Raw genomic sequence first — 48,787 nt, forward strand, 5'->3', positions numbered from 1 at the left:
CTCCTCGGCCGTACGGGCCTCGGACTTCTCCGGCCAGGTCTGCCCGCCGGCGGCTTCGGAGGCCGGCGCTTCGGGCCAGGACGGGGTGGCCACCGGCTCCGTCGTCGTCCAGTGCCGCAGGGCGCCCGCTTCCACGTCTATCTGTGCGCTGAGTGAGTCGAGCTCGTCGTCCGCGAATCGGCGGGCACGGTCGCGAGCGGCCCAGCGCAGCGAGTCCGCCGACTGCGTGATGCGCTCGGTACGCTCGCGCAGGCCGGGCAGCCGCGAGGCGAGGGTGCTCCGGTCGGGCTCGGTCTCCAGGCGCTTGAGTTCGTCGTCGAGTTCGTGGCCGTGCACGCTGAGCCGCTCGAACAGGCTCAGCGACTCCTTGAGGGACTCGTCCTCCGGCACGCCCGCGTGCAGTGCGTCCTGGGTGGCTCGCATCGACGTGCGCAGCTTCAGCCGGAGCTGGGCCAGCTCGCCGGTCGGGCCGGGCTGGGCGAAGGTCCTGGCCCGCAGGGTGGTGTCCTCGACCGTCCGGCGCGCCTGCGAGATGGTGCGGTCCACACCGCGCTTGGCCGCGCCGATCACCTTCACCGTGGCGTACACCCCCAGGGTCACGAAGAGCAGGAAGAGCAGGGCCATCACTGCGATCACGGCGTCCACACGCTCCTCCTCCGGCCGGGCGCGGCGAGCTGCCGCGGCTCTTCCACGGTAAACGCAACGGGCAGGTTCGGAGTTCCAGAAAAACCCCGAACCTGCCCGTAGGGGACTACCCCGAGCAACCGTGCCGTGCCGGACTCACCGTCCTACCGGCGTGAACCGGCGCCCGGCCCGGCGCACAGCGCTACGCCGGAACGATGTTCACCAGCTTCGGCGCCCGCACGATCACCTTGCGGATCCCGGCGCCGCCCAGCGCGGCGACGACCTTCTCGTCGGCCAGCGCCACCTTCTCCAGCTCGTCGTCGGAGATGGACGGAGAGACCTCCAGGCGCGCCTTGACCTTGCCCTTGATCTGCACGACGCAGGTCACGGCCTCGTCCACGACGTACGCGGGATCGGCGACCGGGAAGTCCCGGTGGACGACCGAGTCGGTGTGTCCCAGCCGGCGCCACAGCTCCTCGGCGATGTGCGGAGCCAGCGGCGCGACCAGCAGCACCAGGGACTCGGCCACCGTGCGCGCGACCGGGCCGCCCGCCTTGGTCAGGTGGTTGTTCAGCTCGGTGACCTTGGCGATGGCGGTGTTGAAGCGCAGTCCCTCCAGGTCCTGGCGCACGCCGTCGATCGCCTTGTGCAGCGCCCGCAGTGTGGCCTCGTCCGGCTCGGTGTCGACCACCGTCAGGGCACCGGTCGTCTCGTCGACGACATTGCGCCACAGCCGCTGCAGCAGCCGGTACTGGCCCACCACCGCGCGCGTGTCCCACGGCCGCGACACGTCCAGGGGACCCATCGCCATCTCGTACAGGCGCAGGGTGTCCGCACCGTACTCGGCGCAGATCTCGTCCGGAGTCACCGCGTTCTTCAGGGACTTGCCCATCTTGCCCAGCAGCCGGGAGACCTTCTCACCCTGGTAGTAGTACGCGCCGTCGCGCTCCTCCACCTCGGCGGCGGGCACCGCGATGCCACGGCTGTCGCGGTACACGAAGGCCTGGATCATGCCCTGGTTGTACAGCTTGTGGAACGGCTCAACCGAGGACACGTGCCCCAGGTCGAACAGGACCTTCGACCAGAAGCGCGCGTACAGCAGGTGCAGCACGGCGTGCTCGGCGCCGCCGACGTACAGGTCGACACCGCCGTGCGGCTGGCCCTCGCGCGGGCCCATCCAGTACCGCTCGATCTCGGGGTCGACCAGCTTCTGGTCGTTGTGCGGGTCCAGGTAGCGCAGCTCGTACCAGCAGGAACCCGCCCAGTTGGGCATCGTGTTGGTCTCGCGGCGGTACTTCTGGGGGCCACGGCCGTCGCCCAGGTCCAGGGTGACGGCGACCCAGTCCTCGTTGCGCGACAGCGGCGTCTCCGGGGACGTGTCGGCGTCGTCCGGGTCGAAGGTGCGCGGCGAGTAGTCCTCGACCTCCGGCAGCTCCAGGGGCAGCATCGACTCGGGCAGCGGGTGGGCGATGCCGTCCTCGTCGTAGACGATCGGGAAGGGCTCGCCCCAGTAGCGCTGGCGGCTGAACAGCCAGTCGCGCAGCCGGAAGTTGACCGTGCCCTCGCCGATGCCCTTGCGGGCCAGCCACTCGGTGATGCGCGCCTTGGCCTCGTCGACGCCCAGGCCGTCCAGGGAGACCTCGTCACTCGCCGAGTTGACGATCTTCGCGTCGTACGAGGCGAAGGCGTCGTCCCACGTCGAGGGGTCGGTGCCGCGGTCGTCCGAGGGCTCGACGACGCAGCGCATCGGCAGCTCGAAGGCGCGCGCGAAGGCGAAGTCGCGGCTGTCGTGCGCCGGGACCGCCATGATCGCGCCGGTGCCGTAGCCCATCAGTACGTAGTCGGCGATGAAGACCGGGACCTGCTCGCCGCTGACCGGATTGGTCGCGTACGCGCCGGTGAAGACGCCGGTCTTGTCCTTGGCCTCGGCCTGCCGCTCGACGTCGGACTTCGAGGCGGCCTGCGCGCGGTACGCGGCCACGCCCTCGGCGGGCGTCGCGTGGCCGCCGGTCCAGACCTCGTGGGTGCCCTCGGGCCAGGCCGCCGGGATGATCTTCTCGACCAGCGGGTGCTCGGGAGCCAGCACCATGTAAGTGGCGCCGAACAGGGTGTCCTGGCGGGTGGTGAAGACCGTGATCGCGTCGCCGTCGACCGGGAAGCTGACGCGAGCGCCCTCGGAGCGGCCGATCCAGTTGCGCTGCTGCAGCTTGATGGCCTCGGGCCAGTCCAGGGCATCCAGATCGGCCAGCAGCCGGTCGGCGTACGCGGTGATCCGCATGTTCCACTGGCGCAGCTTGGCCTTGAAGACCGGGAAGTTGCCGCGCTCGGACCGGCCGTCGGCGGTGACTTCCTCGTTGGCCAGTACGGTGCCCAGGCCGGGGCACCAGTTGACGGGCGCGTCGGAGGCGTACGCCAGGCGGTGGTCGCCCAGGACGTCGGCGCGCTCCGCGGCGCTCAGCTCGCTCCACGCGCGCGGGGAGCCGTCAACGGCCGGTACGGCGCGCTCGCCGCTCTCGAACTGGGCGACCAGCTCGGCGATCGGGCGGGCCTTGTCCGCCTCGGCGTCGTACCAGGAGTTGAAGATCTGCAGGAAGATCCACTGGGTCCACTTGTAGTAGTCCGGGTCGATCGTCGCGAAGGACCGGCGCTTGTCGTGGCCCAGGCCCAGCCGACGCAGCTGGGACTTCATGTTCTTGATGGCCGCCTCGGTGGTGATCCGAGGGTGCTCGCCCGTGGACACGGCATGCTGCTCGGCGGGCAGTCCGAAGGCGTCGAAGCCCAGGGTGTGCAGGACGTTGTGACCCGTCATGCGCTGGTACCGGGCGGATACATCGGTGGCGATGTAGCCCAGGGGATGACCGACGTGCAGGCCCGTACCCGAGGGGTACGGGAACATGTCCATGATGAACTTCTTGGGCTTGGCCACCAGAGCGGGATCGCCGGCCAGGTCACCGATCGGGTTGGGCGCCTCGTAGGTGCCCTCGGAGTCCCAGAAGTCCTGCCAGCGCGCCTCGATCTCCGCTGCCATCGCCGCCGTGTAGCGGTGCGGCGCCGCCACCTCGGAGGCGGAGGGGGTACCGCCCGCGCTGTCGGCAGCGGGGGAGGCATTCGTCTCGCTCATGATCCTCAAAGCTCCATCGATCGTCTCTGCCAGCGGCTTGGGAAATGAAAAAACCCCTCACACAGGAGGGGACGCCGCGCCGATTCCGGCCACGGATTCACGGTGGCCGGGACTGATCAGCGCGGCTCGCTAAGCAGAAGGCGTACGGCACGCATGGCGTCAGGGTACCGCAGGGGCCGCACGCCCCGCGACGAGCTTCCGGGCCACCGTTCGGCACTGCGTGCCACCACGACTTCGTCACAAAAAAGCTGAACAAAGTTCAGATATTACTTCGCGTAACGGGCTCTAAGGGGCAACACAAAGATCAGACAGCCCTTTGATAACAACGCAATAACTCAAACCTCGTACCTCTCGGTATGGCTCGACTTAGAGTGCGGCTTCGGGACCGCTTCCCCGAACCGTTTGGGAGTACCCCCCATGAACCCTCGTCGCAGGAACAGCTCGCTCCCCCAGCCGGGCCGATCGGCCTATGGGGCGGCGTCGGTTGTCGTTCTGCTTCTCATACCCGTGATCGTGCTCGTCGGAGGTGACGAAGTCAGGGACTTCCTCAACTTCGGCGCCGGCGTGCTGTCACTCGTCGCCCTCACGTGCTCGGTCGTGTGGGGACTGGTCGCCACCGACCGGCTGTTCCTGAACACGCGCCAGCGCCTGGTGGCCCAGGCCGTGCACCGGACGACCGCCGTCTCCTCGGTCGCCTTCCTCCTGCTGCACATCTCGGTCAAGGTGGCGCTGGACCACACCACGCTGCTCGCGGCGCTGGTCCCCTTCGGACTGGGCGTCACCGGCACCAACGGCCTCATCGGCTTCGGCTCGCTGGCCGGGCTGCTCATGATCTTCACGGCCGTCACCGGTGCGCTGCGCGGCGCCTTCGCGTCCCCCGCCCCGGTCGCCGCGCGCTGGCGTGCCGTGCACATGCTGGCGTATCCGGCCTGGTGCTCGGCCCTGGTGCACGGCCTGTACGCGGGACGCCCCGCGAAGACGTACGTCACCGTGCTCTACAGCCTCTGCCTGGTCGCCGTGATGGCCGCGCTGGCGCTGCGCTCGGCCTCCGGCCCGTTCAAGCGGAAGGTCGCCGACCGGATCCTGGCGATCCTCGGCGAGGGCAGTGGCCCCGGCGCCCGCCTGCCCCGTGAGGAGCGGGAGGCACCCCGTGCCGACGCGGACTCCCGGCGCCCGGGCTTCGGCGGGCGCTCCGCGCAGCAGTCCCCGGAGGACACGTACGTGCCCCCGCAGCGCATGCCGTCCGCCTCGCAGTCGCTGTACGACAACCCGCTTCAGGCCACCATCATGGACGGCGGGCGGAGCGGTGGTTTCGCCGCCGCCTACCGGGCCGTGGGCGGCAGCTCGCCCACCGGGGACCCGCTGACGGATCCCACCGAGCGCATCCAGACCCCCCTGGACATCCAGCCGACGGAGACCATGCCGCGCTACGAGAGCGGCAGCACCTCGGGCAGCTGGCCCATCCCCTCCCCGCCGCCGGTCGGCGAGGCACCCCGCTCGGCGTACGACCCGCTCAACGACACGGGATACAACATCCCCGTCTACGGCGACCAGTCAGGTGCCGGATACGCGCCAGGTGATGTGTACGACACCGGTGAGACGAACCCCCTCTCCGGCACGTACAACAGCAATGACACGTACGACAGCGGTCCCACGACTGAAGTACGGCCGGGCGCCTTCGAAGCTCCTGGCTCCGGTGAACCATGGAACGCCCCTTCCGGAGGCTTTTAAGTGAACGAGGCCCTACCCGACGTCCCGGAAGTCCGCGTCGTCGGACTTCCGCAGCTCACGTCGGGTTTCGACCTGGTTGAACGACTCGATCTGCCGATGCACCTCAAGGTCCACGGACCGCTCGAACCCTTGGGGGGCGAGCAGCTCGCGAGCCTCGCCGAAGCGATCTCCCTGAAGGGCCGCGGCGGCGCGGGCTTCCCCTTCGCCAAGAAACTGCGCTCCGTGGCGGAGTCGGCCATCAAGAAGGGCATCCGCCCGGTGGTGGTCGTCAACGGAAGCGAGGACGAACCCGCCTGCCGCAAGGACACGGTGCTCATCAACCGTGCCCCGCACCTCATCCTGGACGGCGCCCTGCTGGCCGCGGAGGCCATGGGGGCCCGCACCCTGGTCATCGGCGTCACCCGGGCGTCCACCCAGGCCTCGATGGAAGCGGCCCTGGCCGAACGCGGACTGAGCAACCGGCGCGGATCGGCACTCCGCGCGCGCGTGCAGCGCAATCCCGTACGGATGGTCACCGGAGCGGCCGCCTCGCTGATCCGCTCCATCGACGGCGGCCCGGCCATCCCGCCGGGCCGCAAGATCAGCGCCTCGCAGAGCGGCGTCGGCGGCGCGCCCACACTGCTGTCGAACGCCGAGACGTTCGCCCAGCTGGCCATCGCCGCCCGCATCGGCCCCGAGCGTTACCGCAACACCGGTCTGTACGACGAGCCCGGGACCGTCATGCTCACCGTCTCCGGGGCGGTCGCCCGTCCCATGGTGATCGAGGTCCCGACGGGAGTGCCGCTGCGGTACGTGCTCCAGCTCGCCGGCGCCCCGCCGCTCCCCCAGGGCGTGCTGACCGGCGGGTACCACGGCAAGTGGCTGGACGCCGCGGCGCTCAACGAGGCGATCGTCTCGCGCAACTCCCTGGACGCGGTGGGCGGTTCGCTCGGAGCCGGCGCGATCCTGCCGATCAGCCAGCAGACGTGCCCGCTCGGCGAGTCCCTGCGGGTGGCGCAGTGGCTGGCGGAGGAGAGCGCGGGACAGTGCGGTCCCTGCTATCTCGGTCTGCCCGCCGCGGCCCGCGGTCTGGAGGACATCCTCAACGGCGGCGGCCCGGCCGCCCTGGAGGCGGTCAAGCAGGTCGCCAAGTCCGTGAAGCGGCGCGGCGCGTGCTCGCACCCGGACGGCTCGGCGATGTTCATCGAGTCGACGCTCAAGGCGTTCACGGACGACCTCGCCGCCCACGTCCTCGGCAACGGCTGCGGACGGCCCGTGGAGGGCGTACTGCCGCTCTTCGAGGGCGGCCAGCTCCCGACGGGCATCCCGGGCGGCCAGGGCCAGCTGGAGGCCGGTCCCAGCCGCCAGAAGATCTACGTCGACTGGACCCTGTGCCGCGGCCACGGCCTGTGCGCCGACATCCTCCCGGAGGTCTTCGAGCTGGGCGCCGACGGCTTCCCCACCGTCGCGCAGGCGCAGGTTCCCCGGTACGCGGAGGCCAAGGCGCTGCGTGCGGTACGACGCTGCCCGGCGCTCGCCCTGCGCCTCGAGGAGGAGAGGCCCTCCACGCCGACCCGCGACAACCTGCCCGTCCTCTCGCAGGGACGCGGCTCCCAGGGGCGCGGCCGGCGCGCACTGGGCAGCGGTCGCTGAGTACGACGAAGGCGGGCCACCCTGATCGGGTGGCCCGCCTTCAACTTGTGTGGAGCTAAGGAGAATTGAACTCCTGACCTCCTGCATGCCATGCAGGCGCTCTACCAACTGAGCTATAGCCCCTTGTGGTCATGCGGCTAAGCCGCATATCGACCGTGTTGCCCGGGTCTCCCCGGCGGCGACGCCAACATTACACGGTCTCCCGGGTGGTCCACCAAATCGTTTCCGTTCTGTACGGATACGACGGATAGTGTCAGCCTTCGTGACCGTGATCGCACTCCCCCGTGACCGCCGCCGTGCGCCCGTCGCTCTGGGGGCGTGCCTGCTGTCCTTCGCGGCGTTCTGGCTGGCCCAGCGGGCCGCGCACGTGTCGATGATCGACCTGATGGTGTACCGCGCGGAGGGCCGGACGGTCCTCGCGGGCGGCGACCTCTACGCGCTGCGCACGACCGAGGCCCACCTCCCCACGACCTACCCCCCGTTCGCGGCCCTGCTGTTCACTCCTCTGACGCTGCTGGACATCGGGGTCCTGCGCACGCTGGCGACGGCGGGAAACCTCGCTCTCCTTGTGGTGTTCGTGGCTCTCGCGCTCCGGCTCGTCGGGCACGCGCGCGTGGAGAGCGTCTGGTGGGTCGCGGCGGCGGCCGTGTGGTGCGAGCCGGTGTGGACGACGCTGCGGTACGGACAGATCAATCTGCTGATCGCCGTACTGGTGCTGTGGGACCTCACCCGCAGACCCGGACACCGGTGGGCCGGGCTCGGCATCGGCCTCGCCGCGGCGATCAAACTCACGCCCGCGCTCTTCGCGGTGTTCCTGCTGGTCACCGGCGTGGTGGCGCACAAGAGGCAGCTCTGCGCAGGGCCGTGGCTGCGGCACGCGCGCGGGGCGACCGCCGCCTTCGCCGGTGCGACGCTGCTGGCGGCGGCCGTCCTGCCGTACGACTCACGGCGTTTCTGGTGCCGCATGGTGTTCGAGACGGGGCGGGTGGGTCTCGTCGAGGACACCGGGAACCAGTCGCTGCGAGGAGTGCTGGCCCGGCTGCTGCACTCCCCCGAGCCGGGTCCCTGGTGGGTCGCCGCCGCGACCCTGACGGGGGCGGCGGGGCTCGCCGTCGCGGTCACCGCGGAGCTGCGCGGGCTGCGGTCGTGGGCCACGGCCGCCTGCGCGGTGACGGCTCTGCTGGTCAGTCCGGTGTCGTGGTCGCACCACTGGGTCTGGTGCGTGCCCATGGTGCTGGTCGTCGCGACGCGCAACCGATCGGCAGCAGTGAGTACTGGACTGGTCTTCTGCTCGTACGCGCTGTGGTGGGTGCCGCACGGACCGGGCCGACTCGAACTGCACCAGAACGGCGCCGAGTTGACGTTGTCGGCCCTCTACGGAGGAGCCGGTTGCGTCTTTCTGATCCTGACGGCCGCCAGCGTGCGGGCGTGCCGGATCCAGCACCTTCAGGCTGTCGCGAACGAATAGAACCGCTTCAGAGTGCAGTGCTCATCGAGGAGCCGTCCGTAGATCGGCTCGCCCTCCAGCTCCCGATAGGTCTCGATCGGGTCGCCCTTTATGATCAGCGCCCGCGCGCACTCCTCGCACCAGTACTGGTAGTCGTGGTTGAGCGGTTCCATGTCGCGGACGATCGGTGTGCCACTGCCGCACCAATCGCACTTCCGCCTGTGTGCACCCATCGATCAGCTCCAGCTGTGGCCGCAGGCCGTGCACACGTAGGAGATCCCCCCGTTGTCACCGAGCACTTGGGCGACATGGGCCGAGCCGCAGGAAGGGCAGTCGAGGGAGGTGGCTTTCTTCCGTATCACTGCCGCTTCGAGGAGATGGTCGGTCTCCCCGAGGATGCTCGCAGGCATCGCTACTCCTCCCGTCGGGCCGCGCCCCCTTCCGGCCGTTTGATTCTGCCACGGCCGGGCCAATACGGTCAGCGACGCCTGCGTACCAGTCCGGACACGGCACCCAGGGTGGCCGTCGCGGCCAGCGCGTACATGCACGCGAGGAGCGCCTCCGCAGATGTATACGCCCCGGGAGCCCCAAGTGACTCAAGCCGGTTCAAGAAGAGGGTGCCGAAGGCCGCGACACCGATCAGCTGGCCGAGCTGGGTGACCGTCGCGAGCAGTCCGCTGGCGTCCGCCGCGTCCTCGGGCCGCACCGTGGCCAGGGCCCTGGTGAGCGTCGGACTGAAGCTGAGCGCGAGACCCACGCCCACGCCGGCGAACGCCACGTACAGCCGAAGACCGCCGTTGCCGCCGTCCCGCAGCACCCACCCTACGCCCGCCACGGAGGCCGCGGCGATCGCGAACCCGACGGGAATCAGAGCCCGTTGCCACATATCGGGCCAGGATCGCCACGTCAGACCCACCAGCCCGAAGGCCACCGCCGTCGGCGTGAAGGTCAGGCCCGCGTGCAGGGCGGTGTAGCCGAGGCCGCCCTGAATGTGCAGGGTGACCGCGAACAGGAAGCCGCCGTTGACCGCCATGACGGCCGCGATCCGGAAGATCGCGACGCCGATGCCGGGGTGACGCAGCACCCTGGGCGCGATCAGCGGCGCCCCGCCGCGCCGCGCGAGCCGGTACTCGTACGCGCAGAACAGGGCGAAGCAGATCACGGACACGGCGAGCGACAGCCACGACCACAGCGGCCAGTCCTCCTCCTGACCGAGCACGAGCGGCACCGTGAACAGTGAGACGGCGGCGGCCAGCAGCACCAGGCCCGGCAGGTCGAGGCCGCGCGAGCGTTCCGGCGCCCGCGCTGCGTCACGCGGCAGCACCCGGCTGCCGACGGCCAGCAGGACGAGGCCCACGGGCACGTTCACGAGGAACACCGGACGCCAGCCGGTGCCGAACAGGTCGGCGCTGACGAGCATCCCGCCCAGCACCTGGCCGGCCGCGGCGCCGGAGGCGATGACCGCCGCGTACGCGCCGAGCGCTCGTGCCCGTGCCTCGCCCACGAAGGTGCGCTGGATCAGGCTGAGCACCTGCGGGATCATCAGTGCCGAGCCGGCGCCCTGGACCACTCGGAAGGCGATCAACTCGCCCGTCCCCTGGGCGAGTCCGCACGCCAGCGAGGCGACCGTGAACAATGCCAGCCCGGCGAGGTGGACGCGGCGGTGACCGAGCAGGTCGCCGAGGCGCGCGCCGGTGATCAGCAGGACGGCGTACGCGATGGAGTATCCGGCGACCACCAGCTGCAGACCGGCGCCGGACGCATGGAGTTCGGAACCGATCGTGGGCATGGCCACGTTCACGATGATGACGTCGAGCATCGCCATGAACTGGGCCGTGAGCACCACCGCGAGCAGTCGGCCCGGCCGATTGTCAGTGCCAGGGTCTTTACTGGACGCAGGACTTGGACCTGCTTGCGGACCAGGGCCTACGGGGGTTGTCGTCGTCATGTTCCGAGACTGACGGCGACCGCATACGGGTAACGAGAGCCCACCGATGCTGGTACTGACAGCACCTGGCAGCGGACGGGTCCGGCACGAAGTATGGACACGGGGGATGTGAGGACGATGGTCACGACACAGCGTCGCAGGCCCGAGCTGGCCGCTTTTCTGCGCACACGGCGGGCCCGGGTGACACCGGCCGACGTGGGAATGCCAGCGGGATTCCGGCGCCGCACGCCGGGGCTGCGCCGCGAGGAGGTCGCCCAGCTCTCGGGCGTCGGCGTCACCTGGTACACGTGGCTGGAGCAGGGCCGCCCGATCAACGCGTCGCCCCAGGTGCTGGACGCCGTGGCCCGCACGCTGCGCCTGGACCAGACGGAGCGCGAGCATCTGTACCACCTGGCGGAGGTGCCCTACGAGTCCGGGCCGGAGAGCCTCGCCCAGACGGTGGGCGCGGAGATCCAGAACATCATCGACGCCCTCGACCCGCATCCGGCGGTGGTCTACAACTCGCGGTTCGACATCCTCGCCACCAATCCCGCCTACCGCGACCTGTTCATGGTCCCGGCGACGGCGCTGATCGGCGTGCCGAACGTGCTGTGGACACTGTTCGCGGTGTCCGAGGAGACCTGCCCCTTGGTGTACCGGGACCGGGAGCTGCCGGTGATGGTGGCCACGCTGCGCTCCGCGTACGGGAGACACGTGGGCGAGCCGGCCTGGGAGGACTTCATACGCAAGCTGTCCGCCAGGAGTCCGTACTTCGCCGAGCTGTGGGCCAGCGGAGAGGTCATACCGCTGGGGCCGCGCGTGAAGACGTTCCGGCATCCGGCGGTGGGCGAGATGCGCATGACCTCGGTGTCCCTGTCCGTCGACGGGATGCCGGAGTGCCGGATCGTGGCGTACTCCCCGGACGACGAGGTGGCGAGGGAGAGGGTCGCCATGCTGCGGAAGGGCCGCGAGCCGCTGTGGCCGCCCTCGGATGTCATGGACGCCGTGGATGTCATGGACGCCGTGGACGTCAAGGCACTGTGGGCCCGGACCTCCTGAGGCTCTCCTGGGACGGAGCGACGAGGCGCGGGGCGGTAGCCGGCGATGCGGGCCGGCACACGAAAAATCCCGCTCCCTGACGGGAACGGGATCTTCATCACTGATCAGTGCTGATCTTTGACAACTCAAGAGAGTTGATCTGTGGAGCTAAGGAGAATTGAACTCCTGACCTCCTGCATGCCATGCAGGCGCTCTACCAACTGAGCTATAGCCCCTTGCGTTCTTCCCGCTCGGCGGGCGAACAAGAAGAACTTTAACCGGTGACCTGCCGGAAAGTGAAATCCGGGTCCCGGCCCCTCACGAGCATCGCGGGAGGGGTGCTCAGTCGTCGTCACCGAGCACGGGCTCGGGCAACGTGCCGGCGTTGTGCTCCAGCAGCCGCCAGCCCCGCGCGCCCTGGCCGAGGACCGACCAGCAGCAGTTGGAGAGCCCGCCGAGGCTCTCCCAGTGCTGCGATTCCAGGCCGAGAAGACGCCCGATGGTCGTGCGGATGGTGCCGCCGTGGCTGACCACCACGAGGGTGCCGTCCTCGGGCAGTTTGTCGGCGTGCCGCAGCACCACGGGAGCGGCGCGGTCGGCGACCTCGCTCTCCAGTTCGCCGCCGCCTCGGCGGATCGGCTCACCGCGTTTCCAGGCCGTGTACTCCTCGCCGTACCGGGCGATGATCTCGTCGTGCGTGAGCCCCTGCCAGACGCCCGCGTAGGTCTCGCGCAGGCCCTCGTCGTGCGTCACCTCGAGACCGGTGAGCACGGCCAGCTCGGCGGCCGTGTCGGCGGCCCGCTTGAGGTCGGAGGCGACGATCGCGTCCGGCCTCAGGGAGGCGAGCAGCCGGGCAGCGCGGTTCGCCTGGCCGACACCGGTCTCGGTGAGCTCGACGTCCGTGGTGCCCTGGAAGCGGCGCTCCACGTTCCAGGACGTCTGGCCGTGCCGCCACAGGATGACGCGGCGGCCCCGGCCCTTCTTGCCGGCGTCGGCACGCGAGGGGGCGCTCACCGCAGTTCCCCGAGTTCGGCGGAGTCCTCCTCGGCCTGCAGCTTGACGTGCTCCTGGGCCTTGCCGCGCGTGGCCTTGGCGTCGGCGGGCAGCTCCAGCTCCGGGCAGTCCTTCCAGAGCCGCTCCAGGGCGTAGAAGACACGCTCCTCGCTGTGCTGGACGTGCACCACGATGTCGATGTAGTCGAGGAGAACCCAGCGGGCCTCCCGGTCGCCCTCGCGGCGTACGGGCTTGGCGCCGAGCTCCTTGTTCAGCCGCTCCTCGATCTCGTCGACGATCGACTTGACCTGGCGGTCGTTGGGCGCGGAGGCCAGCAGGAAGGCGTCCGTGATCGACAGCACGTCGCTGACGTCGTAGGCGATGATGTCGTGCGCGAGCTTGTCGGCGGCCGCCTGCGCGGCAGTGGTGATGAGCTCGATCGAACGGTCAGTGGCGGTCACTACGAAGCTTTCGGTCGGGAACAGGGGGGCGGCTGGGGGTGCGGGGTCGCCCCCGCTGTCACAGCCCGTCGGCGGTCAGGAACCCTCACGCGTCACCCCAAGGGTCTCACGGTCCGCCGAGGACACCCCACGTGATTCCGGGATCACGCCCCGGACCTGCCGGGGCGTGGTCCGGTCACGACGAGGTCTTGTAGTCCTGGCCCAGCACGACCGACACGTCGGCGCTGGACGTGACCTTGCCCTTCTTCACGGAGCTGGTCGGCAGACCCAGGGTCTTGGCGACCTCGACCGCGTCGTCCTTCCTGTCCGTGTCGGCGTAGGTGATCCGGGACACGGCCTGTGCGGTGCCGGAGGTGCCGGCGTCCAGGAAGGTGTAGCCGCCGTTGACCAGGACGACGCGAGCCTTGTCGGTGGCGTCCTTGTTGCCGCTGGCGTTGGTGATGCCGACCCGGACGGCGGCACCCGCCTCGGGACTCTTCGCGGCGCCGCCGAGCAGGTCCTTGACGACGCTGTCGCTGGACTGGGCGCTGAGGGTGCCGTCGGTCTGCACCGGTAGCAGCGCGGTCTTGTAGTCGCCGCCCTTGGCGTGGTCGGCGAGCTTGGCGAGGAAGGAGCCGAGGTCCTTGTCGTTCAGGGAGGGGTCGAGGATCTGGGCCAGTGTCTGCACGGTGGTCGTCGCGGCCCCCGAGTCGGAGGACAGCTTGCGCAGCACACCCTGCATGACCTGGCCGAACCGCTCCAGCTGCGCGTTCTGGGCCTCACCGGAGGCGCGGTAGGTGGCGTAGGCGACCGCCATCTTGCCGCTGAGAGTCTGGGCCTCGCCCTTGTGCACGAGGGGTGCGGCGCCCTTCTTGGACGACTTGGCCGCGGGGTCGGGCACATCGGCGTTGGTATCGATGTCGATGTTGCCGACCAGCTCGACGAGGTTGTTGAGGTAGGGGGTGTCGAGACGCCAGGTGCCCTCGATGTCGGTCCCCAGGACCGTGTCGATCGCGTCGCGCGTGCCGGAGGAGCCGTCGTCGTCCACCGACTTCGCGAGGGTGGTCGTGCTGCCTGAGTCGTCGGACAGGGCAAGGGAGTTGGGCAGCAGGACGGTGGCGCCCTGCTTGGTGGTGGTGTTGTCCACGAGGAGGGCCGTGGAGGTGCCGCCCTCCTTGGTGTTGTGCAGATGGACGACGACCACGTCGCGGTTCTGGGCGGCGGCGGACGTGGTGGTGCCGGACTTGCCGTCGGACGAGGCGCCGGGCAGCTTGCCCGCGTACCAGAGGTAGCCGACACCGCCGACCGCCACCAGGGCGAAGGCCACGACCAGGGCGACGACACGGCCGCGGGCCCGGCGCTTGGCCTCCTCGCGGCGCTCGGTGCGGTTCTCGGTGAACTTCAGCCAGTCGATGACGTCTTCGGAGTCGCCGTCCGGGTCCTCGACGAAGGCGAACTGCTCGGTGCGGGAGTCACGTTCGGCCCGCGGCTCGTCCTCCTCCACCGGGCCCGCCTGCTGCGGGATGTACGCGGTCTGCTCGGCAACCCGCGGCTGCCGGCCGGTACTCGCGGTCTGCCCGTAGGGGTCGTACCCGGCAGTGGTCCCGCCGGCCCCGGCCCCGCCGGCCCCGTACGGGTCGTAGGAGCCGTAGGAGGTGCCGGACTGCCCACCGTTGTCGTACGGCGGCACGGGGGGCTGTTGCCCGGTGTCGTACGGGGGCACGGGGCGCTGCTGACCGGTGTCGTAGGGCGGCGCGGCCTGCTGACCGCCGGTGTCGTACGAGGCGGCCGGGGGCTGCTGACCGGTGTCGTAGGACGGGTCGGCGCCCTGCCCGCCGGCCGCGTACGGGTCGTAACCGTAGGCCTGTTGCTGCCCGTAGGGGTCGTAACCCTGCTGCTGGGGAGGCTGTTGCTGCGGCACCTGTCGGTACACAGGCTGCCCGAACTCGTCGTAGCCGACGAGCTCGTACTGGTCGCCGCCCGCGTATCCGTCGTATCGGTCGTTCACCGGTGCCCCTCTCGGCTCACTCGCCGCGGTACAGCTCGCGCTTGTCGATATAGCGCACCACACCGTCCGGCACCAGGTACCAGACGGGGTCACCCTTGGCGACCCTCGCACGGCAGTCTGTGGACGAGATCGCGAGCGCGGGGACCTCGATGAGCGAGACACCGCCCTCGGGAAGACCCGGGTCGGTCAGCGTGTGACCGGGCCGGGTGACCCCGATGAAGTGCGCGAGGGAGAACAGCTCTTCGGTGTACCGCCAGGTGAGGATCTGGCCGAGCGCGTCGGCGCCCGTGATGAAGAAGAGGTCAGTTTCGGGGTTGAGTGCGCTCAGGTCACGCAGGGTGTCCGTGGTGTAGGTCGGGCCGCCACGGTCGATGTCGATGCGGCTCACCGAGAACTGCGGGTTCTCGGCGGTCGCGATGACCGTCATCAGATAGCGGTCCTCGGCCGGGGCGACCTTGCGCTCGGTCTTCTGCCACGGCTGCCCGGTCGGCACGAACACCACCTCGTCGAGGTGGAACTGCGCCGCGACCTCGCTGGCCGCCACGAGGTGTCCGTGGTGGATCGGGTCGAACGTTCCGCCCATGACGCCGAGGCGGCGCTTGCCCGGATTCGACGGGCCGTTTCCCGGGCCCGTCGCCGTGCGGTTCACCGCGCGGTGCTCGGCGCTGCCGTCCGTGTCGTTCGCCGGACCGGTAGGCATGTCCTGCTCTCCCATGCGTGCAGACCCTACCGGCCCGGCCGACGGGCTCCAGCCGAGAGGTCCTCGCGCCCGGCCCGGCGGCCCGGGACCGGACTCAGCGGTCCCGGTTGAAACGCGTGGTGATCCACAGCAGCAGAAGCAGCACGAAGAGCGCGCCGCCACCGGTCAGATACGGGCTGAGGCTCTCGTGGTTGCCGCCGTGCTTCTCGCCCTCGGCGGCGAGGGAGACCATCTGGGCAGCGGTGCTGTGGAAGCTCATCTTCGGCAGAACCTATCCGGTGTGGGCGGGATAAAGACGTCCGGGCCATCGTATGCGGGGGCCGTGGCGCGCATCACGCCGACTCCGCCGTTGGGGAGGCCGGTTGCCGCGGACGGGCCGGGCGGCCCGGGCCGGAGCAGTCCCGCGCGTGGCCGGAGAGAGCCCTCAAGTGGGCCCGAGTGGCACGATGGGCTCAGCAGCAGGGTGGCAATGCGCTCAGTCGTCGTCCTGCCGGTAACCCCGCAGCAGGAACCACGCGAGCAGCACGATCCCGACGACGGACACGATCAGCACGATGCGCAGCAGGTCACCCGCTCCGTGCTGGTCTGCCGCGGTCGCGGCCTCGGTGAGCCAGGCGGCTGCGGGGATGTGCTCCATGGGATCGCTCCTTACGGTGTGCTGCCCTGTCACCGTATCTCCGCCTAGGCTGGACTCCGCTTCGGGGGCACATAGGGCAATCAGACGCATGGGGGAACACATGTCCGACGACAGCCATGAGCAGAACGGGCACGAGCACGTGCCGAGCAGGCAGCGCAGGCGCTTCCCGGGAATCTCCTCGCGGACGTACGAACATCCGGCGGACCGCTCGGCCCTGGTGGCCCTGCGCAAGCTCAGCGGCTTCGACACGGTCTTCAAGGCACTCAGCGGTCTGCTGCCCGAGCGCAGCCTGCGGCTGTTGTTCCTGTCCGACTCGGTGCGGGTCTCGGACGCGCAGTTCGCGCACCTCAACGACATGCTGCGGGACGCCTGTTACATCCTGGACCTGGAGAAGGTCCCACCGATGTACGTCAGCCAGAACCCACAGCCGAACGCCATGTGCATCGGCATGGACGAGCCGATCATCGTCGTCACGACGGGCCTCGTCGAGCTGCTGGACGAGGAGGAGATGCGGGCCGTCATCGGCCACGAGGCCGGCCACGCGCTGTCCGGCCACTCGGTGTACCGCACGATCCTGCTGTTCCTCACCAGCCTCGCGCTCAAGGTGGCCTGGATTCCGCTCGGCAACCTCGCGATCATGGCGATCGTGACCGCCCTGCGCGAGTGGTTCCGCAAGTCGGAGCTCTCGGCCGACCGCGCCGGTCTCCTGGTCGGCCAGGACCTGCAGGCCTCGATGCGCGGCCTGATGAAGATCGCGGGCGGCAACCACCTGCACGAGATGAACGTCGACGCGTTCCTCACCCAGGCCGAGGAGTACGAGGCGGGGGGCAACCTGCGCGACTCCGTGCTCAAGATCCTGAACGTCCTCCCCCGCTCGCATCCCTTCACCACAGTGCGCGCGGCCGAGCTGAAGAAGTGGGCCGAGTCCCGCGACTACCAGCGGATCATGGACGGTCACTACCCGCGGCGCGACGAGGACAAGGACACCTCGGTGTCCGACTCCTTCCGGCAGTCGGCCGCCAGCTATGCCAGCGATGTGAAGAACTCCAAGGATCCGCTGATGAAGCTGGTCAGCGACATCGCGGGCGGCGCCGGTGACCTCGGCGGGCGGGTACGGCGCGGCTTCGGCGGCTTCGCCGCGGGCTCACCTCGGGACGAGTCCCGGCCGACGACCCCGCCGACAGACCCGCCGGCGGACCCGCCGAACGGCCGGCCGCCCCGGGACACGGCTCCGGACGACGAGGACTGACCCGCACGGGGACCGCGTCGGCGGCCACCGGCGCGAGGCAGCCGTCGGCGGCCACCTGCGCGAGGCAGCCGTCGGCGGCCACCGGCGCGAGGCGGCCGCCGACCGCCACCGGCCCGCACCCGGGCCGGCCCGCGCGTCGCACCTCGCCCGTCACAACCCCGACCGTCGCACCTCCGCGGTCACCGGCCGTGACCGGCCGCCGGGATCCGGACCCGCCCCGGCCGGCCCCGGACCCGGACCGGCCGCACCCGGACCCGGCAGGTCACACCCTCGGCTGCGCGCTGGTCGCCAGCGACCCGCACAGCGCCGTGGCGCTGCCGGTGGCGTACGGATCCGTGCCGGCCGGGCCGCCCGCCTTCGCCGTCTGGCCGGCGAGCAGCGGGCGAAGGTGGTTCGTCGAGTCCTCGGCGCAGGCGAGCGGACCGGCCTGGACGTACGAGACGACCAGCTCGGCCTGGTGCATGCGCAGGTCGTCGCGGTCGAAGCGGAAGTGCAGCTCGCGCCGGACGGTGAACAGGGACGCCTGCGCCTTGCCGTTCGCGCCCGTCGGCTTCAGCGCGTAGACGAGGGTGTGGTCGGCGATGATCTCCAGGGTGCTCGCGTCGAACTCGGCGGCCTGAAGGGTGCCCTGCACCCGGATGCTGCTGTCGGCCAGCTGAGCCCGGGACGGGTCGAAGCGGACCAGCCAGCCGGTCGGCGCGTGCCGTCCGTCCGCCGCGGGGTGCGCGAAGCTCTCGTCGAACTGGTCGAGCTGCTGTGGGTCGAGCAGGATCCGTACCGGCCGGGTGGCCCCGCCGGTGAGGACGTCCGGGTCGAGCGAGGACCTGACCAGGTAGTCCTTGGCGGTCGTCAGGGCGGTGACGACCTGGCTGTCCGAGAAGTGCGCGGTGCGCCGGGAGGCCGGCAGGGTGAAGCCGTCCGCGCCGATGCGGAACTGGGCGGCCGGGCTGTGCGCGTACAGGCTCTCGGCGTTCGCGGCGCCGGGCACGGCGGTGCCCGGCGCGAGCGGGATCACCGTCATCCGCAGCGGCTCGGGCGGCTGCGCGACCTGGGTCTGATACGGGTGGCGCACCCCCATGTAGATCGCGGTGCCGAAGGCGACCGCGATCAGCAGGACGAGGATCAGCGCCTGCCGGGACAGCCCACGTCTGAGGGGCGGGCGCCGGCGTACGGCGGGGGCGTGGTCGGCCATCCGCTCCTGGGCGGAGAATTCCTGGAGCCGGGCAGCGCGGACGAACGACTCGTCGAAGACGACGGATCGGTACTCGTCCTCTCCACCGCCCGGGGCACCCTCGGGTGTCCCCTCAGGTGGCTCTCCTGGCCCGCCCATACTTTCAGGGTAGGTCTCGCGGAGCCCCGGTAAACGCTGTGGTACGCGACAAGTTCCGACAGCTTCTCAACGGGCGGGTCATGGCGTTCGGGGGTCCGCCGACACCGCTGGCTGGGAGTAGTCGGCGGAGGCCGAGGGACTCACCCCGGTGACCTTCTCCCGACCTTGTTCAAGACCTGTCGACGCGGGTGGCGGGACCTGGTCCTGGCGGCCCGAGGAAGCGCCCCGGTAGACGGCCGTGAAAGCCAGCGCCACCATGCCGATCCCCATCAGCAGGGCCAGCATCCAGGCGACAGGACGGTGCCAGCGGCCCGCCTTCCCGTACGTCCCGGACACCCCGTAGCGGCCTTCCAGAACTTCCGTGTCGTCCAGATCGTCGAGATCCCGGTCATGGCCGAAATCATCACGGTCGTCGGGGCCGAACCCGTCCTCGTAGCGCTCGTCCTCGCCGCGCGCTCCCCTGGCGTGCGCCCGGCGCGCTTCCTCGGAGGCCTCAGCACGGGCCTGGGCGGCGGCGAGCAGGCGTTCCACTGCGGTCGGCTCGTGGACCACGGCCGCACGGACGAAGTCCTCGTCGAAGACCACGGAGGCGAACTCTTCGTCCATACCCCCGCGGTCGCGGTCGTCGTCGGGCTCCGAGCCGTCCGGAAACGGCGTGCCCCCCACGTCCTCCGGCACGGCTCCAGAGTAGACCTGGGGGGTCATTTTGGGCAGACGGTACGGAAATTCATCCACCTGGCGAGACGATTACCGCGGGATACCGGCGGGATGTCGGCGGGAAGGTCGCGGGATGGTCGCGGGACACCAGCGCGAGCCCCGGCGCACGCCGGGCGCACAGGGCCCCGCGCCGGGCTCAGCCGGTCCGCACCGGGACTGCACCGAAGCTCAGCCGGTCCGCACCGGGACTGCACCGAAGCTCAGCCGGTCCGCACCGGGGCTGCACCGAAGCTCAGCCGGTCCGCATCGGGGCTCAGCGGCGAATGTGCCCGTCGCCGGTGACGATGTACTTCGTGCTCGTCAGCTCCGGCAGCCCCATCGGCCCCCGCGCGTGCAGCTTCTGCGTGGAGATGCCGATCTCGGCGCCGAAGCCGAACTGGCCACCGTCCGTGAAGCGGGTCGAGGCGTTCACCGCGACCGTCGTCGAGTCGACCAGCTGGGTGAAGCGGCGCGCGGCCTGCTGCGAGGTGGTGACGATCGCCTCGGTGTGCCCGGAGCTCCACAGCCGGATGTGCGTCACGGCCCGGTCGAGCGAGTCCACGACGGCGGCGGCGATGTCGTAGGACAGATACTCCGTGTCCCAGTCCTCCGTCGTGGCCTCGACGGCGGTGACCTTGGAGTCCTTGGCGTAGGCGAGGACGCGCTCGTCGCCGTGCACGGTGACGCCGGCGTCCGCCAGGGCGTCCAGGGCACGCGGCAGGAACTCGTCGGCGATGTCCTGGTGGACCAGGAGGGTCTCGGCGGAGTTGCAGACACTGGGGCGCTGCGCCTTGGAGTTGATCAGGATGTCGATCGCCATGTCGATGTCGGCGTTCGCGTCGACGTAGACGTGACAGTTGCCGGTACCGGTCTCGATGACCGGAACGGTGGACTCCTGGACGACGGTGCGGATCAGGGCGGCGCCGCCGCGCGGGATCAGCACGTCGACCAGACCCCGGGCCCGCATCAGCTCACGTACGGACTCCCGGCCCTCACCGGGCACGAGCTGCACGGCGTCGGCGGGCAGTCCGGCCCCGCCCACGGCGTCGCGCAGCACGCGCACGAGGGCGGTGTTCGATTCGTACGCCGAGGACGAGCCGCGCAGCAGCACGGCGTTGCCGGACTTCAGGCAGAGGGCGGCCGCGTCGACCGTGACGTTCGGGCGGGCCTCGTAGATGATCCCGACGACGCCGAGGGGGACGCGGACCTGGCGCAGGTCGATGCCGTTCGGAAGGGTGGAGCCGCGGACGACCTCGCCGACCGGATCGGGCAGGGCCACGACGTCGCGCACGTCCGAGGCGATGGCGCGGACGCGCTCGGGCGTGAGGGTGAGCCGGTCGATGACGGTCTCGCTGGTGCCGGCCTCCCGGGCCCGGGCGATGTCCTTGGCGTTGGCCGCGACGATCTCGCTCGTACGGACTTCCAGCGCGTCCGCGATGGCGAGCAGCGCGTCGTCCTTCTCGGCCCGCGGCAGGGGCGCCAGGTCGGCGGCGGCGGACTTCGCGCGGTAGGCGGCCCGGGCGACCGGGGACATCGAGTCGTACGGCGAGAGCGTGGTCATGTCGGCAGCGTAATGCTCCGAACGAGTCTGTTCAGCCCTTGTCCCAAACCCCGAGACACCCGGCGAAGGCGGCTCAAAAGGGATGAACGCCCACGGGTGTCGCGGGCAGCGGGCCGTATCCCTCGGCGATGCGCTGGTGGTAGGTCTCGCGGTCGATGACCTCCAGGCCGACGATCTCCCAGGGCGGGAGCTTGGCGGTCTGCCGGTGCTCGCCCCACAGCCGCAGCGCGACCGCCGCGGCGTCGTGCAGATCGCGGGCCTCTTCCCAGTAGCGGATCTCCGCGTGGTCGTTGGCGTACCGGCTGGTCAGCAGAAAGGGATGGTCGTGGGCGAGCTGCTCGAGCCCGCGCCTGACCTCTTTCAGCGGCGCCTCGCCACCCGAGACGCTCAGCGTGACGTGCCACAGCCGGGGCGCGTCCTTGGGCTCCTCGCCCTCGTACGTGTCTCCCGCGGCGACGCTCGTCAGGGCCCGTTCCTCGCCCAGCGCGCGGGAGGTACCACCACCGCGGGACGCCGCCGCCCCAGGGCGCACTCGTCTCACAACGGCCTCCTTTACGCAATGGTCGTGCGGAATCTCCCTGAAACAAATTTGAGCAGCTGAGGCGCCCTCGCGTGGCGGTTTTACGGAACGTCCCCCGCCGGAGGGCGGGGGAATCGGCCGTTCAGGGCCGCTGTGGCCGGTTGTTCCACGCGGTGTTCCACGCCGTCTTCCCCGGGTGGAGCACGACGTGTTCGCCGTGTTCTACGGGTGCAGGAGGACCAGATCGTCCCTGTGTACGACCTCGCGCTCGTACCCGGGGCCGAGCTCGCGGGCCAGCTCCCTGGTCGAGCGGCCGAGCAGCTGGGGGATCTCCTTGGCGTCGAAGTTCACCAGCCCGCGCGCGACGGCGCGCCCCGTGCTGTCGCGCAGCTCGACGGGGTCGCCGGCGGTGAACTCGCCCTCGACCGCCGCGATGCCCGCGGGCAGCAGCGACTTGCGCCGCTCGACGACCGCGCGGACCGCGCCGTCGTCGAGGGTGAGCGCGCCCTGCGGGGTCGAGGCGTGCTGCAGCCACAGCAGCCGGTCGGCGGAGCGGCGGCCGGTGGCGTGGAAGTAGGTCCCCGTGTCACGGCCGGCGAGGGCGTCGGCGGCGTGCACGGCGGAGGTGAGGACGACCGGGATGCCGGCGGCCGCCGCGATGCGGGCCGCCTCGACCTTGGTGACCATGCCGCCGGTGCCGACGCCGGCCTTGCCCGCGCTGCCGATCTCGACGTGCGCGAGGTCCTGCGGGCCGTGCACCTCCGCTATCCGCGACGTACCGGGCCGGCTGGGGTCGCCGTCGTACACGCCGTCCACGTCCGAGAGCAGGACCAGCAGATCGGCCCGTACGAGATGGGCGACGAGCGCGGCCAGCCGGTCGTTGTCGCCGAAGCGGATCTCGTCCGTGGCGACGGTGTCGTTCTCGTTGACGACCGGCAGGGCGCCCATCGCGAGGAGCTTGTCGAGGGTGCGCGAGGCGTTGCGGTGGTGGGCGCGGCGGCTCATGTCGTCCGAGGTGAGCAGCACCTGGCCGACGCGGACGCCGTGGCGGGCGCAGGAGGCGGCGTAGCGGGCCACCAGGAGGCCCTGGCCGACGCTGGCGGCGGCCTGCTGCCGGGCGAGGTCCCTGGGCCGGCGCCGCAGCCCCAGCGGGGCCAGCCCGGCGGCGATGGCGCCGGACGAGACGAGGACGATCTCCCGCTCCCCGCCGCTGCGGCTCTTGGCGAGGGCGTCGACAAGGGCGTCGACCCGGTCCGCGTCGAGGCCGCCGGTCGCGGTGGTCAGCGACGACGAGCCCACTTTGACGACGATCCTGTGGGCGTCCGCCACACCTTGCCTTGCCGCTGACACGTACGTCCCCAATGTCTCCGAATTCCGACCAGCCCGGTGTGTGCAATCTACGTGAGGGCGGGGTCCGGACGCCGCCGCGTTTCGAGGGGCGGACGACGCCCGAGGCCCGGACGGGCGGCTCCCGGCCGCGGACGGCCGGCCGGCCGCACACACGGCGCGGACGGCGCCGTCGGGCGCGGGGCAGGAGCGGTGTACGACGCCGACGGGCACGGAGTGGGAGCCGTGGATGGCGCCGGCGGGCGCCGGGTGAGAGCCATGCACGGCGTCGGCGGCCCCGGGATGAGAGCGTGTCCGGCGCGGGATCCGGGCGCGGACGGTCTCCGCGGTCTCGGCGTTCCAGGCAGGATGTCCGTTTTCCGGTGATAGTTCTCACCCAAGATTGCTAGCCGGGCGCCAGAGGTCATACGGTCAGTGGTCGGCCATGGTTATCTTCGCCGGCCGACCCCACGCTTCCCCCCCATCCGTCGCATCCCTTCGCAGGAGCCCAGCCCGTGCCTTCCGCAGGCCTCGCCCCCCGCCGCATCGTGCAGTTCTCCGCACTGCTCGCGATGTTCGCGCTCTTCACGGCCCAGATCGTCTCCGCTCTGGTGCCGTACGTCCCGGTGTTCATCGCCGCGAGCGCGGCGGGACTCGCTCTGGACGTCTATCTGCAGTACCGCGACCCCGGTCTGCTCGCGCTGCTCGGCAAGGTCCGCTTCGACGTCACGGTCCGCCAGCTGCTGCGCGACATGCTGGTCCTGGTGGGACTGCTGCGGATCGACGGCATCGACCCGGACCGCGAGCAGGCGCCACTGCTGGTCGCGCTGTGCCTCTTCTACGCGCTGCACTTCGCGTGCCAGGCCGTCGCCGTCCTCGTCCGCCGCACCCGGACGCTGCCGATCGTCACGCGGAACATCGACGCGTCGGCGCTGCGCCTGACCGCCGCGCCGCCGCGCATCCTGGCCCGCCGCCAGGGCCACCGTCTGCTGACCTTCTCCATCCCGACGACCGTCGGTCTCACCGTCACGGCGGCCACCCGGCACGCCATGTGGGGCGAGATCGGTGTCGGCGTCGCTCTGCTGCTGATCATCGGCGGCACCGCGTACCTGGGCACCTGGCTGCTCCCGAAGAAGCGCGCCAAGAGCGAGCAGAAGGTGATGGAGTGGCTGGACAACTGGCTGGCGGACTACCGGCCGACCGTCGCCATGTACTTCTCCGGCGGTACGACGTCCGCCTACCAGGCGAACATGTGGCTGTCCACGCTCTCCCAGATCGACGCCAAGCCGCTGATCGTGCTGCGTGAGCGCTTCATGGTCCAGAAGATCGAGGCGACCGACGTCCCGGTCATCTGCTTCCCGAAGGTCTCCACGATGTTCTCGCTGGAGAACTCGACGCTGAAGATGATGCTGCACCCGGCCAACGCGGCGAAGACCTCGCAGGTGCTGCGCATCCCCACGATCAAGCACGCCTTCATCAACCACGGCGAGAGCGACAAGCTGTCCTCCTGCAACCCGTACGCGAAGGCGTACGACGAGGTGTGGGTGGCCGGTCCCGCGGCCCGCGACCGCTACGCCCTCGCCGAGGTCGGCGTGGAGGACAAGGACATCGTCGAGGTCGGCCGCCCGCAGCTGGCGCCGATCCGCCCCTACTCGGGCGCACCCACGGGCACGTACACGACCGTGCTGTACGCCCCCACCTGGGAGGGCTGGGACGGCAACCCGGGCAACACCTCGGTGGTGCTGGCCGGCGAGAACATCGTCAAGGGGCTGCTGGCCGACGACGGCGTGCGTCTCCTCTACAAGCCGCATCCGATGACCGGCTCCGTCGACCCGCGCGCGGGTGCCGCCAACGAGCGCATCATGGCGATGATCCGCGAGGCCAACACCAAGCGGTCGGGCGCCCGCCCCGGCCCGGAGGCAGCGGCCGAACTGGCCCGCCGTACGGCCGAGTTGGACAAGCTCACCTCGACCGCGTTCCGTGAGAGCGCGGACGAACTGGAGCGGATGCTGCTCCAGGGCGCGCCGGAGGGTGACCGAGAGGCCGCCATCGCCGAGGCCACGACGGCCTGGGAGAAGGCCTACTGGGCGTCCTTCCCGGAGTGGGAGCACCAGATCGTCACGGACGCGCGGCCGGCGATCTTCGCCTGCTTCAACCAGGCCGACCTGCTGATCAGCGATGTCTCGTCGGTGGTCTCCGACTGGCTGTCCAGCGAGAAGCCGTACGCGGTCGCCAACACCTCGGGCCTGTCCGAGTCGGCGTTCCGCACGGGCTTCCCCACGGTGTCCGCGGGTGCCGTCCTCAGCCCGGCCGCGGACGGCATCCCGGCCCTCCTGGAGTCGGTCCGCCGGCCGGAGAAGGACGACTTCACCACGGCTCGCGCGGCCCTCAAGGAGCACCTGCTGGGCCCCTCGGACTCGCCGTCCCTGGCCCGTTTCAACGCCGCGATCGACGATCTGTGCACCAAGGCGGACGAGCGCCGGGTACTGATGGAGGGCCGTCTCGCCGCGGAGATCCCCTCGCCCCGGTCCGCCGCCGAGGAGACGGCACAGGAGGCCACCCAGGGTCTGGACGCCGAGGACAACGGCGCCGAGGACAACGGCGCGGAGGACTCGGTCACCGCGTAGGTCCCTCCCGCCCCTGCCGTACGTCCGAAGGGCCTCCGGAAGCCGATGCTTCCGGAGGCCCTTCGGCGTTCGCGGACGGTCACGCCGGGCGGATCACCCCGGGCAGACGGCGTCGGGCAGCCCCGGCAGCCCCCGCCGCTCGTCACCGGTGAGATCACGGCCGAGGACCCCGCACAGATGGCGCTTCCACCGTCCGGGGTCGAGCGAGAACAGTTCCGCGGAACCCTCCGGGACCAGCAGCAGCGTCTTCCCGTCCCTGGTGGCGGCGAGGAAGTACTGGTCCTTCTCGAAGTCGTACGTCTCGAAGCGGCTCGGGTCCGACGCCTGCTGGAAGCGGACGGAGCTGCCGGTGGCCAGGAAGAACTCCGAGCCCTTTCCGGTGAAACCGAAGGTGAAGCCGTCGCCCCAGGACTCGTCGTTCGACCCGAGCGGCCCGAGCGGACCCAGTACCCGTTCCGGCTTGTGTCCGCGCCGCACCGACCACACCTCGACCATGCTGCCCTTGGTCTTCGCGGCCACGAACCGCCCAGTCGCGTCGGGGCGGGCCCGGTCGATGTCGTCGCCGAGCGTGACGCGCAGTGCCCTGTTCTCCTTGCCGACCCGCAGGTCGACGGCGAAGAGGGTGGACTTGCCGCGGACCATGACCTGCACGTACCCGGGCTCGGGACGGTCATTGACCGCGAACCCGGAATCGGAGGGCGCGGACGCGAAGCTGAGCAGGGGCGGGTTCTTCTTGGTCAGCTTGAGGTCCCGCGCGTCGATGGTCTTGGTGAGGCGGCGGCCGTCACGGGCGTTCCAGTGCTCGATCACCGTGCCGGAGACGGTGACCAGTTCGTCGGTGTCCCGCAGGAACAGGAGCGACAGCCGGCCGGGCTTCCCGTACTTGTCGACGGGCGGCTTGCGGGTGGTGATCTCGGCGACCTTGCGCAGCGACGGAACCTGCCGGATCACGAGTCTGTTCCGGCCGACCACGTCGGCCACCAGGGTCTGTGCCCGGTTGACGGCCAGTGCGTGCGGGGGCCTCGGGTCCATCGCCTCGTCCATCGGCGGCCGCTTGACCTGGGCCTTCACCCGCCCGGTCGACGCGTCGACGAGGGCCAGCCGGTTGCCGACGAGGCCGGTCGGATGGTCCCGCGTCTCCAGGTGGGCGACGATCGTCCTGTCGTCGTCGAACACCAGAGGATGGACGAGGACGAGATTCACCGGATGGTCGCTCGGTTTCAACGCCAGCCCGGTCACCGTTGTCTCGTCCCAGGTGGACACCACGGGATCACGCGAGTCCCCCATGAGACGGCCCGTGGGGTTGGCGGGCTCGGGCGCCTCGGCCTGCTGCGGTGTGCTGCCTCGCCGTGCGTCGCCGATCAGCCACTGCGAGCCGCTGTCGTACATGGCCAGGCGCCCACCCGACTTGTCCACGGCCATGCCTCTGCAGCTGTAGGACCCGGTCTCGTACCGGTTCAGCACCCGTCCCCGGGCCACGTCGACGGTCCGGTAGACGGCCTGGTCCGAATAGCCGTCCTTCTCCTTCCGGCAGTAGGCCAGCACACTGCCGTCGCCCGACAGAGTGAAGGCCGGTGCCTCTTTGATGAAGGTCGACATGGAGAACGACCCGACGCCATCCGCCAGTTCACGCGTCTTCCCGGTGCGGATGTCGACGGTCAGGACCGTGTGCTCCGTGCTGTACGTGCCACTGTCGGGCGGCTGGACCACCAGGGTCCGCTCGTCCGGGCCGAACCACACCGCCTTGACCGCGGGCACGCGTCCGGGCACCTGCCGGCCGGTCTTCGTCCTCAGGTCCCACAGCCGCAGCCGCCCGTCCGCGACCGTGACCACCTGCCGGGCGTCCGGGGAGAAGTCCATGAAGTGGACCTGCTCGCTGTCATGGCGCTTGTTCTCGCCCTTGTCCCAGAATTCGGCATCGGGGACCGAGCCGCCCCGGCCGAGCAGGCCCTCCGCGCTGTCCGCCCCGGGATGGACGTCCCACCAGGCCAGCGCGCCCGCCGTCGAGACGTAGGCGATGCGCCGGCCGTCCCTGCTGACCAGCGGATAGAACGCCAGGTCCGGGATCTGCAACTGCTTGCGCAGCGTGTGTCCTGCGGCGCTGCGGACGAACAGCGAGGCGCGCCCCAGCCGGGTCGTCGCCAGCGTCACCCGGCCGTCGGCGCTCGTCGCCACGGCGTCGATCTGTCCTTCGGCTCCGCTCAGCACCCACGCGGCGCTCCTGAAGCGGTCGTATCCGCGCAGCATGGCGCTGCGGGCCTCCTGCGTCGGCGCGATGTCGTACGCCCCCATGGCCACCAGGGCGGACTGCCCCGGGTCCCGCTTGCTCAGTTCCTCGGAGAGGCTGGCCAGCGCACGGGACCGTGCGTCCGCGCCCCGCTGCTCGCTCACCTGCGACTGGTAGACGAGGAAGGTGCCGAGCCCGGCGATCAGTGCGAGCACCAGCGCCACGGCGGTCCACGCGGCGCGCGACCGCGTACGGCGGGCACGCTGCCGCTGCCTGGCGCGGGCGAGGAAGCCCCGTTCTTCTTCGGTCAGTTCGCCCTCGCGGTCGGCCAACCAGCCGTGCGCACCGCCCGGTTGCGGGAGCAGCTCCGGTGACCGGTCGCCCCGCTCCCAGCGCTCCCGGTCGTGAGCGAGCTCCGCCCGTCCGGCCAGGAACTCGCTGTCGGCCTTCACCTGCTGCCGGAGCGCGGGCCAGGCGGTGATCAGTGCCTCGTGGGCCAGTTCGGCGGTCTCCGGTTCCTGCTCGCCGCCGTGCAGCACCAGCAGCCGCCGCTCGGCGAAGGACCGCGCGAGCCGCCATCGCGTCTCGCCCGCCTCCTGCCGGGTGAGTCTGCGGCGCAGGGGGGTCTCGCTGCCGGGCAGCACCCGCACCAGCCCGGTGAGCAGCCGCAGCGCGTCGGCCTGCGCCTGCTCCCCGACGCACTCCCGCCAGGCGTTCTCGGAGTGCAGCGCGAGCGCTCCGGACACACCGTTCATCTCGTCGTACGTCGCGGCGCGCAGCCGTCCGACGCTGCGCCGGCGCCAGAGCTGTTCGAGGACGAAGCCGAGGAGCGGGAGGATTCCCGGCTCACCGCCCGCGTCGTCGAGGATGCGCCGGTCGAGGCCTGGGTCGTACGCCACGCCCGGCACCTGCTCGACCGGCCTGGTGATCACCTCGCGGAGCTGGTCCCGGGACATCGGCGTCAGCGGGAGCGTGCGGCCCGTGCGCAGGGCGGGGCCCAGCCGCGGGTGCTTGAGCACGGCGTCCATGAAGTCGGCCCGGAGCGTGACCAGCACGCGCGGGCCGCCTGCCCCGCGGCGGTCGGGGAAGAGCAGTTCCACGGCCTGCGCGACCTCGGCCTCCGTACGGTCCAGGAGTGCTTCGGCCTGGTCGAGTACGACGAGCAGCTTGCCGCCGGCCCGGCCCCGCGCCCGGTGCAGGGCATCCGCGAGGCCCTTGTCCGCGAGCCATGCCTCGACCTGGTCGGCGCTCTCGGCCCGGGCGGGGCCGTACCGTCCCGTGCGGATGTCCTCGTACAGCTCGGTGGCGAGTGCGGAGAGCGGGGAGGAGACCTGGCCGGCGTTCACCACCAGCACGTCGTGGCCGCTCTCCCGCATCCGGGGGACGACGCCGGCCAGGGCCAGCGACGACTTCCCGGAGCCCGAGGGGCCGTACAGGGTGACGGTCGGCTGATCGCCGCGCAGGGCCGCGAGCACCTCCTCGATGTCGTCGTCCCGCCCGAAGAAGACGTCCGTGTCGCCCTCCTGGAAGGTGGCAAGACCGCGGAAGGGCACGGCGGGAAGCAGGACGGGGGCGAGCTCGGGGACTTCCCGGAGCAGGGTTCTGGTCCGCAGCAGGAAGGCCTGCTGGGCGTCCTGCTCGGGCTGGGCTGCGACCATGAGGCCGACCGCCGCGCCGAGTTCGTTGTCCCAGACGGGGGTGCCGCTGAAGCCCTTGCGGACGTGTGCGGCCTGTCCGTCGGCCCGGGAGAGCTGGATCCAGCCCTCGCCGGTGGCTCCGCCGAGCTTCCCGCGGAACCAGGTCTCGCCCGGCTCCCCGTCCGTGAAGCCCACCGCGCGCGCTCCGTGCTCCCAGACGCTCTCGGGGTCGGCCATGGGCAGCGGGCGGGCCCCCGGGAGGGGCTCCGGCAGTCGCAGTACGGCCACGTCACCGGTCCGGTCGGCCCTGATCGGTATCCAGAACTCGACGACGGCCTTGTGCTCCCGCCGCCCGCCGCCCGCACCGTTCCCCGCGCCCTCGGCCGGCCCGGTGCGCTCTGCCAGCGGGAGGTCGACCGTGACCGCGGTCCCGGCGGTCACCGCCGTCTCCCGTGGCCGGTCCAGGACGTCCGACACCACATGGGCGCAGGTGACCACCAGATCCGGGGCGACGAGGAAGCCCGCGCCCCCGATCACACCGTCCTGCCCCTTGATCCGGACGACCGCTGCGGCCAGCACCTCGTCCGGACTCTGCGACTCTTCCCCCGTCACCGCGCCCCCGTTCGGCTCAACTCACCTGCGGATTATCCCCAGTCGAGCCTCTCGGGTCACTCCTGTTCCAGGTCAGACTCACGGAGAAGTTGGCCTGGGTCGCGGTACTGGCGATGACCACGTCGGCCTCCGCCGACAGTGACACCCCGAACTCCAGCGTCATCTGGTCGGGTGCGTGGGCGAGTCCCCTGAACCGCCCGACGAAGCTGTCCGCCACGGGCCGTACGGTGTCCAGCATCTCGCCGAGCGACCGCTCGGCCCGGGCCACGGCACGTCCCCCGCGGCCGACCCTGACCAGCGACTCGTCCACCTCGCGGATCTGCACCCGCACGACCTCGCCGCTGCCGTCCCCCACCGGCACCTCGACGGTCCGCACACTCCGGTCGCTCATGGCATTCCCTCGTCCCTCGTCCCTCGGTGATGAGCTCCGCGGAGTTCACTGCGCCAGGGGCGGAGGCTCGCAGGAATCGTAGATCGCCACGCCACGAACGCGCCCCGGTCTCCGGCGAGTTGCCGCCCCCCTGCCGGCTGCCCGCCCCACGCGAGAACGCCCCGGCCCCCGAAACCGGGACCAGGGCGTTCTCGACGTCGACGCGAACCCGCGCCGTTCAGGCTAGAACGGCTCGAAGTCGTCGTACTCCTTCTCCGCCTCGTCCCGCTCCGCCTGCTTGTCACGGCGGCGCTGGGTGGCGGGACGCGGCGCGTCGAGGCGGTGGTCCTCGCCGCGGCGGCCGAGCATCTCCGCGCCGGCCATGACCGTGGGCTCCCAGTCGAAGACGACCGCGTTGTCCTCGGGGCCGATGGCGACGCCGTCGCCCGAGCGGGCGCCCGCCTTCATCAGCTCCGTCTCGACGCCGAGACGGCTGAGGCGGTCGGCGAGGTAGCCGACGGCTTCGTCGTTGCTGAAGTCGGTCTGGCGGACCCAGCGTTCGGGCTTCTCGCCACGGACGCGGAAGAGACCGTCCTCCTCCTGGGCCACGGTGAACCCGGTGTCGTCGACCGCCTTCGGGCGGATGACGATACGGGTCGCCTCCTCCGTGGGCTTGGCCGCGCGGAACTGGCCGACCAGGTCGGCGAGGGCGAAGGAGAGCTCCTTGAGGCCCGTGTGGGCCACCGCCGAGACCTCGAAGACCCGATAGCCGCGGGCCTCCAGGTCGGGGCGGACCATCTCGGCCAGGTCCTTGCCGTCGGGCACGTCGATCTTGTTGAGGACGACGAGACGCGGACGGTTGTCGAGGCCGCCGTACTGCGTCAGCTCCTCCTCGATGATGTCGAGGTCGGAGATCGGGTCACGCTCGGACTCCAGGGTCGCCGTGTCCAGCACATGGACGAGCACGGAGCAGCGCTCCACGTGGCGGAGGAACTCCAGACCGAGGCCCTTGCCCTGGCTCGCGCCGGGGATGAGCCCGGGGACGTCCGCGATGGTGTAGACGGTCTCGCCCGCCGTCACCACGCCCAGGTTCGGGACGAGGGTCGTGAAGGGGTAGTCCGCGATCTTCGGCTTGGCGGCGCTCAGCACCGAGATCAGCGAGGACTTGCCCGCGCTCGGGTAGCCCACCAGGGCCACGTCGGCGACCGTCTTCAGCTCCAGGACGATGTCCTGGAGGTCTCCGGGGACACCGAGGAGCGCGAAACCGGGGGCCTTGCGGCGCGCCGAGGACAGCGCAGCGTTGCCGAGGCCGCCACGGCCGCCCTGTGCGGCGACGTACGACGTGCCCTGGCCGACCAGGTCCGCGAGGACGTTGCCCGCCTTGTCCTGAATCACTGTGCCGTCCGGCACCGGCAGGATCAGGTCCTGCCCGTCCTTGCCGGACCGGTTGCCGCCCTCGCCGGGCTTGCCGCTGGTCGCCTTGCGGTGCGGGGAGTGGTGGTAGTCGAGCAGCGTGGTGACGGACTGGTCGACGACCAGGATCACGTCACCGCCACGGCCGCCGTTGCCGCCGTCCGGGCCGCCGAGCGGCTTGAACTTCTCCCGGTGTACGGAGGCACAGCCGTGGCCTCCGCTACCCGCGGCGACATGCAGCTCGACGCGGTCCACGAAGGTGGTCATGGTGGGGTGCCTCCAGCACTTCGATTACTTCGATCAGTTCGGTTGCGTACGGAATGTCTCCCGCACCACATCCAAGAACAACACGCGAAAGGCGGACCCACTTCCCGTGAGGGAAGTGAGGTCCGCCTCGCGAAAGAACCGGTCAGGCGACCGGGACGATCTTCACGACCTTGCGGCCGCGGTGGGTACCGAACTCCACCGCACCGGCGTCGAGCGCGAACAGCGTGTCGTCCTTGCCACGACCGACGCCCGTACCGGGGTGGAAGTGGGTGCCGCGCTGGCGGACCAGGATCTCACCGGCGTTGACGACCTGACCGCCGAAGCGCTTCACGCCGAGCCGCTGAGCATTGGAGTCGCGACCGTTCCGAGTGGACGATGCGCCCTTCTTGTGTGCCATCTCTCCTCAGTCCCTTACTTCGCAGCCGCGGGGATCTCAGTGACCTTGATCGCCGTGTACTGCTGGCGGTGGCCCTGACGACGGCGGTAACCGGTCTTGTTCTTGTAGCGAAGGATGTCGATCTTGACGCCCTTGTGGTGATCCACGATCTCGGCCTGGACCTTGATCCCGGCAAGCACCCACGGGTCGCTGGTCACGGCGTCGCCGTCGACAACGAGCAGGGTCGAGAGCTCGACCGTGTCGCCAACCTTGGCAGTGGAAATCTTGTCAACCTCAACGATGTCGCCGACAGCAACCTTGTGCTGGCGACCACCGCTGCGCACGATGGCGTACACGCGGATCTCTCTCTCGCTCGGAACGGAACCCCCGCAGTCCAGCCGCGCGAGCGGCCTCTCCCTGGCGCGGAACGCCGGGAGGAAAAGGGTTTACGGGGATGCGGCGTTTCAAAGGACACGCCGACGGTCCAGGTTACGGGGCCGCGGCCGAAGGGGTCAAACCGGGCCGGGCCCCGTGACTGTGCCGACCGTCACGTCGTCGGCTTCTCACCGTCGTCCGGGAGCGGCTTCACGCCCTTGCACAGGTCGGTGGTGTCCTTGGTGCCGGGGTACGCCACCTTGGTCACGCGGTCGAAATGGACCTTGTACATGTCGTGCACGGCGTCGTCGTCGACCTTCACGATCGACTCGTCGTTCTCGCGCAGTGCGGGCCCGGTGTAGTTCCCGGAGCCGGTGAAGCTGACCTTGTTCTGCACGCCGTCGTACATGCCGTCGATCAGGATGTACTTGGAGTGGATGATGAACGGCGTCGCCAGCTTCTGGCCGGGGTTCAGCGGGTCCCGGTCGTCGTTGTAGCAGCGCACCGAGGGGCCGCCGGTGGTGTGCAGCTTCTCCCAGGTGCCCTTGGTGCCGCCGGAGCTCTTGGCGCTGTCCGTCTCGGCGTACACGATGCTCACCGAGCAGCCCGCCTTCTGCAGCGAGACCAGCTTCTCGGCGATCGCCATCCGGGTCAGCTTGAAGATCGCGACGCGTACCTTGGTCTTCTGCGTGACGCCCGCGGTGTCCTTGTACGTGCACTGGACGTTGTTGAGCACCGAGTAGACGGTGTCGGTGTCCCGGGTGTTGCCGTCCCGCGGGAAGAAGTACGCCTTGTACAGGCCGTTGCTGACCGTCCGGTAGTTCCAGGACGCCCAGTCCTTGGCGACCATCGTGTCGAAGTAGTCCGAGTACGCGTCGTACATCGTCGGGTTGTTCGGCAGCAGCAGCGCGTCGTTGAAGAAGCGCGTGTGCGCGGACGGCGTCGAGTTCGACGTCGTCTCGACGACCACGTTCGTGGCGCCCTGCACCGCGGAGAACAGCCAGAACTTGTTGTGCATGATCGACTGCCCGAACTTCGGGTCACCGAGGCACGACTTGTTCGCCGGGCAGGTGCTGACGTACGAGCCCTTCGTACGGTCCGTGCCCAGCGCGGTGGCCAGCGTGCTGTACGACGTGTTGGTCGGGCGGTCGCTCACGCTCGACTCGTCGAGCAGGATCTGGACGTTGACCCCGCGGTTCTTGGCGTCGACGAGCGCGTTGACGACCGTCGTCTCCCAGACGTGGTAGACCGCGACCTTGATGGTCGAACCGGGCAGTGCGGCATTGGCCAGTTCGACCAGCCGGGTGCGGATCGCGTACTGCTGATCCGTGGTCCCCAGCGGGTCGTTGAAGATCGGCCCCTCGGTCCAGGTCGGGTTGCCCACGGCATCCGCGGTGCCCGCGGCCGTCACCGCCTGCACTCCCGCCGCGGACAGCACCGTCGCCAGCGCGACAGCCTGGCGTCCTCCCTTGACCGGCTTCACAGCGCGGTGTCGCCCCGTGCCCGTCAGGCGCACGCGCGCCATGAAAATCCCCTCCCCTGACACGAGCCGGCGTTCTCCCCAACGCGGCCCGCGTGTTCTTACGTGTGACTGCATGAGTTTTACATGTAGCTGATCGTGTTCCAAGAGGCGGGGGCTGGTTGGGGGGACACAGGTGCCCATGAAACGGATCATGACGGCACAAAGAGATCCGCCCGAAGCGCCCCTGAGCCGCTCCGGACCGCAGGGAAGCACCCCGAGCCGCTCCGTGGATCACCGGTGAACCGGCGTCCTGTTCACCGCTTCCCGCCCCAGGAACCCCCACGACCGCTCGCGCCGCGCACACAAATGAACACCCCCCTTCCGGTGGCTGGTCAGCCGCCGGAAGGGGGGTGCCGGGTCGGGGCGCTGGCCCCGGTCGACTCAGCCCTCGTCGGTGGAGGCCGTGACGGTGGGCAGGGTCTGCTCCGCCGCCGCGGTCTTCTTCGACGTCGACTTGGCGGCCGTCTTGGTGGTCGCCGCCTTCTTGGCCGTCGTCTTCTTGGCGGCCGTCTTCTTGGCCGCGGTCTTCTTGGTGGCGGCCTTCTTCGCGGTCGCCTTCTTGGCCGTCTTACGGGCCGTCTTCTTCGCCGGTGCCGACTCCTCGCCCTCGGCGGTGTCCCCGGCCGGTGCGGACGCCTCGGCGGCCTCCGGCGCGGACGCCTCCGTCGCAGCCGACGGGACGACCGTGACGGCCGCCTCCTCGGACGCGGTGGGCGCGGTCGCCTTGCGGACCGCACGACGCCGCTGACGGGCCGGAGCGGCGCTCTCGGCGGGCGTCTCGGCCTGCTCGCCGGCCGGCGAACCGGTGACGGACTCAGGGGCCGGCTCGGCGACGGGCTCCGGCTTCGGCTCGGCCGCCTCCGGCGCGGACGCCGCGACGGTCACCGCTCCGGCCTCGTCGGCCGCCTTGGGCGAACCGGCCGGGGCCGACACCTTGCGCGTGGCGCGACGGCGGGTACGGCCCTGCGGAGCGGCCTCCTCCTGTACGGGGGCCGCGGGGGCCTCCTGCACCGGAGCCGCGGCCTCGGGCGCCTCGACGACCGGGTCCTCGACGGCCATGGGCTCCGCCTCGGCGGCCTCACGGGACTTCGGAGCGCGCTCCTCGCCACGCGAGCGGGGAGCCCTCTCCTCGGCCCGCGGCGTACCTGCCGGAGCCGACGCACGCCGGGTCGCCCGGCGCCGCGAACGGCCGCCCCGGGACGCGGCGGCCTCCGCCTCGGCGGCACTGCCGTACAGCTCCTCGTCCGGGGTGAACTCCGGCGCGGGCAGCGCGGCCGGTGCGGCGGCCTCGGCAGCCACCTCGGCCTCGCTCTCGATGTCCGGCTCCACCATCTCGGCGGCCTCGTGCTCGTGGACGTGTCCGTCACCGCCACGGCCGCGCTTCTTGCGCTTGCCGCCGCCCCCGGTGGAGGTCGGCTGCTCCATGTGCACGATGACACCGCGGCCGTTGCAGTGGACGCAGGTCTCGGAGAAGGACTCCAACAGGCCCTGGCCGACGCGCTTGCGCGTCATCTGCACGAGGCCCAGCGAGGTCACCTCCGCCACCTGGTGCTTCGTACGGTCGCGCCCGAGACACTCGAGCAGGCGCCGCAGCACCAGGTCCCGGTTGGACTCCAGGACCATGTCGATGAAGTCGATGACGACGATGCCGCCCAGGTCGCGCAGCCGCAGCTGACGCACGATCTCCTCGGCCGCCTCCAGGTTGTTCCTGGTCACGGTCTCTTCGAGGTTGCCGCCCTGGCCGGTGAACTTGCCGGTGTTGACGTCGATCACGACCATGGCCTCGGTCTTGTCGATCACCAGCGACCCGCCGCTGGGCAGCCAGACCTTCCGGTCCAGCGCCTTCATCAGCTGCTCGTCGATCCGGTACGTCGCGAAGACGTCGACCTCGGAGGTCCACTTCGAGAGACGGTCGCTCAGGTCGGGCGCCACGTGGGCCACGTAACCGTGGATGGTCTCCCAGGCCTCGTCACCGCTGACGATGACCTTGGTGAAGTCCTCGTTGAAGATGTCGCGGACGACCCGGACGGTCATGTCCGGCTCGCCGTAGAGCAGCGTGGGCGCGTTCGAACTGCCGCCGCTCTTCGCCTTCTTCTGGATGTCCTCCCACTGCCCCTGCAGCCGCTCGACGTCACGGCGCAGCTCGTCCTCGCTCGCACCCTCGGCGGCGGTGCGCACGATGACGCCCGCGTCGTCGGGGACGATCTTCTTGAGGATGGTCTTCAGCCGTGCGCGCTCGGTGTCGGGGAGCTTGCGGCTGATGCCGGTCATCGAGCCCTCGGGCACGTAGACCAGGTAGCGGCCGGGCAGCGAGACCTGGCTGGTGAGGCGGGCGCCCTTGTGACCGATCGGGTCCTTCGTGACCTGCACGAGGACCGACTGGCCGGACTTCAGGGCGGATTCGATGCGGCGCGGCCCGTTGGCCATGCCCAGCGCTTCGAAGTTGACCTCACCGGCGTACAGGACGGCGTTGCGGCCCTTGCCAATGTCGATGAACGCGGCCTCCATGGACGGCAGCACGTTCTGGACCTTGCCCAGGTAGACGTTGCCGACGTACGAGGTCGCCTGCTCCTTGTTGACGTAGTGCTCGACGAGCACGTTGTCTTCCAGGACGCCGATCTGGGTGCGCTCGCCGCTCTGGCGGACGACCATCACGCGCTCGACGGCCTCACGGCGGGCCAGGAACTCGGCCTCGGTGATGATCGGGACGCGACGGCGGCCCTGCTCACGCCCTTCACGACGGCGCTGCTTCTTGGCCTCGAGACGCGTCGAGCCCTTGATGGACTGCACCTCGTCGCTCGGGTGCTCGTCCTTCTTGCGGGGCTCGCGGACCTTCACGACCGTGCGCTCGGGGTCGCCGTCGCCCGGCTCGCCCTCGGGGCCGGAGTCACCGGCGCGACGCCGACGGCGCCGACGGCGACGGCTGCTGCTGGAACCACCCTGCTCGTCGCGCTCGTCCGCCTCCTCGGCGTCCTCCTCGACCTGCTCGGCGGTGTCCTCGGCGTCCTGCGCGGCCTGCTCGGCGGAGAGCTCGTCCTCGCCCCCGTCGAGGTCGGAGTCGCCCGCGTCACCACGGCGACGACGGCGGCCACCGCGGCGGCGCCGACGACGGGAGCCGGTGTCCTCGGAGTCGTCACCCTCGGCGGCGTCCTCCGCGGACTCGTCCTCGTCGACGCTCTCCTCGGGCTCGGGCCGGGACTCGGGTGCGGCCTGCGGGGTCTCCGCCGCGGGCTCGGCCTCGGCGGCCCGCCGACGCCGGCGACGACGCCCTCCGGTCGCCTCCTCGGCGACCTCGGCGGCCTCCACGGGCGTGGGCTCCTCGATCTGCTCCGGCTCCGGTGCCGGCTCGTCCGCCGCCTCGGCGGCAGCCGCGGCAGCGGCCCGCTCCGGCGTCTGGAACATCGGCTCGGTGAAGACGGGGGCCTGGAAGACGGCCACGGCGGGGCGCGCGGGACGCCGCCCGGACTCGCCCTCGGACTTCCTGGGGGCCGGCGCGGAGAATCCGGCGGCGGCCTTGCGGGTGGCGCGGCGGCGGCCACGACGCGGTCCGCCGTCCTCCTCGGTCTGATCGGCCTCGGCCGGCTCCTCCGATACGGCGGCGGGCGCCTCGACGGGCTCGGCAGGCCGGCTCTCGCTGGTCACGGGCGCCTCCACACGCTCGTCGGCGGCACCCTCGGGAGCGGACCCGCGCCGAGTGGCACGACGGCGGCTACGGCGGGGGGCGGCTTCCTCGGCCGACTCCGCCGGCTCTTCGGCCGGCTCGTCGGCGGGGGCCGTCTCCTCGGCAGCCACGGGCGCGGGGGCCTCGACGACCGTCTCGACGGCCTTGGCCGCACCGGCGGGCGCGGACGCACGACGACGCGTACGACGGGCGGGGGCGGCTTCCTCGACGGGAGCCGGGGTGTCAGTGACCGTGTCGGTCGGGGCGCTCGCGGGCGCTGCCACGATCTCGGCCGCCTCGGCGGGGGCCGTCGCGGCCTCGGGCGCGGACACGCGCCGAGTGGCACGACGCCGGCCGCGGCGCGGGGCACCGTCCTCGGCGTCGGTGGCCTCGACGGGCTCGGCGGCGGACTCGGTGGCCAGGGCGGCCGCGGGCTCCGCGGCGACGGCGGCCACGACGGTCTCCGGCTCGCCGACGGCGCCCTCGGGAGCACCGGCGGGCGCGGACACGCGCCGAGTGGCACGACGGCGGGCCCGGCGCGGAGCGGCGTCCTCGGCCGGCTCCGCGGACTCCGTGACGTCCGAAGCAGCAAGCGCCTCGTCCGTCTCGTCCGCCTCATCCGTCACGGACTGGTCGGTGATGTTCTCGTCCGCGACGAGGTCGGCGGACGCCACGGCCGGTATGGCCGGCGCGGTGGTCTCGGCCGCGGCCTCGGAGGCGGCGGTCGGGGGCCCCGCAGGACGCGACGCGGCGCGGCGGCGGCGCCGCGGCGGCAGGGTGTCGCTGGGGGTGTCGTTGGTGTCGGAGCCCGTGGACGGCTCAGTGGGTTCGGTCGGCTCGAGCATGCGGGTGGATCTCCCGTCAGGCTCCCGGGCGCCGCGCCTGGTCCGGCAGTGCCGGTGACGTCCGCGGCTCGCGCGATGCGCGGTGCCGCCGTCCGGGGCGCGGGCGCCGCACGGGAGCTCTCTGTGTCCTGTCTCGCCGGTTCCGTACGCCATGTGTGCGTACGGCCTGGCGAAAGTCTTCTGGTGGGTGCGCTGCCCGACCCAGGTGGCTCCCGAGTACGAGGGCGGCGCTACGGCGTGCGTCCTTACGCGGGACCTTCCGGCACCGGCGCCTTCGCGGCGGCAGTGGGAGCGTCCCCTGGGAAAACAGCTGGGGTCGCCGCTGCCTCGCGGTCGGGCGCGAGCGGGTCGGTCACCGTGCCTGTCTCTTCATCGAACAGCCCCTGCGCCAGCCTGGTCACCGCTGCGGTGACCGGCGGCGCCAGGTCGGCCACGGCGCGGAGACCGGACAGGACGTCGTCGGGTCGTACGGCAGGCGTCACGTGCCGAACAACCAGGCGCAGTATCGCACAGGCCTGGTCGGTCGGCATATCAGCCTGTGGATCGAGCGTCTCAAGGCTTGCGACGGCGGAGCGGGCGTCGAACGTCCGCATGCCGTTCTTGGTCCTGCGCTGGACCTCGACGGTGTCGGCCGTCATGAAGGCCAGCGCGGCGCGTTCCGCCTCCGCCGGGTCCACGCCGTCGAGGCGCAGCTCCCACACGGATGCGGTGAGCCGGTCGGCGAGTCCCGAGGTACGGGCCTCCACCGCCTCGATGATGTCGAGCCCGGCGGGCAGCGACTCATCGAGGAGCTCACGCAGCTTGTCCGGGTCACGCGCTTCGGTGAGCGCGATCTCCAGGTACTCCGCCTCACTGCCCGTGCCGGTGGGTGCGGCATTGGCGTACGACACCTTCGGGTGTGGCGTGAACCCCGCCGAGTACGCCATCGGCACCTCGGCACGGCGCAACGCACGCTCGAGAGCACGCTGGAAGTCACGGTGGCTGGTGAACCGGAGGCGGCCGCGCTTGGTGTAGCGCAGTCGGATGCGCTGCACCGCGGGTGCGGGCGGCGGGCCTTCGGGCTGTCGCTTGCCCAGTGTCGTTCAGTCCTTCGTGAGAGCGGTCGTACTACTACCTAGAGTACGTGTCTCACCGCTTCCTGGTTCCCGCCGGGCGACAGGGCGAGGTTCCCGGCGGGATTCCGGCCCGGATTCCGAGGGGGGTTCCGGGCGAGATTCCAAGCGGGGTTCCGGGCGGGCGCCGAAGAGCATCCGGCGGAAGTCCGCGCGGGCCTGCCGGGCGGATTCCCGGGCCGCGCCCATCGCCTGCCGCGTCACCCTTCCCACACTGCGCGCGGCCTCCGCCGCGGGCTTCAGGACCGCGTCCCGGATCACGTGCCCGACCGGCGTGAGCACCGTCCGGTACGCCCAGCGCACCGGCTCCACGAAGATCCACCGGAAGAGTCGCCCGAGGAACCGTCCGACGGTCAGCGAGATGTACCCGGCGATGCGCCAGGCGTGCCCGAGGGCGTCGCCGATCTCCCGGCCGATAACGGCGAGGACCCGGCCCACGGGCACGAGGACCCAGCGCCACAGGGCGAGCGCGGGCAGCACGAACAGGATGCGGAGCGTCCAGTAGAGCGCGACGCCGATGCCGGTGAAGAACAGTTCCACGAGCCGGGCGATCCCCCGGGCGGCCCAGGCGATCCCCCGGCCCACGGGCGCGAGCACCCAGGTGTACAGCCACCTCGCCGGTACGACGATCAGATACCGCCCCAGCCAGGCGACGGCCGAGTAGACCCCGAGCCCGACGGCCGCGAGCACCGTCCCGATTCCCCGGACCAGCCAGGCGATCCCGTGCCCGAGAGGTGTGAGCAGCCGCGTGTACAGCCAGGCGAGCCCGAGACCGATACCGGCGAAGATCCAGGCGAGGCCGGCGCCGATCCCCCGCGCCAGCCAGGCGATCGCGTGCCCGAGGGGCGTCAGCACCCGCCGGTACAGCCACACCAGGGGTACGACGAGCAGTACGTGCCCGAGCCACCCGAGCGCCTTGCCCACCGGCACGACGACGTACCGCCACACCATCAGCAACGGCCAGACGAACACCGCCCACGCCACCCACGCCAGCGCCCGCCCCACCGGACGCAGCACGGTGTCCCGCAGGAACCGTCCCCCGACGACCAGCGCGTCCCACACCATCCGCACCGGCACCACCAGCACGAGCACCACGATGCGCACCGGCACGCGAATCGCGACGGCGAGGCACCCCTCGGCCTGCGGAGCCCCCCGCTCGACCGGCTGCCCCTCAGACCGCTTCTCCAGATCCATACCGAGGTAGACGCCCCGCCGCCCCCTTCGGATGCACGCCCCGAACCGCCGACGCCAAGTCGTGTCCTCCCGGGAGCCGGCTACGGGAGTGAGCGTTCGCCCGGACTCGACGACGCGGAGGCGACTGAAGACCGTACGGGCCCTCAGCCCAAGTGAGTTGAGTGGTCCGGCCGGACGGCGTTTGCCCATCCCACCGAGAGGCCCCAGGAGCCAGTGGTTCTGGAAGTGACCGAGAGGGCCACCTTCTTGTGCCCCTCCCTGAGAGCGACCTCGTTGTACTGCCCCGGGTCGCCGTTCCGGCATTCGACGGTGTAGCTCACGAAAGAGCCGACATTGACATCGACGGTGCCGGAGCCCGAGCAGATCACCGCGACCTCCAGAGTTCCCGGTTCAATCCTGGGGATGTCCGAGAACCTGCGGGACCCGGCCTGTGCGCCCGACGAGACGAAGGTCCTCTGCGCATCCGGGAGTTGCGGCGAGGCGAGCGGCTCTTCGCCCCCGGAAGCACTGCGGGAAGCGCCCCCGGCCGGCACACCTCGGACCGCCGAAGGCTTCGCCGATGCAGGGCCTTTCGTCGCCGCCGCATGATCCTTGGTCGCTGCCGCACTGCTGCACCCCGTCAGAACGAGCAGCGCAACCGGCACAACCGCCCTTGCCCGTCCCACGTTTACCACCTATGTGAAAAGCAGCTGGTCAGTCTCTCGATCATGGAGGGTACCGATCATTGACCGCGGCCGATGCCCGCCGACTGGTTCACCGCCAGTGGTAAAGCGACGACACGCCGCCGCCAGGCCGACAGGAACTCCATCCGCGCATCTACGTCTCAGGTGCCGAACAGGGCCTCGCCCCAAGTGAGTTGATCGGTGCCGCCGACGCCCGGCGTGCTCGCCCTTCGCAGCATCGCGTCGGCGTTCACCCTTGAACGGCGTGGCCAAACGCAACGTATCAGTCACTGTGAGTGGGCACCGGATCGCCGGTGCACTACCAGGGAACGCAGGGATTGGCGTGTGCGCGGCTGCTCCAGGTGGCGCCGGGCAGCGATCGCCGAGGCGTGGGCCACGTGTCGCAGGCACGGCGCCCAGAGAAAGGTCCGGACGATCTCAGTGAATTCGAGTCCTACCGTCATCACCACTCTCGACTTACCCGCCCCGGCAGGGAAAGGGGGCGTGGCACGCGAGTTACACGCAGGACAGCAAGTGCCGGGCCTTGACGGCCTCCGCGGCCTGGCCGCACTCTACGTAGCCCTGTTTCACTGCTGGCTTTACACATTCCCGGGATACCCCAACAGCTCGGCCCCATGGTGGCTGGACGGGCTGACGTTCGGCCGCCTCGCCGTTGTCTTCTTTCTGGTGCTTTCCGGTTTCTCCCTGGCCATCTCTCCGGCGCGTAACGGCTGGCAGCTGGGCAGCGCTGTTCGCTTCCTGCGCCGACGCGCCTGGCGCATCCTGCCTCCATACTGGGCGGCGCTCGCGCTGAGCTTGATCATTGCTCGATGCGTGGTACCGGCTTCACACTTCGGACCACCCACCGTCAAGTCAATTCTGGTGTACGGCCTCGTTTCCCAAGACCTGTTCACCGCACCGACACCGAACGGCGCATTCTGGTCGATCGGCGTGGAAGCAGAGCTCTATCTCGCCTTTCCCTTCCTCCTCTTTGCCCGGCGGCGCCTGGGTGCCCTGGTGCTGGTTGCGGGCGTGACACTCCTGGCGGTCGCCCGCGGCCTGATGGCGGCAAACGCGACTCCGGTGGAGGGCGACAACTGGCTCGCCCCGAACCTCGCCCCTGTTTTCGCTGCCGGCTTGGTGGGCGCAGGAGTTGTCGTTGCATCGCACAGGATCCAACGCCTGCCATGGCATTGGCTCGCCGCCTTGGCCGCCCTGCCGGTCCTGGCTGTCGTCGCCATCAGGGGTTCAGCCTGGACGGTGAACCATTATTTTTGGGTGGATCTCGCCATTGCGCCCGCCATGACGATGCTGCTTGCCGCGATTTCCACAGGAAGACCCGCCTTTCTCACCAGGCTCCTGACCACGCGGCCCATTCGCAGTCTCGGCAACTTCTCCTACAGCCTCTACCTCATCCATCTGCCGATCGTCATGACCGTCATCAGGCGAATCGCCCCGAAGTTCGTATCGCCCGGCCTGCCCACGTTCTGGTTCACTCTCGTTCTGGCACTGCCCGCTTCGGTGCTGGGAGCATGGCTGTTCGCCCAGATCTTCGAGATGCCCTTCAAGCGAAACAGATCCTGGAAATCAATGCTGGCACTGGGCCACACCACCCCGTAGAGCACCGGTCAGATCCACGGTCTCGCGCGGGTCCCCTGCCGAACCCCAGGAGGATCCGAGAACTCGCCCCAAGGGCCAGTAGCCGATTCATGGAAACACGTATTCCACGCGTATTCCTTCTTGCTCGGGCAGAACGATGACCAGGGGGTGGTCGTAGGTCCATCCACTCGGCACGAGGAAGAGTTTCCCGTCGGCGTAGGCGACAAGCTTCAGTCCCTCGTATCGATAGCGATAAGCCCCAGGCGATTCGAACACGGTGGGCCGGACGCCAGGAGCGCCGTACAAGCGAAGATCCTTGTCGCTGAACACGGTCACGCTCGTCCGTCCGGCCAGACTGGAGGCGAAACTCTGGGCAGCACCCCTCCCTTGGATTTGGGCGAACGTACCAGCCGTCCAGAAGACCAACAGGACGATGACCCCCAGGGCGTAAGTGCTCATCGAAATGCTCCAGGTGACCCATCGATATCCGGAAGCCTCCTGGTCGCCGTCTTCCTCTTCGTGTTCTTCGTCTACTCCACTCCCTTCCGTTCTCGACCAAAGGGAACCGCTCCAACAAGTCAGCAGGACTCCGATGGTGAGTGAGGCAGGCAACCCCAGTTCCCACCAACCGGGCGAAAGTCGGGTAAGGGTCCATGCGCAAAGAGGCGCAACTGCCACCGTCGACAAAAGTCCCAGACATGCCCACCGACGAAGCCTTGGCCTGCCCGCGAAAAGGTGTACCAGCACGGGATCGGCAATCCGCCAGATCAGTCCCAGGGCGGCCGCGATCAACAGGGGGTCGAACAGAGCGGGGACACTGCTCAGCACGTATCCCTGGACCGACGAATTGAGCTGGCTCTCGGCATAGCCGAGATAGTCGGAGAACGCTTGGTTCCTTTTCCAACCGAAGTAGAAGAGCAGTGCCGCCAGCAGCGACAACTGCGCCGCCACGGCCGCCCCCGCTTGCAGAAGGAACGATCGGACGGACGTGCTAGCAGCCGGCATAGCCGCCACCCGTACCGGATCCGACGTAGAGGTTCGCGCTCGGATTGGCGCGGTGCAGTCTCACCAATTCACTGAGCAGCATGTACCCATTGCGCTCATAGCAGCCGGCGTTCGGCATCCCCCCCGAGGACGAGAGTGCATTGTAGGAATCCTCGGCGACGCCCCAGCCGGGCCGGCCGTCAGGAGTCACGGCGGGACAGGCGGCTCTGAGGCCTTGCAGCAGAACGGCCAGATCGCCCTGTGCCCCGGAGTCCGTCACCTTGTCACATTCTTTGTATACGAGACTCACGTACCAGTCGGAGGAGGATGCGCGGAGAACGGACTCCGCTGGCGTCGAACTATTTGGCGACGGTGTAGAAGTCGAGGGTGAGGGGGGGGCCGACTGGGTTGGGCCGAACCCGGGCCAACTCACCCCGACGGATGGGCGCTTTCCCGTATTCGTCGAACGGCTGGGAACCACGGTGCCGGTCTGCGTGCGAGTCACCTCCGCTCCCGAAGGCTTGTCCGATCTTTCCGCCGTTACTGTGGGCTCCTTCGTCTGACGATCACTTACTGGAGCCCCACAGCCCACAGCCATAACAAGCACGCCCGCTGAAATCAGCGCCACTAATCGCGATGGTCCCGTGATGCGGTCCAATGAATTGCCCCCTCCCGGTAACGGCACATCGGCCGACCGGTGGGGGGATTATGACCCTGCCGGAGGGGCGGGGGAAGGGGATTCCGCGTTGTGGGCCGGATTCGTCCAGGCGCGCTTCGACCATCGCCGTACCACGGTGTGGCGCAGACGTTATGTGATCACCCTTGCGCCCGCGCCGTCCGATCGAGCAGGGCATAGCGGTGGCCGGTGAGCCTGTGCTGTCATGTGACCCATTTGGTCACCGGACAGTGACACCAGGAATCAGTGCAACCAGCCCAGAGACGAAGCTGCCTACTGCTGCGAGCGTGACGAGGGCTGCTTTGCCGTCCGAGAACAGCCCAGAACTGAACTCGCGCACTCGCCGCCGAAAGATCAGCATCTTGAGCTTCTGCCACCGGTGCTGATGGATATGGCAGCCCATGAGGATGCCGGTCGCGTTGTTGCGGCAGCCGTCGACCCGCCCCCGGACCGGAGCCCCGCAGGTCACCGGAGCTTGAAAGAACGACCAGAGGAGCACAGCGGCGGACAGGGTGATGATCACTACAGGTCCGGCAGCTCCATTGATCCACGCGGCTATGAGTAGAGCGCCGGCCAAGACGCCCCACCACCGCCCAAGTCCGCCAAGCACACTGCTACTTGCCCCCGAAGTCGCCATGTCTGTAATCGTGGCGACGGGCGTGGCAAGTCATGCCGTCAGCGGGCCGTATGACCGAAACGGGACCCAGGACGGCTGATGTTCTGCGCAGCCACGTCACCTGAACGACGCGCGAACCGGCTCTGCCGCCTGACTCGCGGTCGGCAGCACAACGGTTGGATACGTGTAGGCGGTCTGGTACGGCGAGGCGCCCTTGAAGTCAGACGTCGCAGTCTTCGTCAGGTCAGCGCAGATGCCGCCGGTGGCGTGAGTGTGCGGCCCGCAGAAGGTCTTTCCTCCACGGGCCACCGCCGGTGATACCAATGCAGGCTGGCGCGCCCCTCCATCGCAGCAGACCAGCCAGGGCCTCAGCGATACGAATCAACGCCTCGCCACCTCAGTGGCTGTGCCCAACCCCCGCCGGCTTGTTGATCGTCAGCGGCAGCAACTTCTTGCCCGTCGGGCCGATTTGGATGGACGTGTCCATCTGCGGCCAAGGCAACACTGACACTGGGCACGGATGATCCGATGGGCCATGCTGCTCACAGACCGTCGACTGCACGGGGGGATGCAGTGTTTCTGGATCAGCTGGCCACTCTCTTGAGCGTGGCGGTCGGTGCGGCTGGCTCGTACACCGCGACGGCTCTGACCGAGCGGGCACGGTGGCGGCGAACACAAGCCGAGCGCTGGCACGAGAAGAAGTTCGACGTGTACGCGCAGTATGGCAATGCACTCAAGGAACAGATCTGGATCACCCAACGTATCGGCGCTGCGCTGGGGTACGCCCACGTCGTGGATCCGCTGGAGCCCATCGAAGGATTGCGCCTACTCGCCGACGCCGAAGCGCGCCGGTCCACGCGGTGGGAGTCGGTACTCCTCGTCGGCGACGCCGAGACCGTCGCAGCCGCGCGGTCATGGCACGAGGCAATCTGGACCCTGGAGCTGCATGTGCGAGAACAGAGGCAAGACGCGGAGGGATGGACCCGCGACTCACAGCGAGTCAGCCAGAAACGCGACGCCTTCTATACCTCTGCCCGACGCGACCTGGGGGTCACTGGGCCCCCACCGCCATCCGGGAACTGGCCCCGTGAATGGCAACAGCAGGACCGAACTGCCGGCTGAGCACATGGACCAGGCCGAAGTTCGGCCACGCAGCGCCTCAAAGACCAAGTTCAGCGCTTCGTGGACTCAGACCCATTCCACCTCGGAGTGAACAGTCGAAGAGCCTCCAGGCGGCGGCAGAGGCGTTCTCGGCGCCTCCCGCACGACCACCCGCCGCCCACTCTGCGCACCGAGCACCCTCAGGACAGCAGCCACCTCTTCCTCGCCGCCGTCCCCGAGGGCCTACACGATCCGCCCCAACGCCTCACTCACGTCAGTGCGTGTGACCGCTGGTCGCAGCGTCCTTCTTGACCGTCAGCGGCAGCAACTTCTTGCCCGTCGGGCCGATTTGGATGGACGTGTCCATCTGCGGCCATATAGAAACGCCTCCAAAACCAGCCCTACCGTCATAGACGTGAGGGAACAACAACGACAGGTGCGGCGGCCGACCAGGGAAGGGCTCCGTCGCGAGCGCGAGGACAGCCGCGGATCTAGCCTTCTGAAGGAACTGAACAGAGCAGAGACGTTCTTGCCCGACGACCCCCGCAGGGCCTGCTGCCTGCGGGGCTATCTGTCCTTACTCGCAACACGAGGTAAACGGTCCGGCAGGAGCTCGATCTGCGCATGCTCGCCAGGGAGTGAGGGTGCCGAGTGGTCGGTGTCGCCGGCGGCTTGAACGTGTCGGCTACTAAGGTCCCGCTCTGGAAGCGACAGGAGTTCGGGGACTGGCTCAACAACCGAGTGCCGGAGTTCGACGTACTGCTCTTCTGGAAGCTCGACCGCTTCATACGGCGACTCCCGGATCTCAGCACCATGATCGACTGGTGTCTCAGGTACGGAGAGAACCTGATCTCGAAGAACGGCTCCATCGATCTGACGACCCCTGCCGGAAGATCATGGTCACGATCGTTGGCGGCATCGCCGAAATCGGGAGTTCGAGAGCCTTCAGGAAGTGCCGAACCGACGCAGGAAGGATGAGCCCGCCCGCAGCCTCGGTGGCGCAACCCAGTTCCTCGGCGTCCTGGTCTGCGACGACTGCGGTACCAACATGACGGTGCACAAGACGGCACCCAAGGGCAGGGCGTATGCGTATCTGCGGTGCGGCGAGTGCAAGGCCGGAGGGCTCGGCGCTCCCCACCCGGAAGACATCTACAGCAAGCTCGTCGACGACGTCCTGAAGGTTCTGGGTGACGAGCCGGTCATGACGCGCGAGTACCGGCAAGGCGCCGTAGCACGTAAGGAGCGGGAGCGTCTCGAAGACTCCGTCAGCTAAGTATCAGCAGCTCGGCCTGGTCCACTTCCACGCCGTCATCCGACTCGACGACCCCGATAGCACCCACCAGGCCCCGCCCTTGTACGCCACCGTCGACCAACTCACCGACGCCGTATGAGCCGCCACCGATCAGGTCCACCAAGACAGGGCCTCCGAGCGCCGCGCTGCTCTCCCGCCTCGCTGACTCCATTCGCTGAAGCAGCGCCACGAACAGCAGCAGCGCGAGCGCGAGGCAGCAGGCACCGAGTGGCGTCAGAACGGGTACGTGTTCACCACGCCGCGGGGCCGCGCGATCGACCCGGCCAACCTCACGCGCCCCTTCACCATGCTCCTCCGCAAGGCCGGCGTCCGCCGCATCCGTTTCCACGACCTCCGGCACTCAACCGCCACCTTGCTCCTGGAGCAGGGGGTTGAGCTGGTGGTGATCAAGGAACTCCTCGGCCACGCCCACATCGGCGTCACAGCCACCGTCTACGCGCACGTCCGGCTCCATCTCCAACGCGACGCTATCGACATCCTCAGCCACGCCCTCAACCGCCCCTGACACACGTACGGCAACGGGGGTGGGGGGAAAAGGGGGGGTACCGACCATTTCCTTGCTCTCCTCCCTCCCCCCAGAAAAAATCCCCCTCGGTGTTTACCCCAAGGGGGGACCCCT

Annotated in this window: 39 protein-coding genes, 2 tRNA genes and 1 pseudogene (1 of these 42 running past the window's edge); 12 read left to right on the plus strand and 30 right to left on the minus strand. The window is 70.0% G+C overall.

Translation table 11 applies throughout. The features are described from left to right. Both ACFWM2_RS24435 and leuS read right to left on the minus strand, forming a co-directional pair. Positions 1–645, minus strand: the 5' portion of a protein-coding gene (locus ACFWM2_RS24435) for a hypothetical protein (protein ID WP_383283639.1). It extends 84 nt beyond the left edge of the window; only the first 645 of its 729 coding nucleotides appear in the window; its start codon is at positions 643–645; its stop codon lies beyond the left edge, outside the window. 181 nt (positions 646–826) lie between these two features. Then, complete coding sequence (gene leuS, locus ACFWM2_RS24440) at positions 827–3,745, minus strand: leucine--tRNA ligase (RefSeq protein WP_383283642.1); 2,919 nt, start codon at positions 3,743–3,745, stop codon at positions 827–829. A gap of 417 nt (positions 3,746–4,162) precedes the next feature. On the opposite strand from leuS, the gene ACFWM2_RS24445 reads away from it, so the two are divergent. Both ACFWM2_RS24445 and ACFWM2_RS24450 read left to right on the plus strand, forming a co-directional pair. Beyond that, on the plus strand, positions 4,163–5,476 hold the full coding sequence (locus tag ACFWM2_RS24445) for a cytochrome b/b6 domain-containing protein (protein ID WP_383283645.1): 1,314 nt from the start codon (positions 4,163–4,165) through the stop codon (positions 5,474–5,476). Further along, the gene (locus ACFWM2_RS24450; RefSeq protein ID WP_383283648.1) at positions 5,477–7,108 is read left to right on the plus strand and encodes an NADH-ubiquinone oxidoreductase-F iron-sulfur binding region domain-containing protein; all 1,632 of its coding nucleotides are present in this window, start codon (positions 5,477–5,479) and stop codon (positions 7,106–7,108) included. It begins immediately after the preceding gene. Between the two features lie 50 nt (positions 7,109–7,158). On the opposite strand, the gene ACFWM2_RS24455 is transcribed toward ACFWM2_RS24450, so the two are convergent. Continuing rightward, positions 7,159–7,231, minus strand: a tRNA-Ala gene (locus ACFWM2_RS24455). Between the two features lie 139 nt (positions 7,232–7,370). On the opposite strand from ACFWM2_RS24455, the gene ACFWM2_RS24460 reads away from it, so the two are divergent. Beyond that, on the plus strand, positions 7,371–8,576 hold the full coding sequence (locus ACFWM2_RS24460) for a glycosyltransferase 87 family protein (protein WP_383283651.1): 1,206 nt from the start codon (positions 7,371–7,373) through the stop codon (positions 8,574–8,576). On the opposite strand, the gene ACFWM2_RS24465 is transcribed toward ACFWM2_RS24460, so the two are convergent. The 3 genes from ACFWM2_RS24465 to ACFWM2_RS24475 form a co-directional block, all read right to left on the minus strand. Next, positions 8,555–8,788, minus strand: coding sequence for a hypothetical protein (locus ACFWM2_RS24465; protein WP_121403099.1), 234 nt, complete (start codon positions 8,786–8,788; stop codon positions 8,555–8,557). The two genes, ACFWM2_RS24460 and ACFWM2_RS24465, sit on opposite strands and share 22 nt — an antisense overlap. 3 nt (positions 8,789–8,791) lie before the next feature. Further along, positions 8,792–8,965: a hypothetical protein gene (locus ACFWM2_RS24470; RefSeq protein WP_383283655.1), complete on the minus strand. Its 174-nt coding sequence runs from the start codon at positions 8,963–8,965 to the stop codon at positions 8,792–8,794. A gap of 68 nt (positions 8,966–9,033) precedes the next feature. Continuing rightward, positions 9,034–10,398, minus strand: coding sequence for an MFS transporter (locus ACFWM2_RS24475; protein ID WP_383283752.1), 1,365 nt, complete (start codon positions 10,396–10,398; stop codon positions 9,034–9,036). A gap of 222 nt (positions 10,399–10,620) precedes the next feature. Between ACFWM2_RS24475 and ACFWM2_RS24480 the strand changes: the two genes are divergently transcribed. Beyond that, on the plus strand, positions 10,621–11,541 hold the full coding sequence (locus ACFWM2_RS24480; protein ID WP_383283657.1) for a helix-turn-helix transcriptional regulator: 921 nt from the start codon (positions 10,621–10,623) through the stop codon (positions 11,539–11,541). 142 nt (positions 11,542–11,683) lie between these two features. Here the strand turns inward: ACFWM2_RS24480 and ACFWM2_RS24485 are convergent. From ACFWM2_RS24485 to ACFWM2_RS24515, 7 genes are all read right to left on the minus strand, one after another. Continuing rightward, positions 11,684–11,756: transfer RNA gene (locus ACFWM2_RS24485), tRNA-Ala, on the minus strand. 106 nt (positions 11,757–11,862) lie between these two features. Then, positions 11,863–12,534, minus strand: a complete 672-nt coding sequence (locus ACFWM2_RS24490; protein ID WP_383283660.1) for a histidine phosphatase family protein — start codon at positions 12,532–12,534, stop codon at positions 11,863–11,865. Then, positions 12,531–12,974: a ribosome silencing factor gene (gene rsfS, locus ACFWM2_RS24495; protein WP_383283662.1), complete on the minus strand. Its 444-nt coding sequence runs from the start codon at positions 12,972–12,974 to the stop codon at positions 12,531–12,533. Before rsfS ends, ACFWM2_RS24490 begins: the two co-directional genes overlap by 4 nt. Before the next feature lie 175 nt (positions 12,975–13,149). Then, on the minus strand, positions 13,150–14,961 hold the full coding sequence (locus tag ACFWM2_RS24500) for an LCP family protein (protein WP_383283664.1): 1,812 nt from the start codon (positions 14,959–14,961) through the stop codon (positions 13,150–13,152). A gap of 16 nt (positions 14,962–14,977) precedes the next feature. Further along, entirely contained in the window at positions 14,978–15,676 is a 699-nt protein-coding gene (gene nadD, locus ACFWM2_RS24505) for a nicotinate-nucleotide adenylyltransferase (protein WP_383283667.1), read from the minus strand. 79 nt (positions 15,677–15,755) lie between these two features. Continuing rightward, on the minus strand, positions 15,756–15,920 hold the full coding sequence (locus ACFWM2_RS24510) for a hypothetical protein (protein ID WP_383283668.1): 165 nt from the start codon (positions 15,918–15,920) through the stop codon (positions 15,756–15,758). Between the two features lie 216 nt (positions 15,921–16,136). Beyond that, positions 16,137–16,298 carry a hypothetical protein gene (locus ACFWM2_RS24515; protein ID WP_383283670.1) on the minus strand — a complete coding sequence of 54 codons (162 nt, stop codon included), beginning with the start codon at positions 16,296–16,298 and terminating at the stop codon, positions 16,137–16,139. A 100-nt stretch (positions 16,299–16,398) separates the two neighbouring features. On the opposite strand from ACFWM2_RS24515, the gene ACFWM2_RS24520 reads away from it, so the two are divergent. Next, positions 16,399–17,547 carry a M48 family metallopeptidase gene (locus ACFWM2_RS24520; RefSeq protein ID WP_383283673.1) on the plus strand — a complete coding sequence of 383 codons (1,149 nt, stop codon included), beginning with the start codon at positions 16,399–16,401 and terminating at the stop codon, positions 17,545–17,547. Between the two features lie 262 nt (positions 17,548–17,809). Here the strand turns inward: ACFWM2_RS24520 and ACFWM2_RS24525 are convergent, their stop codons facing one another. From ACFWM2_RS24525 to proB, 5 genes are all read right to left on the minus strand, one after another. Next, positions 17,810–18,877 (minus strand): hypothetical protein, encoded by a 1,068-nt coding sequence (locus ACFWM2_RS24525; protein WP_383283675.1) that lies wholly within the window; start codon positions 18,875–18,877, stop codon positions 17,810–17,812. 78 nt (positions 18,878–18,955) lie between these two features. Beyond that, on the minus strand, positions 18,956–19,582 hold the full coding sequence (locus ACFWM2_RS24530; RefSeq protein ID WP_383283678.1) for a hypothetical protein: 627 nt from the start codon (positions 19,580–19,582) through the stop codon (positions 18,956–18,958). Between the two features lie 265 nt (positions 19,583–19,847). After that, positions 19,848–21,134 (minus strand): glutamate-5-semialdehyde dehydrogenase, encoded by a 1,287-nt coding sequence (locus tag ACFWM2_RS24535; RefSeq protein ID WP_383283680.1) that lies wholly within the window; start codon positions 21,132–21,134, stop codon positions 19,848–19,850. A gap of 73 nt (positions 21,135–21,207) precedes the next feature. Further along, entirely contained in the window at positions 21,208–21,666 is a 459-nt protein-coding gene (locus ACFWM2_RS24540) for a hypothetical protein (protein ID WP_383283754.1), read from the minus strand. Between the two features lie 210 nt (positions 21,667–21,876). After that, positions 21,877–22,983, minus strand: a complete 1,107-nt coding sequence (gene proB, locus ACFWM2_RS24545; protein WP_383283683.1) for a glutamate 5-kinase — start codon at positions 22,981–22,983, stop codon at positions 21,877–21,879. 512 nt (positions 22,984–23,495) lie between these two features. On the opposite strand from proB, the gene ACFWM2_RS24550 reads away from it, so the two are divergent. Further along, positions 23,496–25,607 (plus strand): hypothetical protein, encoded by a 2,112-nt coding sequence (locus ACFWM2_RS24550; RefSeq protein WP_383283685.1) that lies wholly within the window; start codon positions 23,496–23,498, stop codon positions 25,605–25,607. A gap of 93 nt (positions 25,608–25,700) precedes the next feature. Here ACFWM2_RS24550 and ACFWM2_RS24555 read toward each other — a convergent pair whose 3' ends face one another. The 10 genes from ACFWM2_RS24555 to ACFWM2_RS24600 form a co-directional block, all read right to left on the minus strand. Then, positions 25,701–30,083, minus strand: a complete 4,383-nt coding sequence (locus ACFWM2_RS24555; RefSeq protein WP_383283687.1) for a trypsin-like peptidase domain-containing protein — start codon at positions 30,081–30,083, stop codon at positions 25,701–25,703. A 16-nt stretch (positions 30,084–30,099) separates the two neighbouring features. Continuing rightward, the gene (locus ACFWM2_RS24560; RefSeq protein ID WP_383283690.1) at positions 30,100–30,474 is read right to left on the minus strand and encodes a CU044_2847 family protein; all 375 of its coding nucleotides are present in this window, start codon (positions 30,472–30,474) and stop codon (positions 30,100–30,102) included. A gap of 222 nt (positions 30,475–30,696) precedes the next feature. Further along, the gene (obgE, locus tag ACFWM2_RS24565) at positions 30,697–32,133 is read right to left on the minus strand and encodes a GTPase ObgE (RefSeq protein WP_383283692.1); all 1,437 of its coding nucleotides are present in this window, start codon (positions 32,131–32,133) and stop codon (positions 30,697–30,699) included. A gap of 142 nt (positions 32,134–32,275) precedes the next feature. Then, positions 32,276–32,530, minus strand: coding sequence for a 50S ribosomal protein L27 (gene rpmA, locus ACFWM2_RS24570; protein WP_383283694.1), 255 nt, complete (start codon positions 32,528–32,530; stop codon positions 32,276–32,278). A gap of 14 nt (positions 32,531–32,544) precedes the next feature. Beyond that, complete coding sequence (gene rplU / locus ACFWM2_RS24575) at positions 32,545–32,865, minus strand: 50S ribosomal protein L21 (protein WP_006374708.1); 321 nt, start codon at positions 32,863–32,865, stop codon at positions 32,545–32,547. 191 nt (positions 32,866–33,056) lie between these two features. Continuing rightward, on the minus strand, positions 33,057–34,409 hold the full coding sequence (locus ACFWM2_RS24580; RefSeq protein ID WP_383283697.1) for a phospholipase D-like domain-containing protein: 1,353 nt from the start codon (positions 34,407–34,409) through the stop codon (positions 33,057–33,059). Between the two features lie 378 nt (positions 34,410–34,787). Then, positions 34,788–38,912, minus strand: a complete 4,125-nt coding sequence (locus ACFWM2_RS24585) for an Rne/Rng family ribonuclease (protein WP_383283699.1) — start codon at positions 38,910–38,912, stop codon at positions 34,788–34,790. A 245-nt stretch (positions 38,913–39,157) separates the two neighbouring features. Further along, positions 39,158–39,946 (minus strand): TIGR03936 family radical SAM-associated protein, encoded by a 789-nt coding sequence (locus ACFWM2_RS24590; RefSeq protein WP_383283702.1) that lies wholly within the window; start codon positions 39,944–39,946, stop codon positions 39,158–39,160. A 48-nt stretch (positions 39,947–39,994) separates the two neighbouring features. Beyond that, positions 39,995–41,218, minus strand: a complete 1,224-nt coding sequence (locus ACFWM2_RS24595; protein WP_383283704.1) for a hypothetical protein — start codon at positions 41,216–41,218, stop codon at positions 39,995–39,997. Positions 41,219–41,361: 143 nt separating this feature from the next. Then, positions 41,362–41,883 (minus strand): hypothetical protein, encoded by a 522-nt coding sequence (locus ACFWM2_RS24600; protein ID WP_383283706.1) that lies wholly within the window; start codon positions 41,881–41,883, stop codon positions 41,362–41,364. 501 nt (positions 41,884–42,384) lie between these two features. Here ACFWM2_RS24600 and ACFWM2_RS24605 point away from each other — a divergent pair. Then, the gene (locus ACFWM2_RS24605; RefSeq protein ID WP_383283708.1) at positions 42,385–43,500 is read left to right on the plus strand and encodes an acyltransferase family protein; all 1,116 of its coding nucleotides are present in this window, start codon (positions 42,385–42,387) and stop codon (positions 43,498–43,500) included. A gap of 87 nt (positions 43,501–43,587) precedes the next feature. On the opposite strand, the gene ACFWM2_RS24610 is transcribed toward ACFWM2_RS24605, so the two are convergent. Further along, positions 43,588–44,430, minus strand: a complete 843-nt coding sequence (locus tag ACFWM2_RS24610) for a hypothetical protein (protein WP_383283710.1) — start codon at positions 44,428–44,430, stop codon at positions 43,588–43,590. Between the two features lie 929 nt (positions 44,431–45,359). Next, positions 45,360–45,662 (minus strand): hypothetical protein, encoded by a 303-nt coding sequence (locus ACFWM2_RS24615; protein WP_383283712.1) that lies wholly within the window; start codon positions 45,660–45,662, stop codon positions 45,360–45,362. Between the two features lie 666 nt (positions 45,663–46,328). Between ACFWM2_RS24615 and ACFWM2_RS24620 the strand changes: the two genes are divergently transcribed. The 5 genes and pseudogenes from ACFWM2_RS24620 to ACFWM2_RS24640 all read left to right on the plus strand — a co-directional run. Continuing rightward, a complete protein-coding gene (locus ACFWM2_RS24620; protein WP_383283715.1) occupies positions 46,329–46,877 on the plus strand; it encodes a hypothetical protein in 549 nt (182 codons plus the stop codon). A gap of 630 nt (positions 46,878–47,507) precedes the next feature. After that, positions 47,508–47,834 (plus strand): recombinase family protein, encoded by a 327-nt coding sequence (locus ACFWM2_RS24625; RefSeq protein ID WP_383283717.1) that lies wholly within the window; start codon positions 47,508–47,510, stop codon positions 47,832–47,834. Next, positions 47,809–48,129, plus strand: coding sequence for a zinc ribbon domain-containing protein (locus ACFWM2_RS24630; RefSeq protein WP_383283719.1), 321 nt, complete (start codon positions 47,809–47,811; stop codon positions 48,127–48,129). The genes ACFWM2_RS24625 and ACFWM2_RS24630 overlap by 26 nt, the downstream gene beginning before the upstream one ends. Before the next feature lie 37 nt (positions 48,130–48,166). Beyond that, the gene (locus ACFWM2_RS24635) at positions 48,167–48,247 is read left to right on the plus strand and encodes a hypothetical protein (RefSeq protein ID WP_383283757.1); all 81 of its coding nucleotides are present in this window, start codon (positions 48,167–48,169) and stop codon (positions 48,245–48,247) included. A gap of 27 nt (positions 48,248–48,274) precedes the next feature. Next, positions 48,275–48,673, plus strand: a pseudogene (locus tag ACFWM2_RS24640) (tyrosine-type recombinase/integrase); the annotation flags it as partial. Positions 48,674–48,787 lie beyond the last annotated feature (114 nt).

The organism is Streptomyces sp. NPDC058371, from assembly GCF_042723265.1.
Taxonomy (GTDB): domain Bacteria; phylum Actinomycetota; class Actinomycetes; order Streptomycetales; family Streptomycetaceae; genus Streptomyces.

Coding starts and splice junctions, on each gene's coding strand:
- leuS (WP_383283642.1), bottom strand. CDS start 3,745: ATGAGCGAGACGAATGCCTCCCCCGCTGCCGACAGCGCGGGCGGTACC.
- ACFWM2_RS24445 (WP_383283645.1), top strand. CDS start 4,163: ATGAACCCTCGTCGCAGGAACAGCTCGCTCCCCCAGCCGGGCCGATCG.
- ACFWM2_RS24465 (WP_121403099.1), bottom strand. CDS start 8,788: ATGGGTGCACACAGGCGGAAGTGCGATTGGTGCGGCAGTGGCACACCG.
- ACFWM2_RS24470 (WP_383283655.1), bottom strand. CDS start 8,965: ATGCCTGCGAGCATCCTCGGGGAGACCGACCATCTCCTCGAAGCGGCA.
- ACFWM2_RS24480 (WP_383283657.1), top strand. CDS start 10,621: ATGGTCACGACACAGCGTCGCAGGCCCGAGCTGGCCGCTTTTCTGCGC.
- nadD (WP_383283667.1), bottom strand. CDS start 15,676: ATGGGAGAGCAGGACATGCCTACCGGTCCGGCGAACGACACGGACGGC.
- ACFWM2_RS24510 (WP_383283668.1), bottom strand. CDS start 15,920: ATGAGCTTCCACAGCACCGCTGCCCAGATGGTCTCCCTCGCCGCCGAG.
- ACFWM2_RS24515 (WP_383283670.1), bottom strand. CDS start 16,298: ATGGAGCACATCCCCGCAGCCGCCTGGCTCACCGAGGCCGCGACCGCG.
- ACFWM2_RS24520 (WP_383283673.1), top strand. CDS start 16,399: ATGTCCGACGACAGCCATGAGCAGAACGGGCACGAGCACGTGCCGAGC.
- ACFWM2_RS24525 (WP_383283675.1), bottom strand. CDS start 18,877: ATGGGCGGGCCAGGAGAGCCACCTGAGGGGACACCCGAGGGTGCCCCG.
- ACFWM2_RS24530 (WP_383283678.1), bottom strand. CDS start 19,582: ATGACCCCCCAGGTCTACTCTGGAGCCGTGCCGGAGGACGTGGGGGGC.
- ACFWM2_RS24535 (WP_383283680.1), bottom strand. CDS start 21,134: ATGACCACGCTCTCGCCGTACGACTCGATGTCCCCGGTCGCCCGGGCC.
- ACFWM2_RS24560 (WP_383283690.1), bottom strand. CDS start 30,474: ATGAGCGACCGGAGTGTGCGGACCGTCGAGGTGCCGGTGGGGGACGGC.
- obgE (WP_383283692.1), bottom strand. CDS start 32,133: ATGACCACCTTCGTGGACCGCGTCGAGCTGCATGTCGCCGCGGGTAGC.
- rpmA (WP_383283694.1), bottom strand. CDS start 32,530: ATGGCACACAAGAAGGGCGCATCGTCCACTCGGAACGGTCGCGACTCC.
- ACFWM2_RS24580 (WP_383283697.1), bottom strand. CDS start 34,409: ATGGCGCGCGTGCGCCTGACGGGCACGGGGCGACACCGCGCTGTGAAG.
- ACFWM2_RS24585 (WP_383283699.1), bottom strand. CDS start 38,912: ATGCTCGAGCCGACCGAACCCACTGAGCCGTCCACGGGCTCCGACACC.
- ACFWM2_RS24595 (WP_383283704.1), bottom strand. CDS start 41,218: ATGGATCTGGAGAAGCGGTCTGAGGGGCAGCCGGTCGAGCGGGGGGCT.